This is a genomic window from Myxococcus sp. AS-1-15, from assembly GCF_020037055.1.
Taxonomy (GTDB): Bacteria; Myxococcota; Myxococcia; order Myxococcales; family Myxococcaceae; genus Myxococcus; species Myxococcus fulvus.
Map to the genome: position 1 here is coordinate 56,255 of NZ_JAIQDF010000008.1, position 57,671 is coordinate 113,925.

Consider the following 57,671-nt stretch of genomic DNA (forward strand, 5'->3'; position numbering starts at 1 on the left):
TTGTACGTGACGGACCGCGACAACCACTACCTGTCCAACCGAGGCGTGTGCGCGGGGCCGCCGAACCTGGTGGACGAGTACTTCCAGACGCTGATGGACGGGCGGCCGGTGGCGAACGAGGAGCCCATGTCCTTCGCATGGGAGAAGGACATCGTCCCGGGCGTGGACTACGGGCAGCTGGGGCTGCAGCTCTACTCGCTCCAGTTCAACCTGTGGAGCTACATGTGCCGCGCGTACGAGCAGGTCCGCGCGGTGGCCGAGTCCGTCACGCCGACGGAGGGCGACTTCTGGAGCGGCCTGCGGGCGCGGCTGAAGAAGGACTTCGAGATGATGCGGCCCACGCGCCTGCACACTGCCACCCAGCGCGACTGGGCGGAGGCGCGCTACATCGAGATGTTCGACCGCGCGCAGCGGGGCATGAGCACCTTCAAGGAGGAGTCGCTGGTCCACCTCAAGGACATCTTCACGCCCGTGCACGACGCGGTGTTCGAGGCGACGCGCAAGCGGCTGCGCATGGTGGTGCGCGCGAAGGTGGGCGACGCGTTCGGGACGCAGGCGGACGCCATCGCGGACGCGGTGGCGGAGTACCTGACGCTGGAGCGCTCGGCGCTCCTGGCCCTGGAGAACGTGCAGCGGGAGACCAACGCGCTCCTGCGGCGGCCTCATCCGGAGCGGCGGTTCACCAACAAGGACCTGTCGCTCCACCACCGCATGCGCGCGGGCACCGTCGGCGTGCTGCCGTACCTGCTGGACGTGTTCCGGGACGAGTTCGGCGTGGACATCGACAACTCGCCGGAGGGGACGAAGCTGACGCCGGTGGGCGCCCCGCTGGCGGCCGAGGGCGCGGTGTGTCCGTTCACCGGGCGGACGGCGTCCGTCGCGTAGCCGCCCTGCTCAGTCCAGGAAGGGCTGGATGCCCCGGCTTCGCTTCGCGAGGCCGGAGGCGAAGAGCCCGCCGCAGTCCTCCCGGCGGGTGCAGCGCTCGCAGTCCTCGGCGTAGAGGTTCTTCCAGTCGGAGATGCTCTTGCGCGCGAAGGGGTGCAGCTCGCCGGGCAGGGTGCAGAGCGGGTGGTTGTAGAGGGACGTCTCCAGCCCCGCGCGGCTCAGCGTGCGGACCGCGGCGGTGAGCTGGGGCCGGTAGTCGAGCGGGTCCATCCAGAGCAGGCCGAGGTTCGCCTTGGCGAACCCCATCAGCTCCAGCCCCATCAGCGCGACGTGGTCGACGAAGGCCAGGTTGCGCGCGATGAACTCCGCCAGCTGGGGCAGGCGCGCGTACGTCTGCGCGTGGACCACGCAGCGCAGCTCCACGCGCACCCGGGCGCGCTTGAGGTGGAGGATGCCTCGGACGGTTTCATCGAAGGCGCCCAGGGCCTGGACGACGTAGTCATGCTCCTCGGGCAGGTCCGAGTAGAGCGGGATGCCCAGCATCAGGTCGGGGTGCTGGACGTCCGCCACCGCGCGCGCCAGCTCGGGGTTCGCGAAGCCGCGCCCGTTGGTCAGGAGGTGGACGGCGGTTGTTGGCAGGTGGTGCTTCATCTGCGCGAGCAGCGCGATGAGGCGGCCCTTGAGCAGGCTCGGCTCGCCGCCGGTGATGCCGAGCTCGCGCGTCTCCGGGGAGATGAGCGGGAGCGCCTGCATCAGCTCGTCCACGAGCCAGGAGTCATCCTGCTTGCGGGGTGGCTGGGAGCACATCAGGCAGTGGTTGTCGCAGCGCTCCGTCACCAGGAACGTGTTCGACGGAGAGGCGCGGCGGTACAGCGTCGACAGGGCGTCGCGCTCGGGGTGGATGCGCACCACGTCCCCGTCCGCGAGGTAGCGCAGGTTCGGAGGCAGGACGTAGGTGTCCCCTGGGGCCGGGCTGCTGCTCACGAGGCCCTCGTCCCACAGGAGGTACCCCCGGAAGCCCGGGGGCAGTGAATGCGTGGGACGCCGGACGAGGAGCACCTCCCGCTCATGGGCGAGGGGCGCGTCGTCCAGGTGCTCGCGGAGGCGGGCGATGAACGGCTCAATGGAGCGCGTGGAGAGCGCCTTCAGGCCGGCCGAGGAGAGGTCCAGGGCGGGCATGGCTCAGCGCCACCCCATGAGGATGTCACGCGCGCGGGCGTCATCCGCGAGCAGGCCGATGAGGTGGCGCAGCACGCGCATCTGCTTCTGGCAGAAGGCGCTGAACGCCTTGTGTCCGACGGCGTCCTTCATCGTCGCCTGGTGGAAGACGGGGTCGGCGCCACAGTAGGGGAGGAAGGCGCAGTCGCCGCACATGGGCACGCCCTCCGGCATGGTGTCGCTCAGGTGGGCGAGGAGCGTGTCGGACGTCATGATGGACTCGTAGGAGTCGTGGGAGAGGTGCCCGAGCCGGAAGGAGAAGTCACCCATCTCCGCGAGCATCCGCCCCTCGTCGGAGGCGTACACCGCGCCGTCGTAGTTGTAGACGAGCGCGCCGATGCCGATGCCCGCGGGCGACTGGAGGTCGACGTACGTCGAGCCCCGGGGCGAGAAGAGCTTCTGCAACAGGATGGCGGTGTACTCCTCCTGGAGCGGATAGCCCTGCTCGTTGATGCGGAGGATGTGCGCGAGCCCGCGCCGGTAGAACTCCACCCACGCCCCGACGTCGTACTGGCGAGAGGCGCGCTGGCGGACGGCGAACCCGTAGGGGCTGATGTTCCTGAGGAAGATGCCGTGGAAGCCCTGGCGCACGTACTCGTCGATGATGTCCTCGACGCGCGTGAGGCTCGCCTGCGTCGTCGTCATCAACGCGGAGACGGAGTCCGGTCCGAGCGCCTGTCGCGCCCGGTGAATCGCCTGGAGCGTGCGTCGGTGGCTGTCCCCGCCGCGCACGGGGCGCTGGGTGTTGTGCAGGTCCTCGGGGCCGTCCAGGGAGGTCGAGAGCAGCACGCCGTGTTCGCGGCAGAAGTCGAGCACCTCGTCGGTGAGGCGGGAGAGGTTGCTCGCGATGACGAACTGGAGGTCGCGGCGGTGCACCTGGTTGAGGGCCTTGGCGCGCTCGACGATGTACCGGATGCGCTCGAAGTGGAGCAGCGGCTCTCCGCCCTGGAACTCGACCTTGAGCGTGGGCGAGGGACTGCGGAACATGAAGTCGAGCGCCCGGTCCGCGTGCTCCTGTGACATGTCGAACTCGCGGGCACCCTCTGCCTGACGGGACACCTGACAGTACGCGCAGGAGTGGTCGCAGCGCAGGGTGACCACGAAGATGTGCAGCCCGGTGAAGTTCGCGAGCTGCTCGGCGCGGGTGCGGTACTTCAGCGCGAGCAGCTCCAGCGCCACGCGGGAGTGCTCGTCGAACAGGAAGTGCTTCGACTTGAGCGTCTTGTAGGCCTCGCGGTGCGGGGGCAGCGCGTGACGGACGAAGTCGACCAGCTCGTGTCGGGGGAGCACGACGTATTCGCCCACGTCGTTCGTCACGACGTAGCGGGCGTCGTCCAGCCGGCTGAAGCGCAGGGGCGCGAGCTGGTAGCCCTTCGTGGACTGGTACCTGGCGCGGTCATGGAACATGGTGTGCGTCGACCTCAGTCCTGGCGAATCAGGCCGGTGCGTGAGAAGGCCTGCGCGACAATCAATGCGCGCAGGGCCCGGGTCTCGTCGCCCACCTGCTCTCGCAGCTCCTGGTCCAACAGCTCCTGGAAGAACAGGCGCACCGTCTCCAGCGCGTCGCGCTCGGTGACGGTGGGGGCGAAGAGGAAGCGGATGGGAAGCCGGTCCGCGTCGGGCGAGCCGAGCACCGCGGTGCACCGGTCGGCGAAGCGGTACGCGGACTTCTGTATCGCCGCGAGTCGATAGACGCGCAGGTCGAGGACGGCCTGCACGGCGCCGTCGCGGAAGGTGGGGTCGGTGTCCATGGTCACGTGTCTGCTCCTCACCACTCGATGGTGACGTCGCCCGTCTGGCCGGCGACCAGGTCCACCTCGACGGTGGTGGTGCCGAGGAAGCGGTTCTCGATGCGGACGGTGTGCTTGCCCGCCGCCAGCCGCATGAGGGCCGTCACGTCCTGACCCGCGGGCTTGTCGTCGACGAAGATGCGTCCGCCGGGGAAGGCGACGAAGGACACCGTCGCGGGCTTGGGGGGCGGCTCGGGCGCTTCGTCGGGAGCGGAGTAGCCGCCGCCGTAGCTGCGGCTCCTGCTGCCGGAGTAGTGGCTGCGGTGCGAGGAGTGGGAGCGGTGCGAGCGATGACCCGCGAGCAGTATCTGTCCGTTGGTGGGAGGGACGACGAGAAGCAGCTCGTCGCGCGAGTCCTCTTCGTTGCGTCGCCGCCACGTGGGTTGGGCGACCTGGAGCTCGATGCCGGGCACGAGCAGCCCTGATGGGGCCGCGCCTCCGAGCAGTCCCATGAGCGCCGCGCTGACGGAGAGCAGCCGGGGAGGTTTCGGGTTCATGGCTTCACCTCACCGATGCGCAGCTCCATCAGGTAGATGCCGTTCCATCTCGCCACGAGCGTCACGCGGCCATCCTTCCAGGTCGTCTGCGTGGGGGGCTTGCCTCCGCGAGGCTGGGGCGGCGCGGGCAGCTCGACCGGATGTCCGAGGACACGGGAGAGCAGCTCCTTCGTCACGGGCGTGCGCTTCAGATTGTTGAGCACGCGGGACTCCTTGTCCGCGCCGGCCAGGTACGCGCCCACGCAGCGGCCGTCCCGCAGCTCGCACGAGAGGGCGACTGACTCCGTGGTCTTCGACAGGATGTTCGGGTGGCTGGTGGCCTTCAGTTGGAGCAGGGAGATGGCCACCTCGCGCTCCGCGCCGATGAGCGGAATCCGCTCCCGTTCCTCGCGGGCCCACGTGGCGGCCTGTTTCGCGAGGACCGACACCGGTGGGTCGTGCGGCGTATCCGCCAGCTCGGCGGCGAGCGCGGTCGTCTTGTGGAGGTGGAGGACCCAGTCCAGGGTGACGGCCTTGGGACGCGGCCTGGGCGTCAGTTGCTCCACGAGCATCGCGCGGGCCTGTCCGAGTCGCTGCTCCCGGCTCGGTGTGAGCTCGGCGCGAAGCGCGAGGGAGAGCGTCTTCCAGCGGCAGGAGGCCGTTGTGCAGGCCGCGTGCTCCGCCTCGTAGAGGCGCGCGGTCAGCTCGTTGAGGTCCTTCGGGAACGCCTGGGCGAGCACGGGCTGGGCGGAGGCGAGTACCTCCGAGGCGGAGGACACATTCTTGCGCTCGAGCGACGCGAGGACCTGCTGACGTGTGAGGGACAGGAGGTGTTGTTCGACCTTCGCCCGCTCGGGTGCGTTCGGCGCCATCGCGAGGGCATCCTTGGCGACCTCGTCCACGTTCTGCTCACGGAGCGCATGGGCCAGGTGGAGGTCCGCCCAGGCCTGCTGGAGCTCATGTGATTCGGGCTCACCCAGTGCCTGCAGCTCCGTCTGTGCGTCATCGAGGCGGCCCTCCGAAATGTCTCGCCGTGCTTCGAACAGCCAGGGTTCGGCGAATAGCGCAACGACAATGGCGATGAGCGCATACACAGACATGCCAAATCGCCACTGGCGAATCTTCTGTCTCCTGCCCAGGGTCCAGTCCTGGACCAGGCGGTCAGTGACGACCGCGAAACCACCGAGGGAGAACAGCAGTGCCGCCAACCAGCCGTTCCAGAAGAAGGAGCCGCGGAGGATGTAAAGAAGTGGGATTCCCAAGGCCACGGCGATGAGGGGCAACCGTACCGCAAGGACCTTTCGCCCCCGAGCGGTGAGCTGCCGGTCCTCCTCGACCGGTGGCGCGAGCATTCGCCTTCCCTCGAATTGAACCGTGGTTGAGGGCGCGTTCATGATGCCGTAGGACACGCGCGCGGCGGGCACCTCGAACACCTGGAAGCGCTGGCGGGTGATGCGCTCGTTCACCTTCACGGGGACGCGGGTCTTTCCCCAATGCTCCTTGACCCAGTCTCCTGGGAGGTGCTGCGCGACCTTCTCCTGGGGGAGCACTCCATTCGCGCTGATCTCCCCCACGAGCTTTGCGTCCTGCTCCATGTCCTCATTCGTCCACACCAGTCGGCGCAGGTGCTCGTCCTCGGACATCACGAGGACGTCGGTGCGGACTGAGTCGACCAATTCGAGCCAGCGCTGTTCGCGACCGTGTCCCAGACAGGGTGCACAGGACACGCTCCCTGAGTTGCAGCCACTACAGGAGACCCTCCCACTCGCACCGCACTGCCGGCAGTTCATGAGTCGTCGAGAATTGTCCTTGGCGTAGCCGTAGGCCTTCCGCGTGCCTCGACAGTTCCAGCATTGGACGTTCCCTCTCCCCTTGCACTTGGGGCAGGGGGTCGAGCCCACGCCTCCGCATGGGGAACAGGCGAGAACGGAGAGGCTGCTGTTACGAAGGCTCTCGGACGTTTCCGCCCAGAGGTCGACGCTGCTGGCTTGTCGCCTCAATCCTGTAACGGGGGGAGAGCCGTGAGTCGGACCTTCCTTCCACACGACCCTCCGCTCCGTGATGGTGGAGTAGATACGTGCGGCTCCGCGCGCCTTCGGCTCCACGGAGCGGATGAACTCTTGCGGATTCGGAGGCGGCACGGGCAGTCGCCGGGTCCACTCGACGAAGGCCTGGACGGCGGCCTTCTGGAGGGCCTCCGCGTCCGCGGGAGGCATCGGGTCGACAGCCTGGGGTTCCTGGGATGGAAGGCTCATGGGAGACAAGGCCTCGTCAGAAGACGCATCACTGCAACACCTGCCGGGCGACACGCCACGCACCCTCGACGTCCAGGTACCGGGCGGCGTAGTCGCGAGCGAGCAGGTCCTCCGGCACGAAGCCGTCATGTTTCTCGAGCGCCATGTTCTCCACGTGGCGCGTGAGGGACTCGGCCCGAGGTGGCCCCTCCGCCACGAGCGCGCGCAGGGCGCCCTCCACGTCGGCCTGCGGTCCCGCCACGCTCAACACGGGCCCCAGCGTCTGCACCGACAACCCACGGGCCTGGAGCGCGAGCGCCAGCGTGTGCACCACCGCGTCACCAGCCCACGGGAAGACATGGACCTCCATCCCCGAGGCCACGATGGAGCGCTCGCCGAGCCGCCATCGCTGGAACGTCGCCCGAGCCTCCGCGAGCAGCTCCAGCGCCCGCGCATCCAGGTAGCGAGGCAGCCCCTCACCGGCATAGATGGCGCGCATCTGCTCCCGGACGCGGTCATGCACGCGGCCGACACCGGTGGGCTCGAACACGGGCACGCGTCCGGCGGGCGCGGGCTCCAGCTCCACGACCTTCTCGTCGCCCTGCACGGCGAGCACGCGCCACCGCCGTCCACCGAAGATGAGGTACGCGCCGACGAAGAGCGGCTGGTCGAAGGGCATCGTGCCCAGCGTGCGACCCCCGGCCACCAGCCGGAACTCCTCCACCGAGGCGAAGGCCGCATAGAAGCTGTAGTGGTTGACGAGCCGCTCACCCACGCGGCCCAACAGCAGCGTCCCATCCGAGGACTGTGAGAGCAGCTCGCGCTGCCCCAGCCCGCGCAGGAAGCGCACGAAGTCCTCGCGTGACACCCGCGCGAAGGGACCTTCGTGGCACAGCGCCAGGAAGGCCTCGCCCGCCTTGACGCCGCCGTGCTGCGCGATGAGCGAGAGCAACTGCTGCACCAGCGTGGAGAAGTGGAAGGCGCCCGAGGCGGGGGGCTCGAACCAGTTCGTCAGCAGCAGCTCCAGCATCGCCACCGACTGGACCAGCCGCACCCGGAGCTGGTCCGGCAGGGGACTGGTGCTCGTCAGCTCCGCTTCTTGAAGATACAGCCGGAGCACGGAGGGGCCGCCCTTGCGCCCGCTGCGTCCCAATCGCTGACGGAGGCTGGACACCGAGGGAGGCACGCCCACCTGCGCGATGCTCTGCACGGAGCCCACGTCGATGCCCATCTCCAGTGTCGTCGTGCACACCAGGCTCACGGGCCGCTGCTTCGCCTTGAGCGCGGCCTCCGCCTCCTCGCGCAGCTCCTTGGACAGGTTGCCGTGGTGCGGGAAGAACTCGTTGGGCAGCCGCGCGTCTTCACACCTGCGACGCAGGAGGTCCGCGTACAGCTCGACGTTCGCGCGGCTGTTGGCGAACACCAGGTTGTGCGTCCCGCGCAGCGTCTTGAAGAGGTGCGCTCCCACGTCGTGCTCGTCCTCGGGCGGGCCGTCTGTGGGCTCCTCGTCTTCTTCCGGAGTGCGCGCATCGGGCGCGCGCTTGCGATAGCCCCGGAGCTGTAGGAGCAGCTCGCCGCCGCCCGAGTCGGAGTTGCACAGCCGCACCTTCGTGCCCGCGCCGGGACGGAGGAACTCCGCGGCCAGCGACATGTCGCCCAGGGTGGCGCTGAGGCCCACGCGGGGCACGGTGCGACGCAGGCTCAGCTCGACACGGTGCAGGAGCGACTGGAGCTGGCAGCCCCGCTCGGTGCCGATGAAGGCATGCAGCTCGTCGATGACGATGTGCTCCAGCCCGGAGAACAGCCCGGCGAGCGCGGAGCCCTGCCGGATGAAGAGCGCCTCGAGTGACTCCGGGGTGATGAGGAGGATGCCCGCGGGGGACTGGAGCAGCCGGGCCTTGTGGCCCTGGGACACATCGCCGTGCCACCGGTGCACGGGGATGTGGAGTCCGTCGCAGAGCCCGTCGAGCCGCTCGAACTGGTCGTTGATGAGCGCCTTGAGCGGGCCCACGTAGATGGCGCGCACGCTGCCGCCGGCGTCCTCCGCCAGTCGGCTGCAGATGGGCAGGAAGGCGGCCTCCGTCTTCCCGCTGGCCGTCGACGCGGAGAGGATGACGTCCTGGGTCCCCTCGAGGATGGGGACGATGGCGGCCTCCTGGATGCCGCGCAGCTCCTTCCACCCCTGGGTCCACACCCAGCGCCGCACCTGGGGGTGCAGCCGGAGGAAGGCGCTCGACGCGGCGCCGCCCGGGTCAGAGCTTGAAGGATGCGAGCTCATCATCCGCTCCGGCCGCGGGGGCTCCCGCCTCCGTCTCGCCCAGGGGCGCGAGGTCGGGATTGACGTCCGCGGCGAGCTCCACGCCGCCGAGCAGCTCCTTCCAATCCGCGCCCGGGTTCTGTTCGAGCACGGCCAGCAGGTTGATGAACGCCGTCACGGTGCTGCGGGGCGTGCGGAAGTACGCCTCTCCGATGCGCTCCGAGCAGTGGGTCATGAAGCCGTGGAGCCCCTCATCGGGCAGGCGCTGCGCGGACGCATCTCCCGCGGAGTAGACGTGCCGCAGCTTGGTGAGCAGGACGTAGAGGTCCTCGGGGGTGAGGTTCGCCAGCCGGAGGACCGGGGAGCTGTAGTCGACCAGGTGGCCCACGGCGAAGGTGTTCTGGGCGAGGCGCGACTGGAGGGCCTCGTAGCTGTAGAGACCGCGCCGGGTGTCCATGAGGAACTCGGGCGTTCCCCCCAGGATGAAGCCCAGGCCCTCGGCGCTGCCCTGGAGACAGTCATTGAGGATGCGGAGGATCTGCTCGTAGTTGGACGCGCGGGCCTTGGTGTTGGCCATCTTGTAGAGGTTGACCAGCTCATCCAGACACACCATCAACCCGTCGTAGCCGGACAGGCGGACGAAGCGGGCGAGGAGCTTCAACTGGTCGTAGACCTCCGCGTCGTCGATGATGGTGCGCACGCCGAGCGCCTTGCGGGCATCGGTGCGCGTGGAGAACTCGCCGCGCAGCCACTTCACGGCGTCGGCCTTGAGCACCTCGTTGCCCGTGTCATGGCCGCGCCAGTAGGCGGCGATGACCTCCGCGAAGTCGTAGCCTCCCACCAGCTCCGACAGCGCGGCGAGCTTCTCGCGGATGACCACCTCGGGGTTCAGCTCACGGCTCTTGGCGTCGGTGAGGGCGCTGGAGACGAAGCGCTCCACGACGCTGGCGAGCGCGCCGCCCTCGGGACGGGCCCGGGTGGACAGGTTGCGCATCAGCTCCGCGTAGAGGCTGCGGGCCTTGCCGTCCGTCGCGTGCAGGCGCCGGTCGGGGTTGAGGTCCGCGTGCAGGGTGACCAGCCGCTTCTCCAGCGCGATGGAGCGGATGAGGTTGAGGAAGAACGTCTTGCCGGAGCCGTACTCGCCGATGACGAAGCGGATGGCGCTGCCGCCCTCGGCGATGCGCTCCACGTCGCGGACCAGGGCGCGGACCTCCTCGGCCCGACCCACCTGGATGTGCTGCTGTCCCACGCGAGGCACGACGCCCGCGCGCAGCGACTGGACGATGGTGTCCCGGTCCTTCGGCCTGATGCGTCCCTGGGGCGTCGCGTCCGTCATGACATCATCTCCTTGACCGCTTGTTCATTGAGCTGAAGGGTTTCGTCGCCCTCGAGGATGGGCTCGCCGCACACCTCGAAGGCCGCGTCGTTGATGACATCCAGCGCGCCGTCCGGGAGCAGGCCGAGTCCGCTGGCCAGCTTCTCCACCTCCGCGCGAGGCCACTCGGGCTTCGCGACGAGCGCGCGCAGCAGCGACGTGTGAAGCGCATCGAGCCCCGCGACCCCTGGCTGCGCTGGCTGGGGCGCGGGAGGGACGGGTTCTTCGTCGGCGAAGATGCTCCCCAGGAGGCTGGAGACCGCGGCGGTCTCCGCGAGCTTCGCCTGGACGCTGCGCATGTCGAGCGCCACCCGCTCGCCCTTCCCTGGAGGTGGCGCGGGGATGGCGAAGCCCTGCTCGGGGGCGCCGGCCAGTCGCATGGAGACGGGCTCGGTCGCGGGTCGTGACGCGGTGGCGGCGTGGACGCGCGAGTAGACGGTGTCCTCGTCGAGCCCCAGCATGGCGTAGAGCTTCGACAGCGTCTTGAGCTCCTGGGGTGACACGTCGCCGTCGGCGACGGCGACCTCGACCAGGAGGTTGCCGAGCGACGTGCGGGCCTCGGGCGTCAGCGCCTCCACGCGCTTCTTGTGGCCCGCGCTGGAGGTGGGGCGCGCGAGCAGCCAGGACACGTGGGCGCGGAGCCGGACCTTCTCCGAGTCGAGCAGTCCCTGCGCGGCTTCGACGAGGGCCTCCATGCGGTGGATTTCATCCGTGGAGACGGTGCCATCGGCGGTCGCCACCGCGGCGGCGAGGTGCAGCATCGCGAGCGCGGACAGGTAGCTCGCGGAAGGGGCGCTGGGTGAATCGGGGGGCAGGGGGAAGAGCCACGCGGACTCGTCGGGGGAGAGCACGGCGCCGCCCATGCGAGGGTCGGGCTCCATGCCGTGGCCCAGCTTCTCGAGGGCCTGGGCGAGCCCCACGGCCTCCGCCTTGCTGAGCTTGCCGAGGGTCGCGGTGGGCCAGTGCCGCAGGAGTTCCGTCGCGGGCACGGGAGCGGAGGGGGTGTCCCCGAGGAATTGGCGCAAGAGGGCGCGGAGAGCCTGCACGTCCGAGCCTCCGTCGATGGACGCCGCGAGCTCGGGAGGAAGCAGGGCCAGGGCGCTCATGCTGTTGCGCGCGTCGGGGTTCTTGCCCACCCAGCGGCTGTAGGACTCGAGCGACTCGCAGCACTCCTCGATGAGCGCGCGCACGGGCTTGAGGGAGGTCTCGGAGGCCTCGTTGATGGAGGCTGAAGACAGCCTCACCGAGCCACCGAAGGATGCGCTCGCGGGGTTGTAGCGGGCCTCCACCTTCGCCTTCAGGGCGCGAGGGATGATGCCCGCGCCGTGGTCTCGCAGATAGCGTGCACGAAAGAGGGCCTGGAACTCCTCGGGACAACGCGTGGCGGGAGTTCGCAGCCGGGTGACATGGGTCTCCACGGCCCAGACAAGGGCCCAGTCCGCGGGGAGCGGAAGCGCGCGAGTGGCGGCGGTGCCCGCGGCCATGCGCACGTCGAACGAGGCGGAGCCGGCGCTGCGCAGCCAGAACTCGGGGGACTCCTTCAACAGTCCATCCTCGCCAGCGCGGTGCACGCGCAGGACGTCGAGGAAGGCCGAGGCGTAGCTGGCGAAGGAGCTGTTCTCGCCGTGGACGTCGAGGAGACCTTGGACTTCGTCTTCGATGAAACGGGCCTCGGCGAGCGCGGCGGGCTCGGTGCCCAGGTCGTGGAGCACGCGCCGTTCCAGCCCGTAGAAGAACAGGAAGACGAAGCCGATATCGATTCCAGGCTGACGCCGTCCACCCGCGAGCCACGCGAGATAGCCCGCACGGGAGGCGGGTGAGAGGTCCGAGTACGAGGGCCAGTATCGCAAGCCCTGTCCACCGCGATTGGGGCGAGCGGCGACCTCGAGCCTGGGGTTGATGAGGGCCGGCTCGGTATTGGGGGGCTTCACCGCGCGCAGCCGCGAGCCCACGTAGACCATTCCATCCTTGAGCGTGTAACCGGCGACCTCGATGGACTGACCCGGAGCAATCCAGGCCGTCTTCTGCGAAGCGGGAGTCGACGGCTCGGAATCAGGCGCGGACGCAGGCTCAACGGACCGCGCGGGTGCGATGCGCTGCACGGCCTCGGCGAGTGGCGCGGACGCGGGTTCGAGGGGTTGTGCAGGTGCGACGCGCTGCACGGTCTCGACGGGCTTCGGGGGTGGCGCGGGAGTCGACAGCACGCTGAGTTCGAGCGGCGTGGGCTCGACAGGCTTCGGGGTCGGAGTGGGAGAGGAAGGCGTGCGCGGTGCGGGCTCGACGGGCTTCTCGCTCGGGGTCGGCGGAGCGATGACGGCGCGCGCCGATTGCGCGGGCTCGACACGTGAAGCGGTCGGCGTGGAGGCGGCCTGTGCGAGCGGCTCGGCGGCGCTCTTCGCAATGGCCCGTGGCTCATCCGCGATACGGACCCTGAGCCCTTGTGAGAGCCGGGGCGCGCTCACGTTCTCGAAGCGCAGGGCGATGGTGGACGAGTCGTGCGAGGTCGGGGACGTGACAGCCGCGAGTCCGACGCCAGCCCGCGCCTGCTGCGCGGCCTTCATCCGCGCATTGACCTTGTTGAGCCAGACGATGCCACCCCATGCACCCAGCCCGAGGACGACCACGCAGCACAGGGCGCCACTGGCTCCATCTGACTGAGCAGCGACCACGAGGGTCGGCAGCGCCCGAATCCATACCGCCATTGAGTTGCTCCCCGCCCGGCGCCAAAGGAAGGCGACCGCTCACGTCTGTCTCTACCCGTGAAGTGAATGGTAACGGGATACAGTCGCGAGCGTGAGGGAAAGGGCTCCCCGGAGTCTCACCCCGGAGTGGTATTTCCCTCGGGGCGGTCATGACCCAGCGTGGGTCTGAAGCGTGTCGCGGATTGCGACGCCTCGCTCATGGTTGGGTTTCATTGCCGAGGTGTGTGATGCCACTGCCGCTCATTCCCGCCGCGTTCCTCCTCGCGGGTCTCATGGGTTACGGCGCCAAGAAGGCGTACGACGGAATCGACAGCATGAAGGACGCCAAGGACCTTGGCGAAGAGGCCGAGGCGCGACATCGGGACGCGGTTCAGCGGTTGGACGGTGCTCGCGAGGTGCTGCAACAGCAGCTCGACGCCCAGGTCGCGTCCATCGACGCGGCCATCGCGCTGCTGGCACGGGCGTGCACGCGCGTGGAGGAGCTGAGCGGGGTGCTCGGCGCGCTCGATGAACGCGCGGGTCGAGCCCTCGACGCGCTGTGGGCGCTGGGAGGCCGGTTCGACGCGGAGGATGATGTCCATCTGGCCCGGTTCGCCACCGCGATGCAGCTGGTGAAGGCCCAGAGCGAGCTGATGCGGATGCCCCTCTTCGCCGCCGGCGGAGACCTGAACACCCAACTGGAGACCTTGCTGGAGCAGTCGCGTGGCCTGCTCCAAAGGGAGACGTCATGACGCTGAAGACAGAGCTGTCCCTGAAGGACGTGCTGACGGGCATCCAGGTGGTGGCCGACTGCGTGCGCGACATCCAGAAGGAGCGCACGGAGCAGACCCGGCTGCGTGAGCAATCCCGGGTGGATGTCGAGCACATCCACGCGATGCGCGACGTGCTCATGGACTACCTGGACCGCAGCTTCGACGAGCGACGGGAGAACTTCCGCCAGCTCTTCGAGCGTCTGGACGGCGCCATCGCCAGCGACAACGTGGGGATGGCGGCCGCGGTCCTGGAGTCGGTCGTGAAGCTGGCCGACGCCTCGCCTTTCAAGGCGCTGCGGGAGGTGGCGGCGACGCGCGTGGCGCTCGGCAAGGATACGGAGTGGAAGTTCTGAGGCGCGAAGTCCCCGCGGGGGAGGCATTCGCGCGGGGGGACGCCTGCCTGCCCCTGGACCTGTGAGGCCGGGGCGTGGGGACTCGGGGTTCTCGGCTGCCTGGAGCGTTCACATGTTGACGCGGAAGCAGCGGATGCGTCGGGTGTGTGGTTCCGGCTCTGGAACGACACGCATGGGGAGGCCGGGACGATGAACCGCAAACGCCGGGTCAGGAGGTGGGCGCTGGGGCTCCTGCTGGGCGTCTGGGGCGTGAGCTGCGAGCCTCACGAGGACACGGGAGGAGGCGGCGGCGAGGGCCTCCCCTCCGCGAAGAACCGTGAGCTGCGCTCGGCGTTCTGGCGGGACCTCATGGCCTCGCGTGAGAAGGCGCCGGACCCCGAGGCACTGAAAGGCCCGGATGCGCAGGGCGTGGGAGGCTCGGGGCGCGCCGAGCCCTCGGGCATCCTGCACGGCCGGGTGACGTGGGTGGGGGACAACGAGCTGCTCGTGCGCGACGGCGCGGGCGTGGAGCAGGACATCGAGGTCGTCCCCGATACACGGTTGAGGCTGAACGGGAACGCCGTGGGCCTGGCGTCGATGCGTGAAGGCGACACCGTCAAGGTGACCTACGACGACGGCCCTGGCGGCTGGGTCGCGCGCGAGGTGGACGTGGAGGTGAGCCCACCTCGGGACATCTCCACCGAGCGCGAGGGCCGCCGAGGACGAGCATCGGGCGAGCAGCGTGGAGGCGGCTCCTCCACGCCGTCTCGCTGAAGACGCTCACCCAGGGGCCGCAACGTCCGCTCAGAACGCCGAACCACTCGCGCGCCGTCCGGGGGACGCGCGGAGCGTGGGGTTGAGCTGGGGATGGCGGACGAAGGGCGCGCCGGCCTGGGCGTCGGGCGAGCGATTGATGGAGGTGTCGTCCTCGGTGGCAGTGTAGCTCAAGTCATCCACGAGGGCGGAGTCCAGCGCCCGCAGGAACACGGAGTCGCTGCTGTTGTTGAGCCCGAGCGCCCCGGACGAGGCGGACACGGTGTTCGGTGTACCGGGCGAGTAGCCACGATTCCCACCGAACACGACGTACGCCTTGCCCGCGGGGACGATGGTCCCGTTGGCGAAGACATGACGGACGCTGACGGAGTCCGACAAGGTCCACCCGGACACGTCGGCGGGGGCCGTTCCCAGGTTGACCAGCTCGATGAACTCGTAATCGGGGTCCGGCGTGGAGGTGCCGTCGCCGTTCGGGGTGGAGGGCTCGTTGGCGAGGACCTCGTTGATGATGACCCTCGGCGCAGCTGGCGGTGCTCCGCCAAAGGCATAACGGCTGACGACCGGGTAATGGTCGCTGACGACGCTGCCGTAGTTGGGAATCCCCGTGGGTCGGATGACCGTCAGCGAGCCCGGGACGAAGGTCCCGGCGACGCTCGCGTTGACGAGCGTGTGGTCGATGGTGTCGGAGTGGCTGGTGGTGGTGCTCTCCGGGCGACTCGACAGGGCCCCGGTGATGAAGGTGTAGTTCGAGTCGCTGGTAAAGTTCTCGAAGGGCGTGGCCAGCGGGACCCCGGCGACGGTGGTGATGGACACGTCCACGTCGTCATTCCAGTCTCCGATGACGAACACGTTCTGGAGCGCCTGGTTGTCGAGATAGGACTTGAGCCCGAGGCTCGCTTCCCGTCGCCGCCCGTATGAGGACTCATCGGCGAACGCCTTCATGTGCAGGACGATGACGGTCAGGGGCGTGGTCGTCCCTCGCAGGGTGAAGTCGACACGCAGGGGAGGGCGTCCGGCGAAGAGGGATTCGCTCTCCACGAGGATGAGCTCGGCGCTCTGGAACGTGACGCTGTCGTCGTAGAGGATGGCCGGCTTCTGCTCGTTCGTGGAGTAGTAGCCGCCGGTGTTGGGGACGCGGCTCCAGTCAGTGGCGACGAAGCCCTGGTGGTTGGGGAGCTGCGCGAGCACGGTCTCGAAGTCCTGATTGTCCACGACCTCGACGAGCCCCCAGATGTTGGCGCCGGTGTCGCGGAGGATGTCGCGGGTGTGGGCGATCTGCAGGTCATCGGGTGCGCCACCGGGAGAGGTGGAGTTCGGAGGGCCCAGGGTGTCCGAGCCGAACCACTCGAGGTTCCAGTGGCCCACGGTGATTTCGACGCCCGCTGGGAGGATGTTGAGCGGCAGCTCGCGTGAGGCGAAGGAGTTCCGGTCGTCGGTCACCACGAACGTGATGCGCGGGGTTCCCGCCGTGGAGGGGGTGCCGGAGAGCGTCCCCGTCGTGGAGAGCGAGAGCCCCGCGGGCAGCGTGCTCGAGGTGCTCCACCTCAGGGGCGCCCTGCCACCGGACGCGGTGAGGGTGACGGAGTAGGGCTGGCCCACGGTGGCGTCGGGGAGGGTCGTGGTCGTCACCGCGGGAGGTGGCTCGATGATGGTGAACGAGAGGCTCTTGTCCGCGAAGCGGCCGTTGGTGTCGGTGGCGCGCGCGGTGAAGGTGGTGGCGCTCGCGTTCGTGGTGCCGCTGATGAGGCCGGACGTGGAGAGGCTCAGTCCCGAGGGCAGCGTGCCCGAGGCGATGCTCCAGGTGATGGGCGCCTTGCCACCGGAGGCGGCGAGCTGGGTCGAGTACGGCTGTCCGAGCGTGGCGGGCGGCAGCAGGTCCGTGGTGACGCTGGGGAGCGCGTAGACGGAGACCGTGACCTGAAGCGTGGCGGCGCGGCTGGCGACGTCGGTGACGCGAAGGGTGACGGTGGAGGAGGCGGCGGTGGGGCCGAGGGTACCGGACACGAGCCCGTTGTCCGGTGAGAGGCTGAGGCCCGAGGGCAGCGTGCCCGAGGCGATGCTCCAGGAGAAGGGCGCGCGCCCGCCCGCCGCGGTGACGGAGCTGGAGTACGAGGTGCCCGCGTAGCCATCCGCGAGGGTGCCGCTCAGGGAGAGCGGAGCCTCGACGATGAGCGCGAGTGCGCGGCTGTCGGTGCGGCCATTCGCGTCGGAGACGCGCAGGGTGACCGCGTGGGAGCCCGTGGTCGAGGGCGTGCCGCTCAGCGCGCCTTGGGTCGACAGGGAGATGCCCGGGGGGAGCGCACCGGAGGCGAGCGTCCAGGAAAGGGTGCCCTGGCCACCCGTGGCGCCGAGGGTGTGTTGGTAGGCGATGCCGCGAGTCGCCTCGGGGAGGGTCTGCGTGGTGATGGTGGGCAGCGTGGAGATGGAGACGGAGACGGAGCGCGAGACGGTGCGGCTGTTGGCGTCACTGGCGACGACATTGAAGGTGAAGTCGCCGCTCTGGGTGGGCTGGCCGTGGAGGAGCCCCTCGCGAGCGAGGGTGATTCCGGGAGGGAGGGGCCCCGTCGTGGTGAACAGGTACGGGGGCTTGCCCTGGGAGGCCTCGAGGGGGCGGGTGACGTTGTCGCGGACGTAGAAGCTCAGCGCGGGAACGGCGGCGAACGCGGGAGGCAGATAGGTCGAGACAGAGACCTCACGCGAGTCCGTGGCGCCGGCGGAGTCCGTGACGCGGAGGACGAGGGTGAAGTCGCCCGACGTGGTGGGCGTCCCGTCGAGGTGGCCCGAGTCACGGAGGCTCAGTCCGGGAGGCAGCGTCCCGCTGACGAGCGCCCACGTGTACGGCGCCGTGCCGCCGAGCGCGGTGAGGACCTGGGCGTAGGTTCTGTCCGTATAGGCATCGGGGAGGTGGGTGGCGGTGATGGTGAGGCCGTCGCGGACGGTGAGCTGGAAGGCGGCGGAGGCCGAGCGGTTGTTGGCATCCCGGACCTCGAGGGTGAAGGTCGACGTGCCCGAGGTGGTGGGGGTACCGACGAGGGACAGGGCGTCGAGGCGGAGACCCGCGGGCAGGGTGCCCGAGGCGAGATGGAGGGAGAGGGGAGGGCGGCCGCCCGAGGCCGTGAAGTTGAATATGTAGGGCGCGCCGACGACGCCGAGAGGCAGGTTGGTGTTGGCGAGTGTCGGCGGGGTGAGGACGGTGAGCTCGAACTGCTTGGAGACGCGGGTGCCGGCGCTGTCCTCGACCTGGAGGGTGGCGGAGAAGGAGCCGACGGCGGTGGGGGTTCCGGACACGAGGCCCTGGTTGGAGAGGCTCAGGCCCGAGGGCAGCTCACCGCTGGCGAGGCTCCAGACGAGGGGGGCGGTGCCGCCGGAGGCGACGAGGGGCGAGGCGTACGACTCACCGAGGTATGCGTCGGGGAGCGCGGTGGACTGGATGGAGAGCGGATTGCCGCCGCCATCGGAAGGGCCGGGGCCCGAGTCGGGCGTGTCCGGGAGCTTCGGTGGCGGGGAGCTGGAGCAGGCTGCGAGAGAGACAATGAGCAGCAGCGAAAGGGCGCGGCTTGACCGCATGGAGACTCCGGTCCGTCGGAGCAGGAGGTTGTGCTCCGTGGTGCAGTCGACACTGTAGTCACCTGGAATGACATGGATTCAAGGCCGCCGGGTCCCCGCCAAGAAAAAGGCCGCGGCCCCCGAAGGGACCGCGGCCCGGTGTCTCAAGAACAGAGAATCAGACGACTACGGCGTCGGACCGCCCGGCGAGATGGGCAGGAACGCGAAGTCGGCGTCATTGTTGTTGGTGTCTCCACCGTTGGGAACGCGCTGGAGTGAGCCAGCCGCCGAGGTCGAATCCGCAGCAGTGGTTCGGGTGCCTTCGACGAAGCTTCGGTCCACGGCTCCCACGCCCGTTTCGATGTTGAACACGGGGTTCTGATTGCCAGGCTCATAGAAGACGGTGTCGATGATTTCTCCCGTGGAGAACTTGAGGAGACCCACGCCGTCGCCAGAGCCGTTCTGGATGATGTCCGTCTGCTGGTTCGAGGCAGACACGATGATCAAGCGGAGAACACCCGGGAGCGGGTTGGCCGCGAAGTAGTTCGCGGACGCGGCGACCAGGTAGCCCCCAGCAGGCAGCGACGTCACCGTAGCGCCACTGGCATCGGTCACGGTGCTCAGCAGGAACTCCTTGTACGGGCGGCGCGGCGCGGTGGCAGGCGCATCGCCATTGACCAGGAGCAGGCGAAGGTCACTCAGGTCGGCGGCCGCGTTACCGCGGTTGTAGATTTCGATGAACTCCGCGTTGTCCGTGCCGACGTTGTCGTAGTCAATCTCGTTGATGACGAGAGAGGCGCCCTCGGGCGGAGGCGTGAAGCCGGTGAAGTTCGCGCTGTTGTTCGCGGGGTTGACCGGCTTGCCGCTGAGGTCGGTGACCTCGCCCGTGACAGTCGCCGTGTAGGCCGTCGCCGGCGTCTGCTCGTTGGTGGTGAGAGTCACGAGCGCTCCCTCGACCGAGGCACCCGAGACCGTCAGGTTGGCGATGGTGAAGTCCGCCGCCTGCACCGACGCAGCATCAATCTTACGGTCGAAGGTGAGCCGGACCTCCGTGGCGGACACGCCAGTGGCCGTGAGCAGCTTCGGTGCCGGGCAGTTGAGCGTGATGTCCGAAGCGGAGAAGGCCGAGGGCTGCGCCGTGGCGCCGAACCGCCACATGGGACCCACGAGGGTGAACTGGCATCCCTGCACGACTTCCAGCGCCGGTACGAGGCTCGTAGGCAAACGCAATCGGAGGCCATCGGCAGCCGTGGTGACACCTTCCGTGGTGAACCGATAGCCGGTGAAGCCAGTTCCCTGGCCATTCCCGGTATCAGTGATGGTTCCCGACAGCGAGATGAGCTCGTACGCGTAGGTGTCGAGTGCACTGATGAGGTCGGTCGCGCTGGAGCGGTTGACGACGAGTGAGCTCACGCTGTGGCCTTGGCTGAGACGGGCGAAGTTCGTGACGGTCTTGGCCTCCTTGATCTCGCTGGTGACCACCTTCTCGGTGACGGTCAGGCTGACGCGGTCTCCCACAGAGACTTGGCTCAGGGCCGCAGCATCGGTGACCAACATCGCGGGACCATTGGGCTCCGCCTGGAGGAAGAAGCCCACCTGCTCCGTGGCCGCCTGCCCCTGCACGGTGGGCTTGATGAACGTGACATACGCGCCGTTGACCGCCTGGTTGATGCCCGCGGGCTCCGCAGTCAGGAACGCCGTAATCTGGGCGCTGGTCTCCGCCGCCGTCGGGCCCGGAGCCGTCTCGCACGCGTTGGTCGTCGTGTTGCAGACCTGACCCGCCGAGCAGTTCGCGTTCGTCAGACACTGCACGCACGCCGTGCGGTTGTTGCAGACCGGCTTCGTCGGGTCCACACCCGCGCACTGCGCGTCGGTGACGCAGACCTCGCACTGGCCACGGCCGTTGTTGCCCGTCGTGTCGCAGAAGTCACGGGCGCTGTCCGGCACGCCGGCGCACTGCTCGTTCGTCGTGCAGCCGCACAGGTAGTTCGCGTTGCAGGCTGGCTTGGTCGCATCGCAGTGCGCGGTCTGGTCCGCGGTGCACTCGACGCACGCCGTCGGCGTGGTGTCCGTGCGGCAGACCGGGGTCGACGGGTCGCACGAGGCGTTGTCCGCGCAGCCCTCGCAGGCCGTGCCCGTGGCGTTGCACGTCTGCTCACCCTGGCAACCCTCGGTGGCGTTGCACACCTTGCACTCGCCCGCGCCGTTGTTGGCCGCCGTGTCGCAGATGTTGGTGGGCGAGGAGCAGCCCAGGTCGGGGCTCGTCGCCGAGTCCACGCAGACCTTGCACGCGCCCGCGCCGTTGTTGGCCGTCGCGTCGCAGATGGGCGCCGTGGCCGAGCAGCCGTTGTCCTGGCCGTTGCCCGTCGCGGAGTCCGTGCACGCCTTGCAGACGCCCACGCCGTTGTTGCCGGCGGTGTCGCAAACCGGCGTCTCGGCGGAGCAGCCGTTGTCCTGGCCGCTGCCCGTGGCCGTGTCACGGCACGCCGTGCACACGCCCTTGCCGCTCGCGCCCGTCGGGTCGCAGATGGGCGTCGTGGCGGAGCAGCCCTCGTCGGTGCCCGCGGCCGTCGCCGTGTCACGGCAGGTCTTGCACACGCCCGTGCCGGAGCTCACATCGCAAATCTCACCCGTGGCGCAAGCCGGGCTGCACGTCACGCCCGCGTCCGGCGTGCCCGAGTCGGGGGTACCGGAGTCCGGCGTGCCCGAGTCCGGCGTACCGGAGTCCGGCGTGCCCGCATCCGGCGCCGGCGGCTGCGTGATGGGCTCCTGCTTGCAGGTGCCATCGTCACAGACCCACTCATTGCCAGCGCTCGGCTGGCCGTTGTCGGCGCGACAGTCAAACTGGTCGACGCACTCGTCTCCACAGCCCGTGCCCAGCGTGACGAACACGGCGGTCATGAGAGCTGGAAGCCAATTTCGCTTCAGCATGCGGTCCCCTCCATTGGGATGCGGCAGGTAGTAGCCCCGCCCCCTTACACCCGAACCCGGAGAGGGTCCATTGCGGGGCCCGCATGACACCGCCATGTCACGCGGGATTCCCTTGAAAAGTCAGGCTTTCACGGAGTCTTGCGGGGTGTCTGGCCGCGTTGACCCGCGTACAAGTCGATGACCTGTGAAATCGCGCTCTGACACACCGCGCAGAAGGGCACCCGGTCCCGCGTGAACATGACGCAGTCGAGCTGGGGTCGGTAATACCCACGCGCTTCATAGTTCGCGCCCTCGAAGGCGCCCACCTTGCCCGAGTACTTCTGGGAGGAGAGGAACTTCTCCTCCCAGTCGCGCTGGGCGATGAACAGCGAGTCCATCTCCGACTCCGGCTTGCGCTGGGCGCGGACCTGGCGGCGGCGCTTCTGGATGTCGTTGGAGTGGTTCTCGTAGGCCTCCTTGCCCCACGGGGTGGGCAAGGGTGTCCCAGTCGTCACCAGGTGCTTCCACTTGAGCTGCTCGGGGTCCTTGAGCGCGGTGACGTTCTTCTCCCACGGCTCCAGGCGGTCCTCGCTGGGGACGTAGACGGACTCGGAGGTGTAGTACTCGTCCGCGAGCCCCGCGAAGTGGTGGCCGAACTCGTGGACGAAGACGTAGGGGGCCCACAGACTGTCGGATGCCACCGTGCCATAGAGGCCGAAGATGCCTCCGCCTCCGTAGGTGTTGCCGTTGGAGAGGATTTCCACGAACTCGTAGGGCGCGAAGGCGGACAGCTCGCGGAACGCCTTGTTGTCGAAGGTGAGCACGTAGCGCTCGCTGCCGAACGCGTCATACGTGGTGCCCACGGGCGAGCGCTTGTGGACGCCGGTGGAAGGCCGGGAGATGCCGGACTGCGTGGCGGCGGGGACGAGCCCCCAGACGTTGAAGTCCGCCTTGCGCTCCTTGAAGGGCGAGAAGGTGAAGAGGATGTCCACCATCCGCCTGGCGTCCTTCTCGAACTTACCGCGCTCGGCCTGGGTGTAGCCGTCACCGAGGATGAGCAGGTCCACCTTCTGCTCCGGCGGCCCGTTCTCCAGGAGCTTCAGGAGCGGGCCCGGCGCGGGAGGCGAGGACGGGTCCACGAACATGCCCTTGGGGTCGACGACGAGCGACCACACCTCGCGGAAGGCATTCTGCGCGTCGCGCTTCTTGACGAGCACCTGCACGGGGCGCTCAGGCGTGGGGAAGCGCAGGGACTCGTGGAAGGTGCGGTTCTCGCTCTTCGCGTCGGTGGTCAGCTCCCACTCGCCATAGATGGAGGCGAAGCCGCGGGAGAAGAGGAGTTGGTTCGTTTCACGGTCCCGGACCTCGTAGAGGTACTTGCCGAGGTTGGTGTCATCGATGGTGCGCTGGGGATGTCCCGGCCAGGGCAGCGGCTCGATGACGACCTTGTCGAGGCTGAAGCGCTCCTCGGTGGCGTTGCCGGTGTGGAAGTAATCCACCCGGAGGGTGCGAGGGGCCGCGGCGGAAGCGCTCGTGAACAGCAGCAGGAGGGCAAGTAGGGCTCGCGTCATGCGCGGCACTCTACGCCGCGGATGCGAGGCTGGCGCGCCACGTGCGCGAAAGCGCGGCCTTCCTGACGCAGAGAGGCACGGCAGGCCCACTCCAAGCGAGAGTGGGCCGTCGCCAGGTCATGAAGGCGCGAAAGTCAGAAGGTTCCGGAGAGGCTCGCGGAGAAACCGTCACCATCCGTGGCGACACCCACGGAGACAGACGGGGACGCCTCGGGTGAGGGCGAGAGCAGGAAGAGCACTGCGCCCGTCACGGCCGCGGCACCGCCTCCGACCAGCAGCCCCGTGAGGAGGTTGTTCTTCTGCACGAGGGAATCTCGCAGGCGCAGGGACTCCTGGTCCGTGGAGCGGATACGACCGTTCTCGAGCCGCTTCTCCAAGTCGTTCACGTCCTTCTGAGCCAGCAGTCGCACCACGCCCGCGCCACCCAGCGCGGCCACGCCCGTACCGAGCAGGACGTAGGACGCCACCCGCAGGCCGGGAGTGGACTGGGATGCAGTGCCTGTGACGCCCTCCGTCAGGCGGTCCGGCGCGCTGACATCCAGGCCGCTTGCCGGTGGAGTTCCGTTTTTGTCCGTGGTGCTGGGCTGCTCCCAAGGCGCGCGGCCATTGGAGTTCATCACCACGAGGTTGGAAGGGGAGCGCCCCGTGGTCACGAAGTCGACGAGCGCGGAGAGTGCTTCGGCGGGAGCGTCGAGGCCCTGGGTCTTGAAGCCGCCTTCACGCAGCTTCTGGCCGCCTTCGACATTGAGCACGGTGGCCGCGAACCACTTGGGTCCGCTGCTGGGGCGCTCCAGGCGCACGACGATGACCTCCTCGACGCCGAGCGTGCCTCCCAGTCGGACCGCGTGGCTCAGGGTCCGCTCGTCACTGCCGTCCGTCGTGGTGAGACAGGGGAACGGCGTGGCGATGATGGAACCCTCGTAGGCGAGGTCGACGAGCAGCGGTGTGTCCGCGCCTTGCGCCTGGATCTGCCGGGGGAAGCTGATGGCGTCGCCCTTCATCACGGTCAGGTCATACGTGCCCGCCGGCACATCGAGCGTCATCGGCGACTGGCCCACCTTGAGGCCATCCAGATAGACGTCCGAGGTCGGCAGCGTGGACCGAATCGAGAGCCTCACCTTGCGAGCCTGATTCATCTCCCGCCGCAGCTTCTCGAAGCCCTGCCTCACGGAGGGGGCGAAGTAGTCGGGGTCGAGCGTGTACGTGGGCTGAAGCCGCAGTACATTGCGGAACGCGGCGTCGCTCTCCTTCTGCCGAGACATGGCTCGGTAGTTGATTCCGTGCAGGAGCTGGGCGCTCACGAAGAGCTTCCGGCGTGCCTCTCCAACGGGGAGCCGGTTGATCTGCTGGAGCGCCTCGTCGACCAGTTGTGCCGCCTTGGCGTTGCGGTTCTCGTAGAAGTGGTCCTGCGCCGAGTCGAGCTGGCGTTGGAGGTCCTCGTAGCTCTTGCTGGGTTGAGGGAAGAGCCGCTCGCTGAAGCCCTCCGCGCTCAGGACGTCCTGCTCGGGGCGGGACACGAGGGCGCCCAGGAATGCATTGGCCTGGCTTCCCAGCTCTGCGTCCTTGCAGTCGCCACTCGCGACGACCATGCGCCGCGGTGCCGCGAGTCCGAGTACAGGAAGTGCCGTGATGAGAAAGATGAGGAGTCGGAGGGCTGACATCGGGAAGGTCCGTGGAGTGGTACCGGGTGGCTGCCAGGATTTGTGCCGAACGCGATGACGAGTTTTGAAAACTATCGATTGAAGCGACGCACGCGCATCCGGGTTCCCGTTCCAGTGCTTTCCTGCCAGGAGAGGATGATTTCGCCAAGCTTCATGCTTTGAAGCGAATGGAAACTGGTGAGGGGCGCGCCGTCATTCGCCAAAGAGCTGTCGTCGAGGGACTCCCACTGCTGTCCGGTCCAACGGGCTGCGTGCAATCGGTGCTTCGGGGAACTGTGGCCGGTCCAGGCGATAAATGGGGTTCCAGATGCATCTGTTTGGAGTGCCGGGGCCATCATGGTCAGATCCCCTGACAGAGGCATTGTCGCGGGCCCCAGGAGCGTCCAGGCGGAGTCATGCCATCTGGAGGTGGTCACTGCTTCGTGACCATCGCCTGCAGTGTAGAGCCACGAGAGAATGGGAGTATCTGAGGGGCCAATGGCCAGAGAGACATACGGATCTTGGTTGAGTATCTCGAGATCCTCTTGAAAAAGAGGCTCCCATACGTCGTTGTGCAACTGGCCTGCATGGACGGCGTAGATGTTGAATGGGTTTTTTGCGATCCAGGCCATCGTGGGGATGTTGTTGCTCGCATATTTGAGGATGGGGGGATAGTAAGCCTCCTTCGTTTGCTCTTGAATGTTGAAGCAGGCACCTTGGATGTACCAATTGCCTGCACTCCACTCGGCAGCGCAGATGGTTGAGTTTCCGGAGGCATCTCGTTCTGCCCAGGTGATGGCTGGACGACCCGACGCAGTCCATGTGAGGTATGGTGCGGTCTTGTAGATCTTGGCGTCGTCCTCTTCGATACTTGATATCCCCATCGGGCTCCAATTTGTCCCGGTCCATTGGGAAGCGTGGATGCGCGCGCTGTATGGGCTTTGGTTGTGCTCCTGCATCCAGGCAACTATCGGATGGCCCTCTGAATTGAGAATGAGTGAGGCCTTGGAAATGCCTGAGATGGTTGAGGAAGCCACTCCTGATGAGCCATAGTCTATCCACTCGCCATTCGCAAAACGCCTGACACGAAGATAGCTGTATGAAGATCTTGTGTCGTGCCATGTTGCAATCAGGTTGCCGGTGGAGTCGAAGGCGTAGCTCCCCATTGTTTCGGCGCTGGAGAAAGACGTGCGCGCCCCATCCCCAGTCCCCCACGGAATCCAGAACGGAACCACCCAATCCCAGCCACGTGACTCGGGCACCAGACTGTTCCCCGCGAGGTCCACCACGGACTCCGTGAGCACCAGTCGAACCGGATTCGACGGCGCATAACCCTCGCCCGGGGACACCGTCAGCGTCTTCCCATCCCCCGACAGACCCACGGTCCGGGACACTTCCGAGTCACCCACCGTGAGCCGGATCGTGGTGCTCGTCACCGTGTCCACCCTCATCGGCTCCGAGAACTCCGCCTGGATGGGCGCCTTCACCCAGACCATCTGTGCGCCTGGCTCCGGTGTCCGCGTCACCAGCCTCGGCGGCGTCCGGTCCACCACCACTTCCCGCGACTCCCCCTCGAACACCGTCTCCCCGAACACCGTCCGGGTCCGCAGCGTGTGCTCCCCCTCCGCCTCCACCGTGGTGTCCCACGCATACACGTACGGAGGCTCCAGCACCGCGAGCACCTCTCCGTCCCGGAGCAGCTCCAGCCGGTCCGGGACATTCCCCGCGACCTCCAGCCGGACCTCCAGGACGCCATTCGTATGGGCCACTCCCGCAGGCGCGACGATGCGCACCTCACTGTTCACGGGAGTGATTGCCGGCACCTCGATACAGGCCGGCGAGGACAGAAGGACAGCAGCCACCCAGGGCAGCAGGACAGGTCTTGGAGTGCGCATCACGAGACGTCGGTGCAGGCCCCATTCCGTTGCCCACAGGACAGTCCTCCGCACATAGCAGCCCTGCCTCACCCCCTTCAAACCCCCTGCTTTCAACTGCTTACCCTCGACTCCCTCCACCTGTGCCCCGGGTGGAATCCACACGGACCCGTCCCGCGCCGGGACCCCCGGTCCGGACGAGGAAACCGCTCCGCCGCCCGCCCTCCTGGGGAGCCCCACGGGGCACGGGGCGCCGCCCGCCTCCATCCCCATCTTGGTCCAAGGGGTCCGTCGCCACGGCCGCGACCACTCACCCACGGGAGACTTCGCACCCATGAAGCGTGCCTGGAAGAACCGCGTCGTCGTCATCACCGGAGCGTCCAGTGGCATCGGCCGCGCCACCGCCCTCGCCCTCGCCAAGAAGGGCGCCCACCTGGTCCTCGCCGCCCGCCGCGAAGACCCGCTCGAGGACCTCGCCCATGAGTGCGAAGCCCGGGGCGTCCGCGCCGTCGCCGTCCCCACCGACGTCTCCGACGCCACCTCCGTCCAGGCCCTCGCCCAGGAGGCCGTGCGAGCCTTCGGCCGCTTCGACGCGTGGATCAACAACGCCGGCGTCTACCTCATGGGCAGCCTGGAGGAGACCCCCGACGACGCCTTCCGCCAGCTCATGGAGACCAACTTCTTCGGCACCGTCAGCGGCACCCGCGCCGCCGTCACCCAGTTCCGCCGCCAGGGCTACGGCACCCTCGTCAACGTCTCCTCGTCCTTCGGCGCCGTCACCGCCCCCTACGTCAGCGCCTACGTCGCCTCCAAGCACGCCGTGCGCGGCTTCACCGCCTCCGTCCGCCAGGAACTGCTCGACACCGGCATCCACGTCTGCACCGTCATGCCCGCCGCCATCGACACGCCCCTGTGGCACCACACCGCCAACTACACCGGCTGGCGCGTGCGCCCCGTCGAGCCCGTCTACACCCCCGAGCGCGTCGCCCGGAGCATCCTCCTCGTCTTGCGAAAGCCTCGCGCCGAGGTCCTCGTCGGCCCCGCCGCCCGCGCCTTCGCCGCCATGCACGGCCTGATGCCTCGCACCTTCGAGCGCACCATGAACGGCGCCACCGAGGCCCATCACTTCGAGGACGAGCGCCAGGGCGCCACCGCCGGCAGCCTCTTCCGCCCCATGCCCGAGGGCACCGCGGCGTCCGGCGGCTACCACTCGAAGGGCAAGCAAGCCCTGCGCCGCCTCCTCTTCGCGGGGGGCGTGGTCGCCACGGCCGCCTGGCTGGGGAGGAGGGAAGCCCGAGGGCGGCTCGGCGCACGTGTCGCCCACGCACTGGGCGTGTGAGACACACATTGTCGTCACGGGGCGAGTCCCTCGCGTCCCGTGACCGGGCCATGACACGGCCCGGGGAAAGTCCGGCCGCCATGACCGACATCGCCGTCCTCGTCAACTTGCGCGCACGCCGTGGCTCCGAGGGAGTCGGCGGCCTGGTGCAGCGCTTCCTCCCCCGTGCCCGCGTGGCGCTCACCCGCTCGCTCGACGAGGCCCGTCACTGGATTTCCGACCAGCTCCGGCCCAACCCGCCCTCGCTCCTCCTGGCCGGCGGCGGCGATGGCACCATCACCGGGCTGCTCAACGAGCTGCGCGCGGCGGGCGTGGCGCTGCCCGCCATCGGCGTGCTGCCCATGGGCACCGGCAACGCCTGGGCCCGGGTCACCGGCGCCCCGAAGCCCTCCGTGGCGCTCAAGCAGATCGCCGCGATGAAGAACGACCTGCCGCCCTTGCGGCCCTTCTCGCTGGTCCGCGTGGACGGCAAGGTGGCTCCGTTCGCGGGCACCGGCTGGGACGCGGAGATGATTCAGGACTTCAAGGATCAGCTCGCGGCCTCCGGCCCCCTGCGCAGCCAGCAGGCGGGTCTGCGCGGCTACCTCACCGCGATGTTCACCCGGACGGTGCCCCGGCACATGTTCGGCGGCGGCAACCCCCGCGTGTCCGTCTACAACATGGGCGACGCGGCGCTCACCGTGGACGCGAAGGGCCACGTGGTCCCCGTGCCCAACAGCGAGAAGGGCGCGCTCCTGTACGAGGGCCCGGCGGGCGTGGCCGGCGCCGCCACGACGCCCGAGTGGGGCTTCGGCTTCAAGGCCTTCCCCTTCGCCCAGAAGGTGCCGCACCGGCTCTCCGTGCGCGTGTACGGCGCGGGCGTGCTGGAGGCCACGCGCAACATGTTCAAGCTGTGGCGCGGCGAGCACCCGCTGCCGCACATGAACGACTGGTTCGTGCAGAAGCTGCGCATGGACTTCGACCGCGAGGTGCCCTTCCAGATGGGCGGCGACGTCATCGGTCTGCGGCGCTCGGTGGAGTTCGACCTGGCCGAGGAGAGCGTGCAGCTGGTCGACTGGCACAAGCTGTCGCGCATGGTGAAGGCCTGAGCCTCCCGCCGGCGGCGCGTTGACTCGGGTGTGCTCCGGACACTATGCCCGGTGTCCGTGAGCCACACCTACGAGTACCCGAGACCGGCGTTGACGGTGGACTGTGTCGTCTTCGGCCTGGATGACGACGACCTGAAGGTGCTGCTCATCCAGCGCGGCGTGGAGCCCTTCCAGGGACGCTGGGCCCTGCCCGGCGGCTTCGTGCGCATGGACGAGTCGCTGGACGAGGCGGCCCGGCGAGAGCTCGAGGAGGAGTCCGGCATCCGCCCCGGGCACCTGGAGCAGCTCTTCACGTTCGGCGCGCCGGAGCGGGACCCTCGGGGTCGCGTCGTCACGGTGGCGTACTTCGCCCTGGTGAAGCTCAGCGCGCACACCCTGCGCGCGGCCACGGATGCGCGCGAGGCGGCGTGGTTCTCCGTCTGGGACACGCCCAAGCTGGCGTTCGACCACGCGGACATCCTCAACACCGCGCTCCAGCGCCTCAAGGGCAAGGTGCGCTACCAGCCCATCGGCTTCGAGCTGTTGCCGCCCAAGTTCACCCTCACCCAGCTCCAGCGCCTGTACGAAATCGTCCTGGAGCGCGAGCTCGACAAGCGCAACTTCCGCAAGAAGATACTCGCCATGGACCTGCTCGAGGAGCTGGACGAGGTGGAGCAGGACGTCTCCCACCGCGCCGCTCGCCTCTACCGGTTCGACCACAAGAAGTACCGGCAGCTGGAGAAGGCCGGCTTCAACTTCGAGCTCTGAGCCCCCTGGACGGCCCCTCCCCGGAGGGCGAGACGCGCTCGCGTTGACATCGTGTAGTTTCGACACTATGTTGGTGTCGTAGATACACGAACAGGGGCCATGAGGCTCCGCGAGTCCACGTCCGTGTCTGCCATTGCCCGCGTCGCGGGCCAGGGGAGAGCCATGTCCTCGTTGCCCTTCGAAGTCGCCGCGGGCTCGGTGCTCGGCCGGGAGCATGCTCGGGCGGGCCGCAACAACCAGGATGCGTGGTGTGTGCGGACGAGCGAGCACGGGCTGGTGGCGGTGGTGGCGGACGGGTGTGGCAGTCAGCCGTGCAGCGAGCTGGGGGCGCAGCTGGGGGTGCGCCGGGTGGCACAGGCGGCGCTGACGCGGTTGGCGGAGGACGAGCGTGTGGATGAATCCGGGTTCCTGCCCGGCCTGCGAGAGGACGTGTTGTGTCTGCTCAGCGAGCTTCGGGGGGAGCTCGGTCGCGACACACTGGGGGACTTCCTCTTCACGGTGGTGGGCGCGGTGATGACGCCCTCTCACACGCTCGTCTTCTCCGCGGGGGATGGGGTGTGGGCCCTCAACGGCGAGGTGCATGCGCTGGGGCCCTTCCAGAACAACGCGCCGCCGTATCTGGCGTATGCCTTGTCGCGCGGCGAGGAGGACACGCCGCTCGTGCGTCAGGCGCTGGTGCCCACGGAGGACGTGCACGCGCTCCTGCTCGGCACGGACGGCGTGGCGGACCTGGCGAAGCTCGCGGACGTGGTGATGCCTTCGGGGGACGAGCGGGTGGGGCCGCTGTCGCGCCTGTGGACGGAGGCGCGCTACTTCGAGAACCCGGATGCGCTCCGGCGCAGGCTCGCGATGCTCAACCGCGAGTCGGTCCGCGCGGACTTCGATGCACGCCGGCTCGTGCGCACGCCGGGGTTGCTCCCGGACGACACGACGCTGGTGGTGCTGCGCCGTCGCATGGGGAGGGCGTGAGGCCATGGACGTCTGGCTCGAGGGGAAGAAGGTGCGGTTGGACCCCGCCAGGGCGATTGGCAAGGGCGGCGAGGCGGACGTGTTCGACCTGGGGGACGGCCGCGCGCTCAAGGTCTTCAAGCCGCCCGAGCACCCGGACTACACGGGGCTCGCGGTGGAGCAGGAGGCCGCGCGGGCCCGCATCGACGAGCACCAGCGCAAGCTGCGCGTGTTCCCCACGGGGCTGCCCGGGCGCGTGGTGGTGCCGCAGGCGCTGGCCACGGACAAGAAGGAGCGCACGGTGCTGGGGTACGCCATGCGCAAGCTGGACGGCGTGGAGTCGCTGCGGCGCTTCGGTGAGCCCTCGTTCCGTCGCGCGGGCGCCACCTCGGCGCGCGCGGTGGAGGTGCTGCGCTCGCTGCACCACACGCTCGCTGGAGTCCACGCGGCGGGCGTGGTGGTGGGGGACTTCAACGACCTCAACGTGCTCGTCACGGGCGCGGCGGACGCGCACCTCATCGACGCGGACAGCTTCCAGTTCGGAGGGTTCCTGTGCGCGCTGTTCACCGAGCGCTTCGTGGACCCGGTGCGGTTGAACGGGAAGAGCCTGGTGCCCACGCGCCCGGCGTCGAGTGAGAGTGATTGGTACGGCTTCACCGTGGCGGCGATGCAGTCACTCTTGTGCGTGGGGCCGCATGGCGGCGTGCACCGACCGAAGTCCCCGTCCGCGCGCACGACGACCGCGGGGCGGCTGCTCCAGCGCATCACCGTCTTCCATCAGGAGGTGCAGTACCCGAAGCCCGCGCTGCCGATGCGGACGCTCCCGGATGACGTGCTCCACCACCTCCACCGCGTCTTCGTGGAGGACCTGCGCGGCGCCTTCCCGCTGCCGCTGCTGGAGGGGCTGCGCTTCACGCAGTGCGCGTCGTGTGGTGTCGAGCACGCCCGGCGCGCCTGTCCCACGTGTCAGCCGAACGCGGTGGCGCAGACCACGTCCGTCACCTCGGCGCGAGGTCAGGTGACGGCCACGCGCCTGTTCGCCACGCGCGGAGTCCTGGTGCACGCGAGCGTGGAGGACGGTGTCCCGCGCTGGCTCTACCACGCGGATGGCGCCTATCGCCGAGGGGACGGCCGTGTGGTGATGCGAGGACCGCTGGACCCCTCGCTGCACTGGGCGCTCCAGGGGGACGTGACGCTGGTGGGGCGGGACGGCGTGGTGGCGGTGATGGGGCCGCTGGGCGAGCGGGAGCGGTTGGGGGTGGACGCTCCCGAGGGACGCCCGGCCTTCGCGGCCAACGCGAGACATCGCTACTGGGCGGTGGGGGGCGGACTGTGGCGGGACGGCGTGCACGGGCCGGAGCGCATCGGCGATGTGCTGGAAGGGCAGACGCGGTTGTTCGTGGGACCTCGCTTCGGGCTGGGGTTCCATCGCGCGGGTGGACTCCGAGGCGCGTTCGTCTTCGACGCCGAGCGTCTGGGACTGCGCGACGGGCTGACGCTGCCGTGGCCGTCGGGGCAGCTCGTGGACGCGGACTGTCTCTTCGACGGGTCGCTGGCGTGGTTGTTCCTCGCCGAGCAGACGCAGGGGCGCACGGTGCATCACTGCGTGGTGCTCGGCTCGGATGGCGCGGTGCGGGCGCAGGCGGTGGCCGAGGCGAATGATGGCTCGTGGCTGGGCGGCGCGCTCGGGACGGGACGGTGCGCGGTGGGCGAGGCGCTGTTCTGCGCCACGGACGCAGGGCTGACCCGTGTGGAGCTGCGACAGGGGCGCCTGGAGGCCGTGCGGGACTTTCCCGACGCGGAGCCCTTCGTGGACGCGGGAGCCCGGCTCCTGCTGACGCGTCAGGGATTGGTCGTGGTGGGGCGACAGGAACTCACCGCGCTGCGGATGGCTTGAGCCGGGTGGATGTCTTTACATGACAGGGGGTCGTGCGATGAGGAAGCAAGTGAAGGAGCTGCCGGTACCTGGGTTCTATCGGGCGGAGCACGCGGGGAGGTACAGCTACGGGCCGGACGCGGGGAAGCTGCAGATGGAGGCGGGCACCTGGCGCAGCGCGAACGGTGTCACCGCGGCCGCGTCGGATGGATTCAACCTGCACCTGCTGCTCATCGACGTGCAGAAGGACTTCTGCTTCCCGGAGGGCTCGCTCTACGTCGCGGGGCGCAGCGGGCGCGGCGCCGTGGAGGACAGCCGCCGCATCGCCGAGTTCATCTACAAGAACCTGGGCACGCTCACGAACGTGACGGCGACGCTCGACACCCACTTCGCGTACCAGATCTTCTTCCCGTCCTTCTGGGTGGACCAGGATGACCAGCCGCTGACGCCGTACCGCGAGGTGACTCGCGAGCAGATTGAGCGAGGACAGGCGAAGCCGAACCCGGCGATGGCGAAGTGGCTGTGCGGTGGCAACTACCCGTGGCTGCTCAAGCAGGTGAAGTACTACTGCGAGGAGCTGGAGCGCGCGGGCAAGTACACGCTGTACCTGTGGCCGCCGCACTGCCTGCTCGGTGGGGACGGGCACGCGCTGGCGGGGGTGGTGCAGGAGGCGCGGCTGTTCCACTCGTACGTGCGCGGCATGCAGTCCTGGGCGGAGGTGAAGGGCGGCAATCCGCTGACGGAGAACTACTCGGTGCTGCGTCCGGAGGTGATGAGCCGGCATGACGGACAGCCGCTGGCGCAGCGCAACACCCAGTTCCTCAAGACGCTGCTGACGGCGGACGCGGTGGTGATTGGCGGACAGGCCGCGAGCCACTGCGTGAAGAGCTCCATCGACGACCTGCTCGGCGAAATCGTGGCGCAGGACGCGGCGCTGGCTCGCAAGGTGTACCTGCTGACGGACTGCATGTCGGCGGTGACGGTGCCGGACGGGAAGGGTGGTTTCGCGGCGGACTTCACGCCGCAGGCGGATGCGGCGCTCAAGCGCTTCGCGGACGCGGGCATGCACCTGGTGCGGTCCACGGACCCGCTGGCGAGCTGGCCGGACCTGCGCATCGGCTGAGCCGCGGTGGTGTCGTGAGTTCGATGACCGCGCCTGTCTCAGGTGGGGCGGGGCGGCGGAGCCATGCCCTCGCGATGAGGGAGAAAGAGAGAGCAGGACATGAGCAGGACGACGAGTGGAGGCCCCCGGACGGCCACGCAGCTCTTCGAGGATGCGCACGCCGAAGGGGTGCTGAGCCCCGCGGGACTGCAGGCGCTGACGGTGGTGGACCTGGGCGCGCAAATCCAGGCGGGCCTGGGCGTGCGGGTGGAGGACGTGCAGGCCAGCGAGGTGGTGCTGGTGACGGTGATGCCGGACGACTCGGGGAGCATCTCCACGTCGGGGCACACGAAGACGGTGTGTGACGGGCACAACCTGGTGCTCGACTCGCTCCTGGCGAGCAAGCAGAAGGACGGCGTGCTCTTCCACACGCGCTACCTGAACGGCCAGGTGCTCAATCCCTACCGGCCGCTGGAGGACGTGGTGCGGATGCACTCGGGCAACTACCGCGCGGACCAGGGGACGCCGCTGTATGACCAGGCGGTGGTGTTGCTGGGGACGGTGCTGGCGAAGTCCCAGGAGTTCAGCGCGAACGGCGTGCCGGTGCGCACGGTGACGCTGTTGATTACGGACGGCGCGGACATGCACTCGAGCCGCGCGCAGGCGAAGGACGTGGCGGCGGTGGTGAAGGACCTGCGGCGGGCGGAGAACCACATCGTCGCGGCGATGGGCATCGACGACGGGAGCACGAACTTCCGGCGCGTGTTCCAGCAGATGGGCATCGAGGACGCGTGGATTCTCACGCCGGGCCAGTCCGAGCGGGAGATTCGCTCGGCCTTCCAGGTGTTCAGCCAGTCCGCGGTGAAGGTGAGCCAGGGCGGCGCGAGCTTCAGCCGCACGGCCCTGGGTGGCTTCGGGCGGTGAGGCTTGGAGTGGAGGTGGGGCCTGCCAGCCCTGCGGGCTGGCGGGTCAAGACGGGCCGACGGCGACTGAACGCGCTATCTTCCGCGCGTGGACGATTACCTCAAGGTCCTCCTCCTGGTGGGGAGCAGGCTGGAGCAGGCAGGCATCCCGTACATGCTGAGTGGCTCCACGGCCATGAACTTCTACGCGCGTCCTCGCATGACTCGCGATGTGGACATCGTCGTCGAACTGGAGGCTCCGAAGGTTCCAGTCCTTCTCTCGCTGTTCCAGGCCGACTTCTCCATCGATGAAGAGGAGATTCGCGAGGCGCTGTCACACCAGTCGCTCTTCAACCTCATCCACTTCGAAACGGTCGTGAAGGTCGACTGTGTCATCCGTAAGAGGTCGGCGTATCGACAGGAGGAGTTTCGCAGGCGGCGAACAGTCGAGCTCCAGGGACAGCGCATCTGGATTGTCTCGCCTGAGGACCTGGTACTCTCGAAGCTTTACTGGGCGCGGGACAGTCTGTCCGAGATGCAGATGGGAGATGTGCGGAACATCGTGGATGCTACGTCCTCGATGGACTGGGCCTATCTGATGCACTGGGCTCGGGACCTGGGAATCGAGTCCTTGTTGGAGACGGTGAAGCCATGAAGGACACCCTGCCTCGTGCCGAGGCTCTCGTTCGCTCGCTGCTCCTGCGCAAGTCAGGGGAAGAGCGTCTCGTGATGGGGGCCGACATGTTCTCCGCCGCGCGTGCGCTGGTCTCAGCCTCGCTACGGGAGCAGGGGCTGACGATGGGTTCCGCCGAGTGGAAGCTCGGGCTCCTCGACCGGACCTACGGCGCGGAGATCTCGCCCGCCCATCGGCGTCGCTTGTTGGAGCGATGGCGTGCCGAGGCGACGCCTGGCTCCACCTCGACATGAGCCGCCCGGGGGCGAAGTCGCGCTCCGGACGGCTCGGGTCCTCGTGCTTCAGTGCACGCGGGCGCGCGGCAGGTTGGAGGGCGCCAGGCCCACCGACTTGAGGCCCGTGGTGGGCGCGCACACCAGCGCCTTCAGGTCCTCGGCGCGGCGCGTGAGGTCGTCGAACGTGCGAATCGACTTCGTCACCGGGTCCGTCACCGTGGTGCCTCGCAGATAAGGTGACAGCGTGGACGTCCTGCCCGAGGCCCGCGCGGACACGTGGACGAACTCCGTCTGCGTCTCACCCGCGTGACACCCGCTGCACGTGTTGAGCGAGAACTTGTGCCGCACCTCGTTCGACACGTTCGGCGCGCGCCAGAAGAAGTCCAGCGGCACCAGCGAGTGCGCCCCCAGGAACGGGATGCCCCCCATGCTGTCGGGCACCGTGTGCCGCTCCTCCAGCACCGCCGCCGAGTTCTCCGTCAGGTAGCTGGCCAGCATCTGCGTGTTCTCGAAGTGGTTCGCCGGCGTGAGCTTCATCGTCGTCGGCATCAGCCCCAGGGGTGACAGCACGAACTCGCGCAGCTCCCACGGCTCCTCCAGCTCGATTTCGTTGGTGCGAATCTGGTTCAGCGCGCTGCCCTGGTGCCGACCCGTCATCACCCCCGCCTTCACGAAGCGGTCCGTGAGCGCCTGCAGCTTCGCGTTGTAGCCCGCGTTGCCCACCTTCACCGCGCCCAGCGCATGCCAGTCCGAGGCCCAGCGCTGGATGGCCTCGGGCGTGGTGCCCGGCAGCGCGTACTCCAGGATGACGGTGAACTCGAGCGGCTCGCCGTTGGGCGCCACCACGCCGTAGATGAAGCGCCCCTCGCCCGCCGTCACCCCCTGCTCGCGCAGGTCGATGCGGTTGACGATGGCCAGCAGCCGGAACGGCGCCGAGTTGAAGTCCAGCGGCTTCGACGGCCCGCCGCTGCGCGTCTCCCACGGCCCCAGCACCTTCGTCTGCATCTCCGGACGCGGCGGAATCGTCAGCCCGTTCACGTGCTGCTTCTCCAGCCACGTCTTCAGCCACGCGCGCACCAGCTCGGACGGGTCCTGTCCGCCGTTCAGCTCGCGCATCACCGTGCCGAAGTGCCACGCGCCTCCCGGCGCCGTGCGCACCGGGTCCTCCACCACGGACAGGTGGGTGATCATCAGCTCGCTCGGTTTGTCGATGGTGCACGTGTTGGTGGGCTGGCACACCGTGCGCGACTCGCAGCCGTTGGACGCCTTGCCGTCACAGTCGTAGTAGCCCGGCACGCAGGTCTGTCCGCACGTCGCCGCCACGCAGACGCCGTCCGCGTAGGGACCGTCCTGGCACGAGTTGCCGCACGTGCCGCAGTGATTGGGGTTCGCCGTGAGGTCCACCTCGCAGCCGTTGGACGAGCGGCCGTCACAGTCCGCCGTGCCGGGCGGGCAGCGCAGCTCGTACGCGGGACCCTCGGCGCACGTGGACACGTTGCCGCACGCGTCCTTCGCCGCCAGGAACACGCGGTGGCTGCCACCGGGACCGAACGGGGCCACCGTGCTGAAGCGCCCCTGCGCGTCCGCCTGCACCGTGCGCGTGGGCGTGCCCGTGCAGGCCACGTCGACGAAGATGCCCACCGTGGCGTGCGGCTCCGCGGTGCCCGTGATGACGAGCTGCTGGCCATCGTTCAGGTACTGCCACTTCACGTCCGTCACGCGCGGCGGCTCGGGCGGCTCTCCGTCATGCTGGTACTCGAGCGGGTTGGAGCAGGTGGACGCGGAGTCGTAGCCACCCGCGGCTGTCGCCCGGGCGGACACCGTCACCTTCGCGTTCTTCGCCACGCTCACCTGGGCGTAGAACAGGCCGATGTCGTCAGTCGTCACCGTCTTCTCCACCGGGCCCTGACAGTTGGCGGTGCGGAAGACCTCCACCGTGACGCGCGGCTCGGCGCGACCGTGGAAGACGGGCTGCAGGCTCCCGCCCGGGGACGTGGGCGAGGTGCTCAGCAGCACCGGCGCCATCCGGGGCGTGCCCGGGCCGTAGGGGTAGTCGACGGCGGGGCTGCACTGGGAGCCGTTGCCGACGGCGTCGTAGGCGCGCGCGGAGTAGCGGGCGCCCGGGCCGTTGGGGACGGAGACGGGGACCTCGCAGTAGTTGCCCGCGTTGGCCACGGTGGAGCCGACCTCGGCCCCGGTGCAGCCGGGGCCCTGGTACACGCGGACCGTGGCGCCGGCCTCGGTGTGGAGGGTGAGGGCGCGGGTGGAGCCGGTGCCCGCCTGGGCCCAGGTGGGCGCGGGGGTGGGCGGCGGCGTGCGGTCCACGAACACCGCGTTGCCGAGGCGCATGTTGTTGCCCTCGCTGTCCTCGGTGACCAGGCCATCCGGGTCCACGCGGGCGCTGAGGAAGTAGTCGCCTTCGGGGATGGCGCGGGCGCTGACGGACGCGGAGACCTCGCGACATTCGCCGGCGCGCAGGGAGAAGCGGGGGCTTGCGCCCAGGTGGAACTCGGAGGCGCCAGGGGCGGAGGAGGCGGTGAGGAAGAAGGCCGCGTCCGTCATGCCGGAGCCCGCGCCGTCGTTGCACAGGCGCGCCTGGACGCGCTGCTCACCCGTCCCCAGGGCGGAGGGGCCTGAGACGAGCTCCACCCGGAAGTCGGGGGCGCTCGGCTGGGGCCTGGGGTTGCTGGGGTCGGGCCTGGGCTCGCTGGGGTCGTCGTCCCAGTCGGGCGGGTCGTCCAGCCCGGACTCGACGATGCAGCCCGCGAGTGTCCCCGCGAGCGCGATTGCCCACCACGGGCGCGCGTGCATGTGTGGAATGCCTCCGGAGGAGCCTGTAGGGGTCCGGCCCTGGGGTAGGGGTGGATCCTCCGTGCCCCTGGACGGGGGCTCGCGGGAATTATTCACGCAACGGCGTCAGGAGGGTGCGTCCTCCTGACGCCGTTCCGTGTGGTCGTGGGGCCTACTGGACTTCTTCGCTCACGTACTCACTCGGCATGAAGGGGTCGCACTTGACCATCGTCGAGACTCCATGGGCCGAGGAGAACTCCGGTGGCTCTGGGCAAGGGGAGCCGCAGTTCTCGTTGACCTGTCCAGAGCAGTTGTTGTCGATGCCGTCCCAGCAGATCTCCATCCGTCCCGGATGGATGGCTGAGTTGTTGTCGTTGCAGTCCGTGGCGTTCGCGACGTAGCCGGCGAATGGGCCGCAGCTCTTCGTGGACACGCTCGGGTTGCCGTAACCATCGCCGTCCGCATCGCGGTACAGCGTGGGCACCGTCAGACCTTCGTCGACGGAGCCATTGCAGTTGTTGTCCATGTAGTCGCAGACCTCCGTGGCTCCCGGATGGATGGTCGCGAAGCCATCATGGCAGTCGGTGCCATTGGCCACGTAGCCGGCAGGGGGGGAGCAGGCCTGGGTGGTGCTCGTCGGGTACCCGTAGCCGTCGCCATCCGTGTCCCGGTACCAGGTGCGCATCGCGCCCTCGTCCACCGAGCCATTGCAGTTGTTGTCCAGGCCATCGCAAGACTCGGTGGCTCCAGGACGGACGTTGGACGCACCATCGTTGCAGTCCGTGGCGTTGCCCACGTAGCCCGAGGGCTGCCGACAGCTCGACGTGGACACGCTGGAGTTGCCGTATCCATCTGCATCCGCGTCGCGGTACCAGGTGTACGTCGTGAGGCCTTCGTCGACACCGCCCGCGCAGTTGTTGTCCACACCGTCGCAGACCTCGGTGGCGCCCGGGTGGATGGCCGCGCTGCCGTCGTTGCAGTCGGTGGCGTTCGTCGCGTAGCCGGAGGGCCGCGAGCAGGCCTGGGTGCTGCTTGACGCGTTGCCGTAGCCGTCTCCATCCACGTCCCGATAGAAGGTGGAGGTAACACCTTCGTCCACGGAGCCGTTGCAGTTGTTGTCCACGCTGTCGCAGGTCTCCGTGGCGCCAGGGCGGATGCCGGAGTTGCTGTCGCTGCAGTCGGAGGCGTTGCTCACGTAGCCCGAGGGCTGGCGGCAGTTCTGCGTGGAGACGCTGGCGTTGCCGTAGCTGTCGCCGTCCGCGTCGCGGTACCAGGTCTGCGTCGCGAGGCCCTCATCGGCGCCGCCCGCGCAGTTGTTGTCGATGCCGTCGCAGACCTCGGTGGCACCCGGGTGAATGGCCGCGCTGCCATCGTTGCAGTCCGTCGAGTTCCCCACGTAGCCCGAGGGCGCCGCGCAGGCCTGGGTCGACTGGCTCGCGCTCCCGTAGCCGTCGCCATCCGCGTCCCGGTGGTACGTGCCCAGCAGCCCCTCGTCCGTCAGCGCGTTGCAGTTGTTGTCCACGCCGTCACAGACCTCGGCTGCGCCGGGCTTGATGGATGCGCTGCCGTCGTTGCAGTCACCCGACACCGCGACGTAGCCCGCGGGCTGCCGGCAATCGCTCACCGTGTCGCTCGCGACGCCGAAGCCGTCACCGTCCGCGTCCCGGTACCACGTCTGCCGCGTCAGGCTCTCGTCCACCTGGCCATCGCAGTCGTTGTCCAGGCCGTCGCAGACCTCGGGGGCCGCGGGGTTGAAGGTGGCTCGCGTGTCGTCGCAGTCACCTGCCTGGGCCGCGTGGCTCGCCGGACGCACGCAGGCCTGCACGGATTGCGAGGCCACTCCGTAGTTGTCGTGGTCCAGGTCCTGGTACCAGGTCGAGAACGTCAGGCCGTCATCCGGCTGGCCGTTGCAGTCGTTGTCGCGGCCGTCGCAGACCTCGGCGGTGGGGCCGTACTTCTGCACGCACTCGACGAGGCCGTGCGTGCAGTAGGTCACGCCTTCACCGCAGACCCCCACGCCACCCGTGGCGCACGCCTGGAGCCCACCCGGGTTGCCTTCGTCCACCTCTCCGTCACAGTCGTTGTCCAGGCTGTCGCACTGCTCCGTGGACGCGGTCTGGTTCTGCGTGCACACCAGGCTGCCCTGCGTGCAAGATGTCGTCCCTTTTGCGCAGACGCCAAGCAGGCCCGTGACGCACTCGTCGCCGCCGCCCGGGTCTCCCTCGTCAGCCACTGTGTCGCAGTTGTCGTCGACGCCGTTGCATGCCTCAAGCGCGCCCGGGTACGTGGTCGGATTGAAGTCGTCGCAGTCGGTGTCCTCGACATAGCCGTAGGGAGCCTCACAGGCCTCGGCGCTGAAGAACTCGTCGCCGAAGCCGTCCATGTCGCCGTCGAAGTAGTAGGTGTTGAGGACCAACGTCGTCACGGGTGAGGACGTCGGTGTCGTGACGTAGGTGCCCGTGCCGAGTTGTCCCTGACCATTGTTGCCCCAGGTCCACACCGGGCAGCCCGGGCGCACCGCCACCGCATGGTGGTAGCCCGTGGAGATGGCCATCACGTCCTGGAGTCCGAGTACGTCGACAGGTGCTCCACTCGTGCCACCCGGGGCACCGTGCCCGAGCTGTCCCGAGGCGTTGAGGCCCCACGCCTTCACGTGGCCATTCCCCATGATGACCAGGGAGAAGGCGTGACCCGCGCTGATATGCGTCGCGGCGAACACGCCCGAGACGGCGGAGGGCTGCAGCACCGGCGTGGTGCTCGTCGTCCCGGTGCCGACCTGGCCCGAGGAGTTCTGGCCCCAGCCCCAGACGTTGCCGAACTGCTCGTCGATGGCGAGCGAGTGCGCCGCGCCCGCCGCGATGGCCGTGATGCCAGACAGGGTGGCCATCATCGCGGGAGTCAGGACGGTGCCTCCGGCCGTACCGGTGCCGACCTGCCCGAAGTCGTTCCGTCCCCAGCCCCACACCTTGCCATCCGCATCCAGCGCGAGCGCGTGGTTGTGACCCGCGGCGATGGCCCGGATGGTGGGAAGGCTGTTCACCTGTCGAGGCGTGGCCTCCGCGGTGCTGAGCGCGCCCGTGCCCACCTGTCCGGAGGCATTCTGCCCCCAGGCCCAGACGCGGCCGTCCTGGCCCAGCGCGAGCGAGAAGTTCCCGTTCGCCGAGATGGCCTGGATGCTGGACAGCCCGCTTACGCGAGCGGGGGTGTTCACCAGTCCGCCCGTGGTGCCGAGGCCCACCTGGCCGAAGTCGTTCTTGCCCCAGGTCCAGACATTCCCATCCACATCGAGCGCGAGCGAGTGCGTCTGTCCCGCGGCGATGGCCTTGATGGGAGGCAGACCCACGGGCTTCGTGGGGCTCGCCACCGGCGTGGAGTTGATGCTGCCGGTGCCGAGCTGTCCGACGAGGTTCTGTCCCCAGGCGAAGACCTCGCCGTTCTTCTGCAGGAACAATGAGTGGTAGGCACCTGCCGCCACGGCCCGGTTCACCTTTACCTGGGCGGACAGCTTCTTCTGGGTCGTGGTCGTCTCCAACCCGTCGTCAGAGATGGGCTCCGGCTCGCCGCAGGAGAGCAGGGCCAGGAGGAGGGGAATCACGTAGTGCGTGCGAGGTGCGGCTGACCTCGGCTGACAGGGGTATCTCAAGCTGCGCTCCAAGGATTCCTCCGGCGACCGGCCTCTCGAGCGCGGAGGAGTGGGGGACGAGCTCCCGTCGAAGATGTGGGGCGGTGATGGCGCCGGACGCGGTGAGATCCCGAGTCTCAATCCGGTAGGAATTGAGTCGTGGACCGAGATCAGGGGAGCGAGGCGAGACCATGGTGTGAATGGTTCGACAGGTGTGTCAAATCCGTTCATCTGGCTCTGTGCGTCGTGGCCGCTGGATGACGAGTGGCGAGCCATTCTGCAACTCAAGCATCGCGAGGTTTTGAGAGGCTGGATTGACCCTGACTGGGTAGATTCCGGCCCAGGACAGGCTCACCTCGCACTGGCGTTTGTCCTGCCTCCAGCCAGGGGTGAGCACCGGCCACATCTCTTGTCCCTTCGACGTGTTTCCGCCTTCGTCCCATGGCTGTCAGGCTCACTCCCGCAGTGCGACGCCTGTCCGCCTGGACTGATGCACGAAGGCGTCAGGGAGGCTTTTTCTAAACCTCCCCGACGCTCATATGCCTGTGGACGTTCTACCCAGGCGTTGGTGTCGACTCAGCGCAGTTTAGGACCGTCGCATTGAGGGAGCAGTGAGGCATCGCCGGACTCGACGAGGTCCTCAATGACAGGCCCGCAAGGGCCGACGCAGTGTTCGTTTTGAGTGCCGGAGCAGTTGTTGTCGATGCCATCCCAGCAGATCTCCGGTTTGCCTGGGTTGACGAGCCCGTTGGTGTCGTTGCAGTCCGTGGCGTTCGATACATAGCCGGCAGGATTGCCACAGCTCTGCGTGGACACACCTGCGTTACCGTATCCATCGCCGTCCGCGTCTCGGTACCAGATGGGCACTGTCACTCCCTCATCCACGGAGCCGTTGCAGTTGTTGTCCGCGCCGTCACAGGCCTCGGATGCCCCAGGGCTGACGCTCGCATCGCTGTCGTTGCAGTCGCTGGCGTTCGTCACATAGCCGGAGGGCCGCGAGCAGGCCTGGGTGCTGCTTGACGCGTTGCCGTAGCCGTCTCCATCCACGTCCCGATAGAAGGTGGAGGTAACGCCTTCGTCCACGGAGCCATTGCAGTTGTTGTCCACACCGTCGCAGAACTCCGCGGCACCCGGGCGGATGCCGGAGCTGCCGTCATTGCAGTCGGAGGCGTTGCTCACATAGCCCGAGGGCTGCCGGCAGTTCTGCGTGGAGGCGCTCGCGTTGCCGTAGCTGTCGCCATCCGCGTCGCGGTACCAGGTCTGCGTCGTGAGGCCCTCGTCGGCGCCACCTGCGCAGTTGTTGTCCACGCCGTCGCAGACCTCGGAAGCGCCTGGATGGATGGACCCGCTGCCGTCGTTGCAGTCGGTGGCGTTCGCCACGTAGCCGGAGGGCTTCGAGCACGCCTGGGTGGAGCTCGACGCGTTCCCGTACCCGTCGCCGTCCGCGTCTCGGTACCAGGTTGATTGGACCCCTTCGTCGACGGAGCCATTGCAGTTGTTGTCCACGCCATCACACGTCTCGGAGGCGCCGGGACGGATGTTGGGGTTCGCGTCCTGGCAGTCCGAGGCGTTGCTCACGTACCCCGACGGCTGTCGGCAGTACTGCGTGGCGTTGTTCGCGTCGCCGAACCCATCGGCGTCCGCGTCCCGGTACCAGGTCTGGGTCGTGAGGCCCTCGTCGACTCCTCCCGCGCAGTTGTTGTCCACGCCGTCGCAGATCTCGGTGGCGCCCGGGTGCGTCGTCGGGTTGGAGTCATCGCAGTCCGAAGCGCTCGCCACGTAGCCCGTGGGCTGACGGCAGCTCCGCGTCGACAGGGTCGACCGACCATATCCATCCCCGTCTCCGTCCAGGAACCACTCCTGCGTGGGGACTCCCTCGTCGGCGCCTCCCGCGCAGTTGTTGTCGACACCGTCGCAGACTTCCGCAGCTCCCGGGTGGATGGACGCATCCGTGTCCAGGCAGTCCGAGGCGTTCGTGACGTAGCCCGTGGGCGCCGCGCACGCCTGCGTCGACTGGCTCGCGCTGCCGTAGCCATCGCCATCCGCGTCCCGGTAGTACGTGCCCAGCACGCCTTCATCCGTCAGGGAGTCGCAGTCGTTGTCCGCGCCGTCGCAGACCTCCGCGGCTCCAGGCTTGATGGAGGCGTTGCCGTCGTTGCAGTCGCCCGCCACGGCCGCATAGCCCGCGGGCTGCCGGCAGTCGCTCACCGTGTCGCTCGCGACGCCGAAGCCGTCACCGTCCGCATCGCGGTACCACGTCTGTCGCGTCAGGCCCTCGTCCACCTGGCCATCACAGTTGTTGTCCACGCCGTCGCAGGACTCGGGCGCGCCGGGGTTGAAAGCAGCCCGCGTGTCGTCGCAGTCACCCGCCTGGGCCGCGTGGTTCACCGGGCGCGCACAGGCCTGCATCGACTGCGAGGCGACACCGTAGTCGTCGTGGTCCTGGTCCAGGTACCACGTCGCGAACGTCAGCCCGTCGTCCGTCTGGCCGTTGCAGTCGTTGTCGCGGTTGTCGCAGGTCTCCGCGGACGGGGCGTACTTCTGCACGCACTCCAGGGCGCCGTGGGTGCAGTACCTGACGCCCTCGCCGCACACGCCGACGCCGCCCGTCTCGCACGCGACGAGTCCGCCCGGGTTGCCGTCGTCCACCTCTCCGTCACAGTCGTTGTCCAGGCCGTCGCACTGCTCGTCCGATGCGGCCTGGTTCTGCTCGCACACCACGAGGCCCTGCGTGCAGGCCGTGGTGCCCTTCGCGCAGACACCGAGCGCGCCCGTGGCGCACTCGTCGCCGCCACTCGGGTTGCCCTCGTCGACCTCACTGTCGCAGTTGTCGTCGATGCTGTTGCACGTCTCCGGCGCGCCTGGGTACGTGGTCGACGTGAAGTCGTCACAGTCGATGTCCTCCACGAAGCCATCCACCGGGGCACAGGCCTCCATGGACACATACTCGTCGCCGAAGCCGTCCATGTCGCTGTCGTAGTAGTAGGTGTTGAGGATGAGCGTCGTCACGGGCGCGGAGGTCGCCGTGGTCGTGTACGCACCCGTGCCGAGCTGCCCCTGGCTGTTGTTGCCCCACGTCCACACCGGGCAGCCCGGACGCACCGCCAACGCATGGTGGTAGCCCGCGGCGATGGCCGTGACGTCCGTGAGTCCCACGGCATCCACGGGAGCTCCGCTCGTACCTCCCGGGGCGCCATGCCCGAGCTGGCCGGAGGCGTTGAGACCCCACGCCTTCACCACGCCATTGCCCATGATGATCATCGAGAAGGCAAGACCCGCGCGCACGTGCGTCGCGGCGAACACGCCCGGGACGGCCGTGGGCGCGAGCACCGGTGTGGTGCTCGTCGTCCCGGTGCCGACCTGCCCGGAGGAGTTCTGCCCCCAGGCCCAGACGTTGCCGAACTGCTCATCGATGGCGAGCGAGTGCGCTGCTCCCGCCGCGATGGCCTTGGCCCGAGGCAGCGTCGTCACCACCGTGGGCACGAGCACCATGGCGGGCGAGGTGCTCCCCGTGCCGAGCTGCCCGAAGTCGTTCTTGCCCCACGCCCACACCTTGCCGTCCGCATCCAGCGCGAGCGCGTGGTTGTGACCCGCCGCGATGGCGCGGATGGTGGGCAGGCTGTTCACCTGGCGGGGCGTGGACTCCGCGGTGCTGACCGCGCCCTTGCCCACCTGCCCGGAGGCGTTCTGTCCCCAGGCCCAGACGCGGCCGTCCTGCCCCAGCGCGAGGGAGAAATTCCCGTTCGCCGAGATGGCCTGGATACCCGACAGCCCACTCACGCGCGTGGCGGCGTTCACCAATCCACCCGTGGTGCCGAGGCCCACCTGGCCGAAGTCGTTCTTGCCCCAGGCCCAGACATTCCCATCCACATCGAGCGCGAGCGAGTGCGTCTGTCCCGCGGCGATGGCCTTGCTGGGAGGCAGACCCACGGGCTTCGTGGGGCTCGCCACCGGCGTGGTGCTGGTGTTGCCCGTCCCCAGCTGTCCGACGGAGTTCTGTCCCCAGGCGAAGACCTCGCCGTTCTTCTGCAGGAACAGGGAGTGGTAGGCACCGGCCGCCACGGCCCGGTCCACCTTCACCTGGGCGGACAGCTTCTTCTGGGTCGTGGTCGTCTCCGACCCATTGTCAGACATGGGCTCCGGCTCGCCGCAGGACAGCAGGGCCAGGAGGAGGGGAATCACGGAGTGGATGCGAGGTACGAATGACCTCGGCTGACAGGGGTGTCTCAAGCTGCGCTCCAAGGATTTTCTCCGGCGACCGGCCTCTCGTGCGCGGAGGAGTGGGGACGAACTCCCGTCGAAGGATGTGGGGCGGTGATGACACCCGGTTGCGGTGAGGGAGCGCGTCCCAACCCGGCTGGGATTGAGTCACGGACCGCGAGCCGGGGGGAGTGAGGGCGAAGTCATGGTGTGAGTGATTCGCCAGGGGTGTCCAATCAATTCGTCTGGCTTTGTGCGTCGTGATGACCGGTTGTTGTGTGGTGAGTGATGGCTCGACCGGGGCTCGTGAGATTCCACGAGGGTGAAGCAGCCCCAGCCGGGTAGATTCATCCCCATGGCTGGCTCACCTCGTGTCCTTCTCCTCGCTGAACGCTTCCCGCCTGATATCGGTGGTCTTGCTCGCAGCGGTGCCCGCACCGCGGGAGCCCTGGCTCGACTCGGGGCTCGGGTGGAGGTGCTCGCCTGGACCCGCACGGCGGCCCCCGGCGCGTTGAGCACACTGGACGATGCGGGCGAGGTGACGCCGTTGGCTCGCGGTGTCACGTTGCATCGGCTGGGGCTCTTCGGCAGCAGCGACCTGTCCATGCAACACACGCTGGACGTGCTCGGGTATCTGCACTCGCGTCGACGCTATGACCTGGTCTGGGGGCACTACCTGTCCCCTCCAGGGTTCCTCGCCGTGGTGTTCGCCGCGTCTGTCGGCATCGCCTCCACCGTGAGCGCTCGCGGCAATGACGTGGACCAGCACATGTTCCCGCCCGGGGACTTCGCTCGCCTGCTGTGGACGCTCCAGCGCGCGGATGTGCTCACCGCGGCCTCCGCCGACCTGGGCCGGAAGATGAGCATGCTGCTGGGCAAGGACGGCCGCGTGGAGGTCATCCCCAACGCCGTCGACACCGAGATGTTCTCACCCGGCCCCGCGGAGGTCTCGCTGCGCGCGCGGCTTGGCATCGCTCCGGATGAAGCGGTGCTCGGTTTCTCCGGTGAGCTGCGTCACAAGAAGGGGCTGCCGTTCCTGCTCGCCGCGCTCTCGGAGGTGCGGCGCACCCGGCCCGCGTGTCTGCTCGTCATTGGTGAGGTGCGGCCTCGGGATGCCGAGCACCTGGTCGCCTTCCGCGCCGAGCACCCCGAGGACGGGGCTCGCATCCTCGTCTCCGGCGCGCTCGAGACGCCTGAGTCCATCGCCGCGCACCTTCGCCTGTGCGACGTGTATCTCCAGCCGTCCCTGTGGGAAGGAATGCCGAACGCGCTGCTGGAGGCGATGTCCTGCGGCCTGCCTGTCATCGCCAGTGACGCGGGCGGCATCCCCGAGGCCGTGGACCATCAGCGCAACGGTTTCATCGTCTCCAAGGCCCTGCTCAATCACCTCGGGCAGGCTTGTCTCGACGTGCTGTCGCTGTCCTCGGAGCACCGCGCCGCCATCGGTGCCGCCGCGCGCCGTCGCATCCTCGAGCGCTTCCAGTCCGAGGCCGAGGCGGAGGTGCTGCGCCGGGTCCTCACTCGCGCTGTTCCTCGCGTGGGGTGACGTCCGGGGCCTTGCGCGTCATCCCGAGCCCTGTCTCGTACGCGCTCACCAGCGCCTCACGGGCCTTCGCCCAGCTGAAGTCGCGCTCCACGCGGGCCCTCGCCCTGTGGCTCAGTGACGGACCCAGCTCCGCGTTCGCGCACAGGTCCTTCACCGCCTCCACGATGGCCTTCGGCGAGCCCGGCCTCACGAGCAGCACCTCGTCCGGCCCCGCCAGCGTCCTCACCACCGGCAGGTTCGACGCGATGACCGGGGTCCCCGAGGCCATCGCCTCCAGCAACTTCAGCGGACAACACCCCTGCACGCAGTTGCGGTCATTCACCGGCAACGGCACCAGCACCGCGTCACAGGCATGATGCAACGCCGCCAGCTCCGCCTGGGGCAGGGGCTCCCGCAGCTCCACCGCCCCCTCCAGGAGCAGGTCCCCACACCGGTCCATCATCACCTTGCGCTGGTGCTTGCGCAGCGGCCCCACCAACGTCAGCACCGCGGGCATCTGCTCGCGCAGGAGCCGCAGCGCCTCGATGGCGTGATGCACTCCCTGCCACGACGTCATCGTCCCGCTGTACAGCAGCCGCACCGGCTGCCCCGGTACTCGAATCCTCGGCGGCGCGTGGCGGAACACCTCCAGCTCGACACCATTCGGAATCACCTGCACCTTCGACGCCCGCGCGCCGCGCTTCACCAGGTACTCCGCCGTCACCTCGCTGGGCGTCACGAGCAGGTCCGCGCTCGCGATACACGCGTCCTCCTGCGCGACGAGCTTGAGCATCAGCTCCGCGTCGTCCGCCACGTCCGGGTGGTGGTACTTCAGCTCGATGGACGGCAGCCCGTTCACCTCGAACACCAGCGCGTCCGTCAGCGCGGCCTTCCGCGTCGCCACCGGATAGCCCTCGAAGATGGAGCGCACGTGGACCACCCGCGCCCTCGGCCGGTTCCTCCACCACGCCGCCAGGTGCGTGCGGAACGACAGCGCCTGCGCCACCAGGTCCCGCCCTCTCGCCTCCAGGGGGTGGTACGTCACACCCTCGACCAGGGGCCTCGGCTCCGCGCTGGCCGTGGGGCCGTCCCGGAGCGCCAGCAGGTCCACCCCTCCGAAAGCCGCCCCCAGCGCCTCCACGAAGGCCCGGATGTGCACGGCTGCTCCCTTGGGGGCCGGGAAACGGTCGAACGATGCGTAGACGATGCCGGACGCGGAGGCCACGTCATGCGTGCTATCGCGCCTGGCCATCCCGGCCAACCTCCTCGTTTGCCCCGCCCCCTGCCGACCCATACACTCAGCGCCTCCGTACCGTGGCTCCGAGGGGGAGCTCCCATCGTGTCCTTCGACGTCGACCGCTTCCGCGTGGAGAAGTGCTACCGCAACACCGCGCCTGTGTCCGTGTTGATGGAGGACCTGAATCGACTCGGGCACCTCGACGAGCACATGGCCGAACAGGCCCGCCTCTGGCGTCGTCGCCGCGGATGGGCCCTGAGGGGCTTCGCGGGCCTCGTCGGCCTGTCCTTCATCCTTCGCGGCTTCACGGAGGTCTCCTGGCTCGGCGGGTGGGCGTGGTGGCTCGGCTGGCTGTCGCTCGTGGGCGCGGTTGGCCTGCACCTCAAGGCTTCCGGCTACGCGGGGTGTGACCTGGAGGACCGCCGCTACCAGCTCCCCGCCCGACTGCTGCGCCCGCTGCTGCGGGACATCGATCCCCAGGAGCGCGTCACACTGGAGCTGGACTTCCAGCCCATCGACCACTCCTCGAAGTTCGTCCGCCAGGGCAGGACGGCCACTGGCTGGGAGACCAACGAGTTCGAGGATGCGTGGATGTCGCTCCAGGCCCGCCTGCGTGATGGCACCCACCTGCGCCTCTCCCTCACCGAGTGGCTCCAGAAGCGTACGCGCAGCCGGCGAAACCCCCGCGGCAAGTTCAAGACGAAGCACAAGCGCAAGAGCGCCACCTTCCTCCAGGCCCAGCTGCGCGTGAAGCCCGAGCGCCACCCCGGCCTCGCCCAGATGCGCGCGCAGGCCCAGCAGGCCGTGAAGCTGCCGCCCCAGGTGAAGCTGTCCCGGCTCGACGTGACGGAGGACAAGCTCGCGATGCGCGCCCACATGGACTCCGAATGGAAGGTGGAGCCGGACGCGACGCGGGCCTGCCTGATGATGCTGTTGAGCCTCTTCCAGGTGCTCCACGCCTCCTCGGCGCGCGGCAAGCACCTCACCTCGAGGGCTTCATGAGTCGCCTCCCACTTCTCCTGTGCCTGTTGCTCGCCTGGGGCTGCTCGCGCCCCTCCGGCTCCGAGCCTCCCCAGGCCCCCACGACCACCGCCGCCTCCGCGGAGGACGTGCCCCTGCCGGGCAAGCTCAAGTTCAAGGACGGCGACGGCCGCGAGCGCTTCTCCCTCAAGCCCAAGGACGATGGCGCCAAGCTCGTCGATGGTGACGAGCGCGAGCTGGCGCGCCTCAAGTGGAAGGGCGCCTCCCTCAAGGTCTCCGGTCCCGATGACGTGGCGCTGGGGTACGTGCTCGGCTCGTCCGGTGGCGCCATCATCGTGCGCGACGGCGAGCAGCGCCAGGTGCTCTACACCCTCGCCATCCAGGGGCCAGGCTGGCGCCTCACCGACTCGAAGGGCGCGTTGCTCTACACCGTGCTCCCGGAGGATGACGGTGCCCGTGTCTATGACGCGCCGGGCGCGGAGATTGCGCGCGTGAAGGTTCGCGAGGGCAAGGTGTCCCTGCGCGATGCCCAGGGCAAGACGACGCTCTCCACGCATGCGCTCGTGCGCGCGGACGCGGCGGCGTGCCTCGCCTTCGAGGCGGTGTCCTTGCCCTTGCGCGTGGCGCTGCTCCACCAGCTCCAGCAGCCGCCTTCCGGACCCACGCCATGAGCCCCGCTTCCGCGAATCCTGGCTGTCAGGTGCGGCTGGGCTTCCTGCTGCCCCACGAGTGTGGGGCGCCCGCGAGCATCCCGTGCGAGCTGTGCGGCAAGCTTGCTTGTGAGATGCACCTGACGTCGCAAGAGGACCAGACGGTCTGCACGGGGTGCGCGGGCGTGCTCTCCGGAGAGTCGGACGAGGCGAGCACCTACTACGACGACTACGGCTACTACGGCCGGGGCGCGTCGTGGGGGGGCGGCTCCTCGAGGGACCCGCATGACTTCACCGAGGCGGATGGCGAGAGCCTGCGCCACGAGGAAGATGCCTCCTTCGAGGAGGACCTGGGCGGAAGCTGATGACTCCCGCGCGCTGGCTCATCTACGCCCTGGGCGGCGGCATGGGGCACTTCACCCGTGCCTCGGGGCTCGCGCGCAACGCGGCTCGGAAGGGTCATCACGTCACGCTGGTGACGAACAGCCCCTTCGCGCCCGATGTCCCGCTGGAGGCGGTGCTCGGTCCGGAGGTGCATGTGCACCGGTTGAGCCCGGAGCTGGGCAAGGCCGCGATGCGCGAGACGGTGGACTGTCTGCTCGAGGGCGTGCGCCCGGACCTGCTCGTGGTGGACACGTTCCCTCGCGGGCTGGTGGGAGAGCTGGCGCCGCTGTTGCCCTCGCTGCGCATGGGCAAGGTGCTGGTGCATCGCGACTTGAACCCCACGTACGTCGCGCGCTTCGACATCGCCGCCGCGGTGGAGGACTTCCACCTGTTGCTCGTCCCGGGTGAGGACGCGCCCTTCGCGGGGCATCCGCGCGCGGTGCGCACGGAGCCTTGGTTGCTGCTCGGCCGCGAGGAGTGGCTCGGGCGTGAGGAGGCTCGTGAGCGGCTGGGCGTTGCGCCCGATGACACGCGTCCCCTGGTCGCGGTGATGGGGAGTGGCAACGCGCTGGAGGTGGAGGAGGCGGGGCTCATCGCCGCGCGGCTTCAGGAGCGGCTCGGTGCGAAGGCGCCGGTGCGGTGGCTCGCGCCTCCGGGGCCTTGGCTCTCCGAGAAGGCGCCCCGGAAGAAGAACGTGGTGCGAGACGGCGCGCCGCGTCCGTTGCGCGTGTGGCCCGCGCTGGCGGTGATGTCCGGTGTGGACGTGCTCGTCGGCGCGGGTGGCTACAACACCGTGCAGGAGGCCCGGGTGACGGGCACCCCGTTGGTGGCTCTCGCACGGGCGCGGCGCTACGACCGACAGGCGGTGCGGCTGCGCCCCGAGGAGCTGGCGCGCACGCCCGAGGAGCTGGTGGAGCGCGCGGTGGAGTTGGTGGACTCGCGCCCCAGGCGCGACCCTCCGAGCTACGCGAACGGTGCTCGGGACGCGGTGGCGCTCATCGAGCGCGTCCTGCTTGGTGCTCGGGGTGCCTGAGCCTCGGTGTCCGTGGCGAAACATCTCGAACCCCGGCGCCGTGCTCCGCGATGAACGGAGCACACGGCGCAACGGCGCTCAGTGCTTGAGGTCCTTGTGGCCCGGCGCGGGGTCGATGCCGTGCGCCATGATGAAGTGGTAGAGCACCTGCGGGTCCTCCTTCGGACCGCCCATCAGCTCCACCAGGAAGTGGCCCTGGGTGCCCGAGTCCGGGTCCGGCGCCACGTTCACCTCGGTGACCTCGCGGCCCGCCATCACCAGCTCGCCCACGAGCACCTTGCCCTTGAGCACCTGGATGATGTGCTGGCGGTCCTCCTCGAGCACCACCCAGTGGAAGTCGTCGTGGTCATACAGCATCGCGTCGACCGAGCCGCACCGGAGGATGCACTGCGTGTGTTCCTGGAGCCAGCGCCAGAAACCATCGAACTTCAGGGTACGACTCGGCTGGGGGAGCATGTCCATGGTGGTGACCTCACGCGCGGCCAGCAGGCTCTCGCCCGCCCGCCTCGCTGAAACCTCCCTAGCACGATTGCCCGCCGCCAGCGCTGACACCGTGCGGGGAACCCACCCCCGCGCCGCGCCGTTGTCCACTCGGTGAATCCCCCACCTCCTGGGCTTGTTCCTCCAGTCAGGTAGGGGGCACCGCCGTCTCACCCGTCCCCAGTCCAGGAGGGCTTGAACCGTGACCCGTCCCGCCCTCGCCACTCTCCAGGAGACACCATGAGCCTGCGTGCCTGGCTGGCCGCCACCATGGGCGGACTGGCCCTCCTCACCCTCATCGCCGCCATCGCGCTCATCGTCCTCACGAACGCGCAGACCCACTCGGCCAACACGCTCGGCAACTCCGTGGATGGGCTGCACATGGCGGAGGAGCTGGAGATCGACCTGCTCAACCACTTCCGCCTCAGCGGTGGCGCCGGGCCGCAGGACACCCGCTCCCAGCTCATCCGCGGGCGCTCCGTGGAGAGCATCGAGGCCTCGTTCCCCCTCCTGCTCGACGGGCTGGAGCGCAACGCCGTCAGCGACGCCGAGCGGACCCTCATCCAGGAGGTGGAGGAGGACTTCGAGCGCTACCTGCAGGCCCAGCGCGAGGCCGCACGCCTGCCCGCGCGCACGCGGCTGGCCCCCGTGGTGCCCGCGATGGACGCGGCGCTCGATTCGCTCGAGCGACTGGTGCAGCTCAACGTGGAGGAGGCCCGCGTGGCGCGGGAGGCCTCGGCGGACCTCAGCCGCCTGGGCAACACCGTGGGCCTGTCGCTGTGCGGCCTGCTCCTGATGGCCTTCGTCGTGGGCTCGCTCCTGTTGCAGCGCATCGCGCTCCAGCCGCTGAAGGACATCAGCCAGGCCATGCGCCGCTTCGGCGTGGGCCGCAAGCGCACGCGCGCCCCGGTGGCCGGGCCCACGGAGCTGCGGGACATGGCCAGCACCTTCAACGAGATGGCCAACGGCCTCACGCACCAGCAGGAGCAGCAGCTCGCCTTCCTCGCCGGCGTGGCCCACGAGCTGCGAAACCCCCTGTCCGCGCTGAAGCTGTCCACCGCGCTGTCCGAGCGCAGCCAGGCCCAGCTCACCCCGGAGCGCATGCAGCGCACCCTGGCGCTGGTGGGACGTCAGGTGGAGCGGCTGGACCGCATGGTGGGGGACCTGCTCGACGCCACGCGCATCGAGGCGGGCAAGCTGGAGCTGCGCCCGGAGGTGCGGGACGCGCGCGAGCTGGCGCGCGGCGTGGTGGAGCTGTACCGCTCGAGCGACAGCGGACACGTGCTCCAACTGGACGTGCCGGACGCGCCGCTCTTCGTGCGCGCGGACCCGGACCGGCTGGAGCAGGTGATGGCCAACCTGGTGAGCAACGCGCTGAAGTACTCCCCGGCGGGAAGCCGCGTGGAGGTGGCGGTGCGAGGGGAGGCGGAGCACGTGCTCCTGGTGGTGAAGGACCAGGGCATCGGCATCTCCGAGGAGGACATGGCCATCCTCTTCGCGCCCTTCCAGCGGCTGGGCAGCCCGCGCGGCAAGCGCGCTCCAGGGGTGGGGCTGGGGCTGTCCGTGGCCCGGCGAATCGTGGAGGCGCACGGCGGCGACATCGAGGTGCAGAGCGCTCCCGGGGCGGGGTCCTCCTTCTGTGTCCGGCTGGCGCGGGTGAGCGGCGAGAAGGCGCACGGCGCCGAGGGGCCTGCCGCGGAGGCCCGGGGCGGGGGCCCGGACGCCCTGCACTAGACGCAAAGCGTTGCGCGCGACGCTCGTGTCGTGGAGGCTGGGTGCGCCGGACGCTCGTCGGACGTACCTTCCGGGCCACATGCCAGGAGTCGCAGGGATTATGAAGAATTCGCGCCGGGTCGCGTCGCTCGCCATCCTGCTGTCCGTGGGAGGATTGGGGGCGTGTGCCTCCCGCCAGACGGCGCCCGAGACCCCGGTGGCCCCGTCGGCCGCCGCCAGGGCTTCTGTCGTCCAGTCCACGGAGGGAGGCTTCTCCGTCGCGCTGCCGGGGCCGGTGAGCGAGGAGCGCCGCTCGCAGCTGACGGATGTGGGCGAGGTGACACTCCATACGTTCATCGCCGAGCGCAAGGAGTCATCCACGGCGTACTACGTCTCGTACACGGACTTCCCCGCGTCGGCCGTGTCGCAGGCGAAGCCGGGCGACGTGGTGTCTCGCGCGAGCATGGGCGCGCTGGAGGCGCTGGGGGCCACGGGCGTGTCCTCGCGGCCGCTGACGCTGGAGGGCTTCCCGGGCTGGGAGGTGGAGGGCATCTCCGGGCCGCGCCGGCTCAAGGGCCGCTTCTACCTGGTGGGGCCCCGGCTCTATCAGCAGCTCCTGCTCCACCCGGAGGGCCAGCCGCCCGCCGACGCGGAGGCGTTCTTCGAGTCCTTCCGCCTGGACCCCCAGGTGGCGGCGATGTTGTCGGGCGCGCAGCGCTCCTGAGGGTGCCTTCAGGACGGTGCGTGCGCTATGCCCGTGCCGTCATGAACCTGTCCGCCATCGACCTGAACCTGTTCCTCGTCCTGCACGCGGTGCTGGAGACGGGGAGCGCCACGGACGCGGCCAAGCAGCTCCACGTCACGCAGTCCGCGGTGAGCAACGCGCTCGCCCGGCTGCGGGAGATGTTGGGGGACCCGCTCTTCGTGCGCAGCGGTCGAGGCCTGGTGCCCACGCCTCGCTGCGAGGAGCTGCGGCCGCTCGTGGTCAACGCGGTGGCGCAGCTGCAGGTGGCGGTGGATGGACAGCGCTTCGTGCCCGCGGAGAGCACGCGCACCTTCACGCTGTCGTGTGGCGACAACCAGGATGTCTGCGACGTGCCCCGGGTGGTGGAGGCCTTCGCCCGGAAGCTGCCCCGCGCGCGGCTGCGCGTGGTGAGCATCGACTTCCTGATGGCCTCGGACGGGCTGACCACGGGGGAGGTGGACGCGGCGCTGGCGCCCCAGATGGTGGCGACGCGGGATGGCTACTTCTGCGAGGACCTCTACCTGGAGGAGGTGGCCTTCCTGGTGCGCAAGGAGCATCCGCGCCTGCGCGGGTCGACGTTGACGAAGGAGGAGTTCAACGCCTCCCGGCACATCGGCATGGTCATCGCGCAGGGGCGTCCGGGCATCGGCCACCGCTACTTCCAGGAGTTCTGCAAGGAGCACGGCCTGGAGTTCAACCCCGCGCTGTCCGTCTCGCACTTCATCGCCGCGGGCATGGCCGTCACGCGCACGGACTACGTGGCGGGGATGCCGGGGCGCACCGCGGACGCGCTGTGCGCGATGCTGCCCGTCAAGCGGCTGCGCCTGGCCATCAGCACGCCGCCCATGACCATGTCGCTGATATGGCATGAGCGCACGCACACGGACCCCGGCGCGCGCTACTTCCGGCAGTTGATGGTGGAGGTGCTGAAGGAGCCGTCAATGACGCGGGCGGCGGAGCCCCGCGTGAAGCCACAGGCCGCCGCGCGTCGGGCCCGGGGACGCTGAGCGCCCGTCGGAACACAAGGGTCCGACGGGCGGCGCGCTGAATCTACGGGGTGGCGCCGGGCGAATCCTCGGGGATGTCGCCGAAGCGGCCCATCTCGAAGTCATGAATCGCCTGGAACAGCTCGCGCTGGCTGTTCATGACGAACGGGCCCATGTGGAAGATGGGCTCGCGGATGGGCTCGCCCGCGAGGACCACCAGGTGCGTGTCCTCCTCGGCGAGGAGCGTCAGGTGCTCGCCGTCGTTGGCGAACACGGCCAGCTCCCCCTCGGTGGCCCGCTCACCGCCGGACGACACGCGGCCGGAGGCGACGAGCACCATGGCGTTGTAGCAACGGGGCAGGGGGACTTCGAGCTTCGTCCCCGCGCGCACGTTGACGTCGAGCAGGGTGATGGGTGTGAAGGTCCGCGCGGGGCCTCGGGTGTCGGCGAAGTCGCCCGCGATGACGCGCACCATGCCGCCCTCGATGGGGACGGTCGGAATCTGGGCCGCGGTGATGGGCTGGTAGCCCGGGGCGGCCCGCTTGTCGGCGCGAGGGAGGTTCACCCAGATCTGCAGGAACTCGAAGATGCCGCCCCGCCGGGAGAAGGACTGCTCCTGGTACTCCTCGTGGAGGATGCCGGACGCGGCCGTCATCCACTGCACGTCGCCCGGGCCGATGACGCCCGAGTGGCCCGCGTTGTCACGGTGCGCGACGACGCCCTGGAAGGCGAGCGAGACGGTCTCGAAGCCCCGGTGCGGGTGCCAGCCGACGCCGCGCTGCCCCTTGGCGAGGGCCGGGTACTCGTACGGAGGATGGTGGTCCAAGAGCAGGAAGGGGCTGACGCGCTCCTGGGTGAGGCCGCCACTGGGGACGAGCGTCTTGACGCGGAAGCCGTCACCGACCCAGTGCAGGGGCCCGCCGCCGTGGACGCTCTCGAGCGTCCGCGCGCGGGGAGGCGCATGGGGAACGGTGGGGGGAGGAAGTGTCTGGGTCGTGGTGCTCATGACCCAAACAGTAAGGCTGGGAGTCGACGTGTAAATCGCCGCTGCCCATGATGCTTGGCATCACGTCGTGTGATGGTCCGCGGACAGCGCGAGCTGACACAGGTCCGTGAGCCGGTTCGAGGCCCACGTGGCCACCGGGCCCAGCGGCACGCCCTTGCGGCGCACCAGGGCGAGCGGGCGCCGGGGCGGAGGGCCTCCCTCCCACGCGGCGAGCCGCAGCTGCACGAGCCTGCCGGCATTCAGGTCCTCGCGCACCAGGTGCTCGGGCTCGTGGCCCCAGCCGAGTCCCCCGAGGATGAGGGCATGTTTCGTCATCAGGTCCGCGACGCGCCACTGCTTCGGCGACAGCACGCCCCGGTCCGTCGTGCCCGCCTTGCCCGTGGGCAGCCGCTCGCTCAGCACCAGCTGCGTGGCGGAGGCGAGGTGCTCCTCGGTGATGACACCCTTCACATGGGCCAGCGGATGCGAGGGCGCGGCGACGGGCAACATGCTCAACAACGCGATGGGCCGCTGCTCCAGGCCGGTGAGGTCCAGGTCCGCGCCGGCGATGCCGAGCGTCGCCTTGCGCTCGCGCAGGCGCTCCGTCACCGCGGAGAGCAGCTCCACCTCCAGCGTCAGCTCCACGCCCGGATGTGTCTGGGCCAGCTCACGCACGAAGGAGAGCAGCGCGGGAGTGGGGAACATCGCGTCGACGACGAGCGCGAGCTTCGTCTCCTCGCCACTCTTGATGCGGCCCACCACCGACTGGAAGGTGGCCAGGTCTTCATGGAGACGGCGCGCGGCGGCGACCACGGCCTCGCCCTTGGCCGTGAGCCGGGGGACGCGGCTGCTGCGGTCGAAGAGGCGCAGGCCCAGCTGCTTCTCCAGCCGCTGGATGGCCTGACTGACGGCGGGCTGGCCCAGGCCCAGCTTGCGCGCCGCCGCGGAGAAGCTGCCCTCCTCGGCCACCGCGCGGAGCGTCCGGAGCTGGTCGATGGTGACGCTGTCGAGCACCGCGCGACTGCATCACATCGACGCGGGCGGTGCTACTTGCGCGAGGTCAACCAGGAGACGATGAGCGACGCGAGCGTGT

Annotated in this window: 42 protein-coding genes (2 of these 42 running past the window's edge); 21 read left to right on the plus strand and 21 right to left on the minus strand. The window is 69.0% G+C overall.

Going from position 1 to position 57,671, the window contains the following annotated elements; genetic code table 11:
- Positions 1–885: the end of a hypothetical protein gene (locus K8625_RS21855; protein ID WP_223750475.1), read on the plus strand. The gene continues 954 nt to the left of window position 1, outside the view; 885 of the gene's 1,839 nt are visible here — the last part of the coding sequence; its start codon lies beyond the left edge, outside the window; it ends in the stop codon at positions 883–885.
- Positions 886–894: 9 nt separating this feature from the next.
- On the opposite strand, the gene hxsC is transcribed toward K8625_RS21855, so the two are convergent.
- The 8 genes from hxsC to K8625_RS21895 all read right to left on the minus strand — a co-directional run bounded on the left by hxsC (position 895) and on the right by K8625_RS21895 (position 12,937).
- Positions 895–2,064, minus strand: coding sequence for a His-Xaa-Ser system radical SAM maturase HxsC (gene hxsC, locus K8625_RS21860; RefSeq protein ID WP_223750474.1), 1,170 nt, complete (start codon positions 2,062–2,064; stop codon positions 895–897).
- A 3-nt stretch (positions 2,065–2,067) separates the two neighbouring features.
- A complete protein-coding gene (gene hxsB / locus K8625_RS21865; RefSeq protein ID WP_223783781.1) occupies positions 2,068–3,510 on the minus strand; it encodes a His-Xaa-Ser system radical SAM maturase HxsB in 1,443 nt (480 codons plus the stop codon).
- Positions 3,511–3,524: 14 nt separating this feature from the next.
- Positions 3,525–3,854: a His-Xaa-Ser system protein HxsD gene (gene hxsD / locus K8625_RS21870; protein WP_223750472.1), complete on the minus strand. Its 330-nt coding sequence runs from the start codon at positions 3,852–3,854 to the stop codon at positions 3,525–3,527.
- A gap of 17 nt (positions 3,855–3,871) precedes the next feature.
- Positions 3,872–4,390, minus strand: coding sequence for a hypothetical protein (locus K8625_RS21875; RefSeq protein WP_223750471.1), 519 nt, complete (start codon positions 4,388–4,390; stop codon positions 3,872–3,874).
- Positions 4,387–5,964: a hypothetical protein gene (locus tag K8625_RS21880; RefSeq protein ID WP_223783782.1), complete on the minus strand. Its 1,578-nt coding sequence runs from the start codon at positions 5,962–5,964 to the stop codon at positions 4,387–4,389. The genes K8625_RS21875 and K8625_RS21880 overlap by 4 nt, the downstream gene beginning before the upstream one ends.
- Before the next feature lie 688 nt (positions 5,965–6,652).
- Positions 6,653–8,881: a DEAD/DEAH box helicase gene (locus K8625_RS21885; protein WP_223783783.1), complete on the minus strand. Its 2,229-nt coding sequence runs from the start codon at positions 8,879–8,881 to the stop codon at positions 6,653–6,655.
- The gene (locus K8625_RS21890) at positions 8,856–10,196 is read right to left on the minus strand and encodes an ATP-binding protein (RefSeq protein WP_223750468.1); all 1,341 of its coding nucleotides are present in this window, start codon (positions 10,194–10,196) and stop codon (positions 8,856–8,858) included. The genes K8625_RS21885 and K8625_RS21890 overlap by 26 nt, the downstream gene beginning before the upstream one ends.
- Positions 10,193–12,937, minus strand: coding sequence for a TerB N-terminal domain-containing protein (locus K8625_RS21895; protein ID WP_223783784.1), 2,745 nt, complete (start codon positions 12,935–12,937; stop codon positions 10,193–10,195). The genes K8625_RS21890 and K8625_RS21895 overlap by 4 nt, the downstream gene beginning before the upstream one ends.
- A 227-nt stretch (positions 12,938–13,164) precedes the next feature.
- Between K8625_RS21895 and K8625_RS21900 the strand changes: the two genes are divergently transcribed.
- From K8625_RS21900 to K8625_RS21910, 3 genes are all read left to right on the plus strand, one after another.
- Positions 13,165–13,668 (plus strand): hypothetical protein, encoded by a 504-nt coding sequence (locus K8625_RS21900; protein ID WP_141330795.1) that lies wholly within the window; start codon positions 13,165–13,167, stop codon positions 13,666–13,668.
- A complete protein-coding gene (locus tag K8625_RS21905; protein WP_223750466.1) occupies positions 13,665–14,042 on the plus strand; it encodes a hypothetical protein in 378 nt (125 codons plus the stop codon). The genes K8625_RS21900 and K8625_RS21905 overlap by 4 nt, the downstream gene beginning before the upstream one ends.
- A gap of 189 nt (positions 14,043–14,231) precedes the next feature.
- The gene (locus K8625_RS21910) at positions 14,232–14,795 is read left to right on the plus strand and encodes a hypothetical protein (RefSeq protein WP_223783785.1); all 564 of its coding nucleotides are present in this window, start codon (positions 14,232–14,234) and stop codon (positions 14,793–14,795) included.
- Between the two features lie 30 nt (positions 14,796–14,825).
- On the opposite strand, the gene K8625_RS21915 is transcribed toward K8625_RS21910, so the two are convergent.
- The 5 genes from K8625_RS21915 to K8625_RS21935 all read right to left on the minus strand — a co-directional run bounded on the left by K8625_RS21915 (position 14,826) and on the right by K8625_RS21935 (position 26,267).
- Positions 14,826–18,362, minus strand: a complete 3,537-nt coding sequence (locus K8625_RS21915) for a putative Ig domain-containing protein (protein ID WP_223783786.1) — start codon at positions 18,360–18,362, stop codon at positions 14,826–14,828.
- 165 nt (positions 18,363–18,527) lie between these two features.
- Entirely contained in the window at positions 18,528–21,272 is a 2,745-nt protein-coding gene (locus tag K8625_RS44210) for a lamin tail domain-containing protein (RefSeq protein WP_305070910.1), read from the minus strand.
- A gap of 128 nt (positions 21,273–21,400) precedes the next feature.
- Positions 21,401–22,822: an IgA Peptidase M64 gene (locus K8625_RS21925; RefSeq protein WP_223783787.1), complete on the minus strand. Its 1,422-nt coding sequence runs from the start codon at positions 22,820–22,822 to the stop codon at positions 21,401–21,403.
- Positions 22,823–22,956: 134 nt separating this feature from the next.
- A complete protein-coding gene (locus K8625_RS21930; RefSeq protein ID WP_223783788.1) occupies positions 22,957–24,411 on the minus strand; it encodes a PEGA domain-containing protein in 1,455 nt (484 codons plus the stop codon).
- A 143-nt stretch (positions 24,412–24,554) separates the two neighbouring features.
- Positions 24,555–26,267 carry an Ig-like domain-containing protein gene (locus K8625_RS21935; RefSeq protein ID WP_223783789.1) on the minus strand — a complete coding sequence of 571 codons (1,713 nt, stop codon included), beginning with the start codon at positions 26,265–26,267 and terminating at the stop codon, positions 24,555–24,557.
- 403 nt (positions 26,268–26,670) lie between these two features.
- Here K8625_RS21935 and K8625_RS21940 point away from each other — a divergent pair, with 403 nt between their 5' ends.
- From K8625_RS21940 to K8625_RS21980, 9 genes are all read left to right on the plus strand, one after another.
- Entirely contained in the window at positions 26,671–27,675 is a 1,005-nt protein-coding gene (locus K8625_RS21940; protein WP_223783790.1) for an SDR family oxidoreductase, read from the plus strand.
- A gap of 80 nt (positions 27,676–27,755) precedes the next feature.
- A complete protein-coding gene (locus K8625_RS21945) occupies positions 27,756–28,763 on the plus strand; it encodes a diacylglycerol kinase family protein (protein ID WP_223783791.1) in 1,008 nt (335 codons plus the stop codon).
- A gap of 57 nt (positions 28,764–28,820) precedes the next feature.
- A complete protein-coding gene (locus tag K8625_RS21950; RefSeq protein WP_141332218.1) occupies positions 28,821–29,510 on the plus strand; it encodes an NUDIX domain-containing protein in 690 nt (229 codons plus the stop codon).
- Between the two features lie 162 nt (positions 29,511–29,672).
- Positions 29,673–30,479, plus strand: coding sequence for a protein phosphatase 2C domain-containing protein (locus K8625_RS21955; RefSeq protein WP_223783792.1), 807 nt, complete (start codon positions 29,673–29,675; stop codon positions 30,477–30,479).
- Between the two features lie 4 nt (positions 30,480–30,483).
- Complete coding sequence (locus K8625_RS21960; protein ID WP_223783793.1) at positions 30,484–32,355, plus strand: hypothetical protein; 1,872 nt, start codon at positions 30,484–30,486, stop codon at positions 32,353–32,355.
- Between the two features lie 37 nt (positions 32,356–32,392).
- The gene (locus tag K8625_RS21965; RefSeq protein ID WP_223783794.1) at positions 32,393–33,457 is read left to right on the plus strand and encodes a nicotinamidase; all 1,065 of its coding nucleotides are present in this window, start codon (positions 32,393–32,395) and stop codon (positions 33,455–33,457) included.
- A gap of 99 nt (positions 33,458–33,556) precedes the next feature.
- Complete coding sequence (locus K8625_RS21970; protein WP_046716976.1) at positions 33,557–34,360, plus strand: hypothetical protein; 804 nt, start codon at positions 33,557–33,559, stop codon at positions 34,358–34,360.
- 87 nt (positions 34,361–34,447) lie between these two features.
- Positions 34,448–34,993 (plus strand): nucleotidyltransferase family protein, encoded by a 546-nt coding sequence (locus K8625_RS21975; protein WP_141332214.1) that lies wholly within the window; start codon positions 34,448–34,450, stop codon positions 34,991–34,993.
- Entirely contained in the window at positions 34,990–35,265 is a 276-nt protein-coding gene (locus K8625_RS21980; protein ID WP_141332213.1) for a hypothetical protein, read from the plus strand. The genes K8625_RS21975 and K8625_RS21980 overlap by 4 nt, the downstream gene beginning before the upstream one ends.
- Before the next feature lie 48 nt (positions 35,266–35,313).
- Here K8625_RS21980 and K8625_RS21985 read toward each other — a convergent pair whose 3' ends face one another.
- The 3 genes from K8625_RS21985 to K8625_RS21995 all read right to left on the minus strand — a co-directional run bounded on the left by K8625_RS21985 (position 35,314) and on the right by K8625_RS21995 (position 45,793).
- Positions 35,314–38,058: a CARDB domain-containing protein gene (locus tag K8625_RS21985; RefSeq protein WP_223783795.1), complete on the minus strand. Its 2,745-nt coding sequence runs from the start codon at positions 38,056–38,058 to the stop codon at positions 35,314–35,316.
- 151 nt (positions 38,059–38,209) lie between these two features.
- Entirely contained in the window at positions 38,210–41,632 is a 3,423-nt protein-coding gene (locus tag K8625_RS21990; protein WP_223783796.1) for a MopE-related protein, read from the minus strand.
- A 603-nt stretch (positions 41,633–42,235) separates the two neighbouring features.
- Positions 42,236–45,793 carry a MopE-related protein gene (locus tag K8625_RS21995; protein ID WP_223783797.1) on the minus strand — a complete coding sequence of 1,186 codons (3,558 nt, stop codon included), beginning with the start codon at positions 45,791–45,793 and terminating at the stop codon, positions 42,236–42,238.
- 421 nt (positions 45,794–46,214) lie between these two features.
- On the opposite strand from K8625_RS21995, the gene K8625_RS22000 reads away from it, so the two are divergent.
- Entirely contained in the window at positions 46,215–47,405 is a 1,191-nt protein-coding gene (locus K8625_RS22000; protein ID WP_223750454.1) for a glycosyltransferase, read from the plus strand.
- Here K8625_RS22000 and K8625_RS22005 read toward each other — a convergent pair.
- Positions 47,377–48,636: a glycosyltransferase family 4 protein gene (locus tag K8625_RS22005; protein ID WP_223783798.1), complete on the minus strand. Its 1,260-nt coding sequence runs from the start codon at positions 48,634–48,636 to the stop codon at positions 47,377–47,379. The two genes, K8625_RS22000 and K8625_RS22005, sit on opposite strands and share 29 nt — an antisense overlap.
- An 87-nt stretch (positions 48,637–48,723) precedes the next feature.
- On the opposite strand from K8625_RS22005, the gene K8625_RS22010 reads away from it, so the two are divergent.
- Genes K8625_RS22010 through K8625_RS22025 form a run of 4 tightly spaced genes read left to right on the plus strand, consistent with a single transcriptional unit; the run spans position 48,724 to position 51,669 of the window.
- Entirely contained in the window at positions 48,724–49,623 is a 900-nt protein-coding gene (locus K8625_RS22010) for a hypothetical protein (RefSeq protein WP_223783799.1), read from the plus strand.
- Positions 49,620–50,273, plus strand: a complete 654-nt coding sequence (locus K8625_RS22015; protein ID WP_223750451.1) for a hypothetical protein — start codon at positions 49,620–49,622, stop codon at positions 50,271–50,273. The genes K8625_RS22010 and K8625_RS22015 overlap by 4 nt, the downstream gene beginning before the upstream one ends.
- Positions 50,270–50,617, plus strand: a complete 348-nt coding sequence (locus K8625_RS22020; protein WP_223783800.1) for a hypothetical protein — start codon at positions 50,270–50,272, stop codon at positions 50,615–50,617. Before K8625_RS22015 ends, K8625_RS22020 begins: the two co-directional genes overlap by 4 nt.
- Positions 50,617–51,669: a hypothetical protein gene (locus K8625_RS22025; protein ID WP_223750449.1), complete on the plus strand. Its 1,053-nt coding sequence runs from the start codon at positions 50,617–50,619 to the stop codon at positions 51,667–51,669. The genes K8625_RS22020 and K8625_RS22025 overlap by 1 nt, the downstream gene beginning before the upstream one ends.
- Before the next feature lie 78 nt (positions 51,670–51,747).
- Here the strand turns inward: K8625_RS22025 and K8625_RS22030 are convergent, their stop codons facing one another.
- Complete coding sequence (locus K8625_RS22030) at positions 51,748–52,131, minus strand: hypothetical protein (RefSeq protein WP_046716969.1); 384 nt, start codon at positions 52,129–52,131, stop codon at positions 51,748–51,750.
- 258 nt (positions 52,132–52,389) lie between these two features.
- On the opposite strand from K8625_RS22030, the gene K8625_RS22035 reads away from it, so the two are divergent.
- The 3 genes from K8625_RS22035 (at position 52,390) to K8625_RS22045 (ending at position 55,614) form a co-directional block, all read left to right on the plus strand.
- Complete coding sequence (locus K8625_RS22035; RefSeq protein WP_223750447.1) at positions 52,390–53,883, plus strand: ATP-binding protein; 1,494 nt, start codon at positions 52,390–52,392, stop codon at positions 53,881–53,883.
- Between the two features lie 100 nt (positions 53,884–53,983).
- Positions 53,984–54,586 (plus strand): hypothetical protein, encoded by a 603-nt coding sequence (locus K8625_RS22040; protein WP_223783801.1) that lies wholly within the window; start codon positions 53,984–53,986, stop codon positions 54,584–54,586.
- A gap of 20 nt (positions 54,587–54,606) precedes the next feature.
- Positions 54,607–55,614, plus strand: a complete 1,008-nt coding sequence (locus K8625_RS22045; RefSeq protein WP_223783802.1) for a LysR family transcriptional regulator — start codon at positions 54,607–54,609, stop codon at positions 55,612–55,614.
- A gap of 43 nt (positions 55,615–55,657) precedes the next feature.
- Here K8625_RS22045 and K8625_RS22050 read toward each other — a convergent pair whose 3' ends face one another.
- The 3 genes in view from K8625_RS22050 to K8625_RS22060 are tightly spaced (at most 60 nt apart) and all read right to left on the minus strand, a layout consistent with a single transcriptional unit that may run on beyond the window.
- Positions 55,658–56,599, minus strand: a complete 942-nt coding sequence (locus K8625_RS22050) for a pirin family protein (protein ID WP_223783803.1) — start codon at positions 56,597–56,599, stop codon at positions 55,658–55,660.
- 60 nt (positions 56,600–56,659) lie between these two features.
- A complete protein-coding gene (locus K8625_RS22055; RefSeq protein WP_223750443.1) occupies positions 56,660–57,592 on the minus strand; it encodes a LysR family transcriptional regulator in 933 nt (310 codons plus the stop codon).
- 32 nt (positions 57,593–57,624) lie between these two features.
- Positions 57,625–57,671 carry the end of a TetR/AcrR family transcriptional regulator gene (locus K8625_RS22060; RefSeq protein WP_223750442.1) on the minus strand. Its footprint extends 544 nt past the window's final position, so 47 of the gene's 591 nt are visible here — the last part of the coding sequence; its start codon lies off the right edge, out of view; it ends in the stop codon at positions 57,625–57,627.

Coding starts and splice junctions, on each gene's coding strand:
- K8625_RS21890 (WP_223750468.1), bottom strand. CDS start 10,196: ATGACGGACGCGACGCCCCAGGGACGCATCAGGCCGAAGGACCGGGAC.
- K8625_RS21930 (WP_223783788.1), bottom strand. CDS start 24,411: ATGGTCGTCGCGAGTGGCGACTGCAAGGACGCAGAGCTGGGAAGCCAG.
- K8625_RS21965 (WP_223783794.1), top strand. CDS start 32,393: ATGAGGAAGCAAGTGAAGGAGCTGCCGGTACCTGGGTTCTATCGGGCG.
- K8625_RS22035 (WP_223750447.1), top strand. CDS start 52,390: ATGAGCCTGCGTGCCTGGCTGGCCGCCACCATGGGCGGACTGGCCCTC.
- K8625_RS21980 (WP_141332213.1), top strand. CDS start 34,990: ATGAAGGACACCCTGCCTCGTGCCGAGGCTCTCGTTCGCTCGCTGCTC.
- K8625_RS21940 (WP_223783790.1), top strand. CDS start 26,671: ATGAAGCGTGCCTGGAAGAACCGCGTCGTCGTCATCACCGGAGCGTCC.
- K8625_RS22040 (WP_223783801.1), top strand. CDS start 53,984: ATGAAGAATTCGCGCCGGGTCGCGTCGCTCGCCATCCTGCTGTCCGTG.
- K8625_RS21970 (WP_046716976.1), top strand. CDS start 33,557: ATGAGCAGGACGACGAGTGGAGGCCCCCGGACGGCCACGCAGCTCTTC.
- K8625_RS21880 (WP_223783782.1), bottom strand. CDS start 5,964: ATGGAGCAGGACGCAAAGCTCGTGGGGGAGATCAGCGCGAATGGAGTG.
- K8625_RS22015 (WP_223750451.1), top strand. CDS start 49,620: ATGAGTCGCCTCCCACTTCTCCTGTGCCTGTTGCTCGCCTGGGGCTGC.
- hxsC (WP_223750474.1), bottom strand. CDS start 2,064: ATGCCCGCCCTGGACCTCTCCTCGGCCGGCCTGAAGGCGCTCTCCACG.
- K8625_RS22020 (WP_223783800.1), top strand. CDS start 50,270: ATGAGCCCCGCTTCCGCGAATCCTGGCTGTCAGGTGCGGCTGGGCTTC.
- K8625_RS21945 (WP_223783791.1), top strand. CDS start 27,756: ATGACCGACATCGCCGTCCTCGTCAACTTGCGCGCACGCCGTGGCTCC.
- hxsD (WP_223750472.1), bottom strand. CDS start 3,854: ATGGACACCGACCCCACCTTCCGCGACGGCGCCGTGCAGGCCGTCCTC.
- K8625_RS21925 (WP_223783787.1), bottom strand. CDS start 22,822: ATGACGCGAGCCCTACTTGCCCTCCTGCTGCTGTTCACGAGCGCTTCC.
- K8625_RS21985 (WP_223783795.1), bottom strand. CDS start 38,058: ATGCACGCGCGCCCGTGGTGGGCAATCGCGCTCGCGGGGACACTCGCG.
- K8625_RS22050 (WP_223783803.1), bottom strand. CDS start 56,599: ATGAGCACCACGACCCAGACACTTCCTCCCCCCACCGTTCCCCATGCG.
- hxsB (WP_223783781.1), bottom strand. CDS start 3,510: ATGTTCCATGACCGCGCCAGGTACCAGTCCACGAAGGGCTACCAGCTC.
- K8625_RS22005 (WP_223783798.1), bottom strand. CDS start 48,636: ATGGCCAGGCGCGATAGCACGCATGACGTGGCCTCCGCGTCCGGCATC.
- K8625_RS22025 (WP_223750449.1), top strand. CDS start 50,617: ATGACTCCCGCGCGCTGGCTCATCTACGCCCTGGGCGGCGGCATGGGG.
- K8625_RS21955 (WP_223783792.1), top strand. CDS start 29,673: ATGTCCTCGTTGCCCTTCGAAGTCGCCGCGGGCTCGGTGCTCGGCCGG.
- K8625_RS22000 (WP_223750454.1), top strand. CDS start 46,215: ATGGCTGGCTCACCTCGTGTCCTTCTCCTCGCTGAACGCTTCCCGCCT.
- K8625_RS21995 (WP_223783797.1), bottom strand. CDS start 45,793: ATGTCTGACAATGGGTCGGAGACGACCACGACCCAGAAGAAGCTGTCC.
- K8625_RS21905 (WP_223750466.1), top strand. CDS start 13,665: ATGACGCTGAAGACAGAGCTGTCCCTGAAGGACGTGCTGACGGGCATC.
- K8625_RS21910 (WP_223783785.1), top strand. CDS start 14,232: ATGAACCGCAAACGCCGGGTCAGGAGGTGGGCGCTGGGGCTCCTGCTG.
- K8625_RS21895 (WP_223783784.1), bottom strand. CDS start 12,937: ATGGCGGTATGGATTCGGGCGCTGCCGACCCTCGTGGTCGCTGCTCAG.
- K8625_RS21885 (WP_223783783.1), bottom strand. CDS start 8,881: ATGAGCTCGCATCCTTCAAGCTCTGACCCGGGCGGCGCCGCGTCGAGC.
- K8625_RS21875 (WP_223750471.1), bottom strand. CDS start 4,390: ATGAACCCGAAACCTCCCCGGCTGCTCTCCGTCAGCGCGGCGCTCATG.
- K8625_RS21900 (WP_141330795.1), top strand. CDS start 13,165: ATGCCACTGCCGCTCATTCCCGCCGCGTTCCTCCTCGCGGGTCTCATG.
- K8625_RS44210 (WP_305070910.1), bottom strand. CDS start 21,272: ATGCTGAAGCGAAATTGGCTTCCAGCTCTCATGACCGCCGTGTTCGTC.
- K8625_RS21915 (WP_223783786.1), bottom strand. CDS start 18,362: ATGCGGTCAAGCCGCGCCCTTTCGCTGCTGCTCATTGTCTCTCTCGCA.
- K8625_RS22030 (WP_046716969.1), bottom strand. CDS start 52,131: ATGGACATGCTCCCCCAGCCGAGTCGTACCCTGAAGTTCGATGGTTTC.
- K8625_RS21960 (WP_223783793.1), top strand. CDS start 30,484: ATGGACGTCTGGCTCGAGGGGAAGAAGGTGCGGTTGGACCCCGCCAGG.